This is a genomic window from Clostridium neuense (assembly GCF_045310695.1).
GTDB lineage: Bacteria > Bacillota > Clostridia > Clostridiales > Clostridiaceae > Clostridium_S > Clostridium_S neuense.
On record NZ_JBJIAA010000023.1, the window covers coordinates 1 to 57,671 of the forward strand.

Annotated in this window: 51 protein-coding genes and 1 other annotated feature (1 of these 52 running past the window's edge); of the genes, 17 read left to right on the top strand and 34 right to left on the bottom strand. The window is 30.2% G+C overall.

Translation table 11 applies throughout. The features are described 5' to 3' along the window. Window positions 1-170: 170 nt before the first annotated feature. From ACJDT4_RS21205 to ACJDT4_RS21230, 6 genes are all read right to left on the bottom strand, one after another. A complete protein-coding gene (locus tag ACJDT4_RS21205; RefSeq protein ID WP_406789601.1) occupies window positions 171-785 on the bottom strand; it encodes a PDZ domain-containing protein in 615 nt (204 codons plus the stop codon). Between the two features lie 152 nt (window positions 786-937). Next, entirely contained in the window at window positions 938-4,672 is a 3,735-nt protein-coding gene (locus ACJDT4_RS21210) for an nSTAND3 domain-containing NTPase (RefSeq protein WP_406789602.1), read from the bottom strand. A gap of 541 nt (window positions 4,673-5,213) precedes the next feature. Further along, entirely contained in the window at window positions 5,214-5,441 is a 228-nt protein-coding gene (locus tag ACJDT4_RS21215; protein ID WP_406789603.1) for a hypothetical protein, read from the bottom strand. Between the two features lie 488 nt (window positions 5,442-5,929). Next, window positions 5,930-7,129 (bottom strand): hypothetical protein, encoded by a 1,200-nt coding sequence (locus tag ACJDT4_RS21220; protein WP_406789604.1) that lies wholly within the window; start codon window positions 7,127-7,129, stop codon window positions 5,930-5,932. A 294-nt stretch (window positions 7,130-7,423) separates the two neighbouring features. After that, window positions 7,424-8,728: a transcriptional regulator gene (locus tag ACJDT4_RS21225; RefSeq protein WP_406789605.1), complete on the bottom strand. Its 1,305-nt coding sequence runs from the start codon at window positions 8,726-8,728 to the stop codon at window positions 7,424-7,426. A 272-nt stretch (window positions 8,729-9,000) separates the two neighbouring features. Then, window positions 9,001-10,338 (bottom strand): Na+/H+ antiporter NhaC family protein, encoded by a 1,338-nt coding sequence (locus ACJDT4_RS21230; RefSeq protein WP_406789606.1) that lies wholly within the window; start codon window positions 10,336-10,338, stop codon window positions 9,001-9,003. Window positions 10,339-10,648: 310 nt separating this feature from the next. Between ACJDT4_RS21230 and ACJDT4_RS21235 the strand changes: the two genes are divergently transcribed. After that, window positions 10,649-11,356, top strand: coding sequence for an MBL fold metallo-hydrolase (locus tag ACJDT4_RS21235; protein WP_406789607.1), 708 nt, complete (start codon window positions 10,649-10,651; stop codon window positions 11,354-11,356). Between the two features lie 282 nt (window positions 11,357-11,638). Here ACJDT4_RS21235 and ACJDT4_RS21240 read toward each other — a convergent pair whose 3' ends face one another. The 3 genes from ACJDT4_RS21240 to ACJDT4_RS21250 form a co-directional block, all read right to left on the bottom strand. Continuing rightward, window positions 11,639-12,898 carry a glycoside hydrolase gene (locus tag ACJDT4_RS21240; RefSeq protein ID WP_406789608.1) on the bottom strand — a complete coding sequence of 420 codons (1,260 nt, stop codon included), beginning with the start codon at window positions 12,896-12,898 and terminating at the stop codon, window positions 11,639-11,641. Between the two features lie 112 nt (window positions 12,899-13,010). After that, the gene (locus ACJDT4_RS21245) at window positions 13,011-14,585 is read right to left on the bottom strand and encodes a glycoside hydrolase family 43 protein (protein WP_406789609.1); all 1,575 of its coding nucleotides are present in this window, start codon (window positions 14,583-14,585) and stop codon (window positions 13,011-13,013) included. 730 nt (window positions 14,586-15,315) lie between these two features. Further along, entirely contained in the window at window positions 15,316-15,951 is a 636-nt protein-coding gene (locus tag ACJDT4_RS21250) for a flavodoxin family protein (protein ID WP_406789610.1), read from the bottom strand. 216 nt (window positions 15,952-16,167) lie between these two features. Here ACJDT4_RS21250 and ACJDT4_RS21255 point away from each other — a divergent pair, with 216 nt between their 5' ends. Further along, complete coding sequence (locus ACJDT4_RS21255) at window positions 16,168-16,509, top strand: winged helix-turn-helix transcriptional regulator (protein ID WP_406789611.1); 342 nt, start codon at window positions 16,168-16,170, stop codon at window positions 16,507-16,509. Between the two features lie 169 nt (window positions 16,510-16,678). Here ACJDT4_RS21255 and ACJDT4_RS21260 read toward each other — a convergent pair whose 3' ends face one another. Next, the gene (locus ACJDT4_RS21260; RefSeq protein ID WP_406789612.1) at window positions 16,679-17,503 is read right to left on the bottom strand and encodes a MerR family transcriptional regulator; all 825 of its coding nucleotides are present in this window, start codon (window positions 17,501-17,503) and stop codon (window positions 16,679-16,681) included. A 92-nt stretch (window positions 17,504-17,595) separates the two neighbouring features. On the opposite strand from ACJDT4_RS21260, the gene ACJDT4_RS21265 reads away from it, so the two are divergent. Beyond that, complete coding sequence (locus ACJDT4_RS21265; RefSeq protein ID WP_406789613.1) at window positions 17,596-18,990, top strand: MATE family efflux transporter; 1,395 nt, start codon at window positions 17,596-17,598, stop codon at window positions 18,988-18,990. A gap of 21 nt (window positions 18,991-19,011) precedes the next feature. Here ACJDT4_RS21265 and ACJDT4_RS21270 read toward each other — a convergent pair whose 3' ends face one another. Further along, window positions 19,012-20,103, bottom strand: a complete 1,092-nt coding sequence (locus tag ACJDT4_RS21270; protein WP_406789614.1) for a UvrB/UvrC motif-containing protein — start codon at window positions 20,101-20,103, stop codon at window positions 19,012-19,014. Between the two features lie 293 nt (window positions 20,104-20,396). Here ACJDT4_RS21270 and ACJDT4_RS21275 point away from each other — a divergent pair, with 293 nt between their 5' ends. From ACJDT4_RS21275 to ACJDT4_RS21285, 3 genes are all read left to right on the top strand, one after another. After that, on the top strand, window positions 20,397-20,960 hold the full coding sequence (locus ACJDT4_RS21275) for a hypothetical protein (RefSeq protein ID WP_406789615.1): 564 nt from the start codon (window positions 20,397-20,399) through the stop codon (window positions 20,958-20,960). 372 nt (window positions 20,961-21,332) lie between these two features. Then, window positions 21,333-22,004, top strand: coding sequence for a CatA-like O-acetyltransferase (locus ACJDT4_RS21280; RefSeq protein ID WP_406789616.1), 672 nt, complete (start codon window positions 21,333-21,335; stop codon window positions 22,002-22,004). A gap of 260 nt (window positions 22,005-22,264) precedes the next feature. Beyond that, on the top strand, window positions 22,265-22,534 hold the full coding sequence (locus ACJDT4_RS21285) for a hypothetical protein (protein ID WP_406789617.1): 270 nt from the start codon (window positions 22,265-22,267) through the stop codon (window positions 22,532-22,534). Window positions 22,535-22,872: 338 nt separating this feature from the next. Here ACJDT4_RS21285 and ACJDT4_RS21290 read toward each other — a convergent pair whose 3' ends face one another. Then, complete coding sequence (locus ACJDT4_RS21290) at window positions 22,873-22,974, bottom strand: putative holin-like toxin (protein ID WP_406789618.1); 102 nt, start codon at window positions 22,972-22,974, stop codon at window positions 22,873-22,875. Window positions 22,975-23,291: 317 nt separating this feature from the next. On the opposite strand from ACJDT4_RS21290, the gene truA reads away from it, so the two are divergent. Next, window positions 23,292-24,038: a tRNA pseudouridine(38-40) synthase TruA gene (gene truA, locus ACJDT4_RS21295; RefSeq protein WP_406789619.1), complete on the top strand. Its 747-nt coding sequence runs from the start codon at window positions 23,292-23,294 to the stop codon at window positions 24,036-24,038. Window positions 24,039-24,539: 501 nt separating this feature from the next. On the opposite strand, the gene ACJDT4_RS21300 is transcribed toward truA, so the two are convergent. Beyond that, complete coding sequence (locus tag ACJDT4_RS21300; protein ID WP_406789620.1) at window positions 24,540-25,907, bottom strand: DUF4317 domain-containing protein; 1,368 nt, start codon at window positions 25,905-25,907, stop codon at window positions 24,540-24,542. A 385-nt stretch (window positions 25,908-26,292) separates the two neighbouring features. Between ACJDT4_RS21300 and ACJDT4_RS21305 the strand changes: the two genes are divergently transcribed. Both ACJDT4_RS21305 and ACJDT4_RS21310 read left to right on the top strand, forming a co-directional pair. Then, a complete protein-coding gene (locus ACJDT4_RS21305; protein ID WP_406789674.1) occupies window positions 26,293-27,069 on the top strand; it encodes a class I SAM-dependent methyltransferase in 777 nt (258 codons plus the stop codon). Window positions 27,070-27,766: 697 nt separating this feature from the next. Further along, window positions 27,767-30,142 (top strand): phosphoketolase family protein, encoded by a 2,376-nt coding sequence (locus ACJDT4_RS21310; protein ID WP_406789621.1) that lies wholly within the window; start codon window positions 27,767-27,769, stop codon window positions 30,140-30,142. A 159-nt stretch (window positions 30,143-30,301) separates the two neighbouring features. On the opposite strand, the gene ACJDT4_RS21315 is transcribed toward ACJDT4_RS21310, so the two are convergent. The 3 genes from ACJDT4_RS21315 to ACJDT4_RS21325 all read right to left on the bottom strand — a co-directional run bounded on the left by ACJDT4_RS21315 (window position 30,302) and on the right by ACJDT4_RS21325 (window position 32,623). After that, a complete protein-coding gene (locus ACJDT4_RS21315; protein WP_406789622.1) occupies window positions 30,302-30,625 on the bottom strand; it encodes a hypothetical protein in 324 nt (107 codons plus the stop codon). A 12-nt stretch (window positions 30,626-30,637) separates the two neighbouring features. Next, window positions 30,638-31,045, bottom strand: coding sequence for a helix-turn-helix domain-containing protein (locus tag ACJDT4_RS21320; RefSeq protein ID WP_406789623.1), 408 nt, complete (start codon window positions 31,043-31,045; stop codon window positions 30,638-30,640). Between the two features lie 660 nt (window positions 31,046-31,705). Continuing rightward, window positions 31,706-32,623: a PhzF family isomerase gene (locus tag ACJDT4_RS21325; protein ID WP_406789624.1), complete on the bottom strand. Its 918-nt coding sequence runs from the start codon at window positions 32,621-32,623 to the stop codon at window positions 31,706-31,708. Between the two features lie 137 nt (window positions 32,624-32,760). Between ACJDT4_RS21325 and ACJDT4_RS21330 the strand changes: the two genes are divergently transcribed. Beyond that, the gene (locus ACJDT4_RS21330; RefSeq protein WP_406789625.1) at window positions 32,761-33,102 is read left to right on the top strand and encodes a winged helix-turn-helix transcriptional regulator; all 342 of its coding nucleotides are present in this window, start codon (window positions 32,761-32,763) and stop codon (window positions 33,100-33,102) included. Between the two features lie 91 nt (window positions 33,103-33,193). Here ACJDT4_RS21330 and ACJDT4_RS21335 read toward each other — a convergent pair whose 3' ends face one another. The 9 genes from ACJDT4_RS21335 to ACJDT4_RS21375 all read right to left on the bottom strand — a co-directional run bounded on the left by ACJDT4_RS21335 (window position 33,194) and on the right by ACJDT4_RS21375 (window position 42,752). Continuing rightward, window positions 33,194-33,691, bottom strand: coding sequence for a PTS sugar transporter subunit IIA (locus tag ACJDT4_RS21335; protein ID WP_406789626.1), 498 nt, complete (start codon window positions 33,689-33,691; stop codon window positions 33,194-33,196). A gap of 368 nt (window positions 33,692-34,059) precedes the next feature. Further along, the gene (locus ACJDT4_RS21340; protein ID WP_406789627.1) at window positions 34,060-35,403 is read right to left on the bottom strand and encodes a 6-phospho-alpha-glucosidase; all 1,344 of its coding nucleotides are present in this window, start codon (window positions 35,401-35,403) and stop codon (window positions 34,060-34,062) included. 6 nt (window positions 35,404-35,409) lie between these two features. After that, window positions 35,410-36,963 (bottom strand): PTS transporter subunit EIIC, encoded by a 1,554-nt coding sequence (locus ACJDT4_RS21345; RefSeq protein ID WP_406789628.1) that lies wholly within the window; start codon window positions 36,961-36,963, stop codon window positions 35,410-35,412. A 204-nt stretch (window positions 36,964-37,167) separates the two neighbouring features. Beyond that, window positions 37,168-37,881, bottom strand: a complete 714-nt coding sequence (locus tag ACJDT4_RS21350; RefSeq protein ID WP_406789629.1) for a MurR/RpiR family transcriptional regulator — start codon at window positions 37,879-37,881, stop codon at window positions 37,168-37,170. 237 nt (window positions 37,882-38,118) lie between these two features. Then, entirely contained in the window at window positions 38,119-39,003 is an 885-nt protein-coding gene (locus ACJDT4_RS21355; RefSeq protein WP_406789630.1) for a sensor histidine kinase, read from the bottom strand. 18 nt (window positions 39,004-39,021) lie between these two features. After that, a complete protein-coding gene (locus ACJDT4_RS21360; protein WP_406789631.1) occupies window positions 39,022-39,756 on the bottom strand; it encodes an ABC transporter permease in 735 nt (244 codons plus the stop codon). Window positions 39,757-39,772: 16 nt separating this feature from the next. Continuing rightward, window positions 39,773-40,492: an ABC transporter permease gene (locus tag ACJDT4_RS21365; protein WP_406789632.1), complete on the bottom strand. Its 720-nt coding sequence runs from the start codon at window positions 40,490-40,492 to the stop codon at window positions 39,773-39,775. Next, a complete protein-coding gene (locus ACJDT4_RS21370) occupies window positions 40,485-41,405 on the bottom strand; it encodes an ABC transporter ATP-binding protein (RefSeq protein ID WP_406789633.1) in 921 nt (306 codons plus the stop codon). Before ACJDT4_RS21370 ends, ACJDT4_RS21365 begins: the two co-directional genes overlap by 8 nt. Window positions 41,406-42,071: 666 nt before the next feature. After that, window positions 42,072-42,752 (bottom strand): response regulator transcription factor, encoded by a 681-nt coding sequence (locus ACJDT4_RS21375; protein WP_406789634.1) that lies wholly within the window; start codon window positions 42,750-42,752, stop codon window positions 42,072-42,074. A gap of 109 nt (window positions 42,753-42,861) precedes the next feature. After that, window positions 42,862-43,120 (top strand) — a binding site (T-box leader). Between the two features lie 87 nt (window positions 43,121-43,207). Here ACJDT4_RS21375 and lysS point away from each other — a divergent pair. Beyond that, window positions 43,208-44,728 carry a lysine--tRNA ligase gene (gene lysS, locus ACJDT4_RS21380; protein WP_406789635.1) on the top strand — a complete coding sequence of 507 codons (1,521 nt, stop codon included), beginning with the start codon at window positions 43,208-43,210 and terminating at the stop codon, window positions 44,726-44,728. A 284-nt stretch (window positions 44,729-45,012) separates the two neighbouring features. Here the strand turns inward: lysS and argF are convergent, their stop codons facing one another. The 3 genes from argF to ACJDT4_RS21395 form a co-directional block, all read right to left on the bottom strand. After that, window positions 45,013-46,014, bottom strand: coding sequence for an ornithine carbamoyltransferase (argF, locus tag ACJDT4_RS21385; protein WP_406789636.1), 1,002 nt, complete (start codon window positions 46,012-46,014; stop codon window positions 45,013-45,015). A gap of 169 nt (window positions 46,015-46,183) precedes the next feature. Then, window positions 46,184-46,333, bottom strand: coding sequence for a YvrJ family protein (locus tag ACJDT4_RS21390; RefSeq protein WP_406789637.1), 150 nt, complete (start codon window positions 46,331-46,333; stop codon window positions 46,184-46,186). A gap of 210 nt (window positions 46,334-46,543) precedes the next feature. Beyond that, window positions 46,544-47,131 carry a DUF1836 domain-containing protein gene (locus ACJDT4_RS21395; protein ID WP_406789638.1) on the bottom strand — a complete coding sequence of 196 codons (588 nt, stop codon included), beginning with the start codon at window positions 47,129-47,131 and terminating at the stop codon, window positions 46,544-46,546. Between the two features lie 302 nt (window positions 47,132-47,433). Between ACJDT4_RS21395 and ACJDT4_RS21400 the strand changes: the two genes are divergently transcribed. The 3 genes from ACJDT4_RS21400 (at window position 47,434) to ACJDT4_RS21410 (ending at window position 49,496) form a co-directional block, all read left to right on the top strand. Then, window positions 47,434-47,895, top strand: a complete 462-nt coding sequence (locus ACJDT4_RS21400; protein WP_406789639.1) for an amino acid permease — start codon at window positions 47,434-47,436, stop codon at window positions 47,893-47,895. Between the two features lie 99 nt (window positions 47,896-47,994). After that, window positions 47,995-48,651 carry a PspA/IM30 family protein gene (locus ACJDT4_RS21405; RefSeq protein WP_406789640.1) on the top strand — a complete coding sequence of 219 codons (657 nt, stop codon included), beginning with the start codon at window positions 47,995-47,997 and terminating at the stop codon, window positions 48,649-48,651. 188 nt (window positions 48,652-48,839) lie between these two features. Then, complete coding sequence (locus tag ACJDT4_RS21410) at window positions 48,840-49,496, top strand: DUF1292 domain-containing protein (RefSeq protein ID WP_406789641.1); 657 nt, start codon at window positions 48,840-48,842, stop codon at window positions 49,494-49,496. Between the two features lie 387 nt (window positions 49,497-49,883). On the opposite strand, the gene ACJDT4_RS21415 is transcribed toward ACJDT4_RS21410, so the two are convergent. Beyond that, on the bottom strand, window positions 49,884-51,095 hold the full coding sequence (locus ACJDT4_RS21415) for a tRNA nucleotidyltransferase/poly(A) polymerase family protein (protein WP_406789642.1): 1,212 nt from the start codon (window positions 51,093-51,095) through the stop codon (window positions 49,884-49,886). Between the two features lie 393 nt (window positions 51,096-51,488). Between ACJDT4_RS21415 and ACJDT4_RS21420 the strand changes: the two genes are divergently transcribed. After that, the gene (locus ACJDT4_RS21420) at window positions 51,489-51,734 is read left to right on the top strand and encodes an AbrB/MazE/SpoVT family DNA-binding domain-containing protein (protein WP_406789643.1); all 246 of its coding nucleotides are present in this window, start codon (window positions 51,489-51,491) and stop codon (window positions 51,732-51,734) included. 454 nt (window positions 51,735-52,188) lie between these two features. Here ACJDT4_RS21420 and ACJDT4_RS21425 read toward each other — a convergent pair whose 3' ends face one another. From ACJDT4_RS21425 to ACJDT4_RS21440, 4 genes are all read right to left on the bottom strand, one after another. Next, window positions 52,189-53,295, bottom strand: a complete 1,107-nt coding sequence (locus ACJDT4_RS21425) for a C40 family peptidase (RefSeq protein WP_406789644.1) — start codon at window positions 53,293-53,295, stop codon at window positions 52,189-52,191. Window positions 53,296-53,382: 87 nt separating this feature from the next. After that, on the bottom strand, window positions 53,383-54,480 hold the full coding sequence (locus ACJDT4_RS21430; RefSeq protein ID WP_406789645.1) for a C40 family peptidase: 1,098 nt from the start codon (window positions 54,478-54,480) through the stop codon (window positions 53,383-53,385). Window positions 54,481-54,687: 207 nt separating this feature from the next. Continuing rightward, window positions 54,688-55,533, bottom strand: coding sequence for a 16S rRNA (cytidine(1402)-2'-O)-methyltransferase (rsmI, locus tag ACJDT4_RS21435; RefSeq protein WP_406789646.1), 846 nt, complete (start codon window positions 55,531-55,533; stop codon window positions 54,688-54,690). Between the two features lie 17 nt (window positions 55,534-55,550). After that, window positions 55,551-56,288 (bottom strand): tRNA1(Val) (adenine(37)-N6)-methyltransferase, encoded by a 738-nt coding sequence (locus ACJDT4_RS21440; protein WP_406789647.1) that lies wholly within the window; start codon window positions 56,286-56,288, stop codon window positions 55,551-55,553. A 148-nt stretch (window positions 56,289-56,436) separates the two neighbouring features. On the opposite strand from ACJDT4_RS21440, the gene ACJDT4_RS21445 reads away from it, so the two are divergent. Both ACJDT4_RS21445 and ACJDT4_RS21450 read left to right on the top strand, forming a co-directional pair. Next, window positions 56,437-56,778, top strand: coding sequence for a CidA/LrgA family protein (locus ACJDT4_RS21445; RefSeq protein WP_406789648.1), 342 nt, complete (start codon window positions 56,437-56,439; stop codon window positions 56,776-56,778). Window positions 56,779-56,788: 10 nt separating this feature from the next. After that, entirely contained in the window at window positions 56,789-57,490 is a 702-nt protein-coding gene (locus tag ACJDT4_RS21450) for an LrgB family protein (protein ID WP_406789649.1), read from the top strand. Between the two features lie 29 nt (window positions 57,491-57,519). Here ACJDT4_RS21450 and ACJDT4_RS21455 read toward each other — a convergent pair whose 3' ends face one another. Then, on the bottom strand, window positions 57,520-57,671 hold the final stretch of the coding sequence (locus tag ACJDT4_RS21455; RefSeq protein ID WP_406789650.1) for an OmpA/MotB family protein. The gene runs 637 nt beyond the window's last position; only the last 152 of its 789 coding nucleotides appear in the window; its start codon lies off the right edge, out of view; it ends in the stop codon at window positions 57,520-57,522.

Below are 57,671 nucleotides of genomic sequence, written 5' to 3' on the forward strand. Positions count from 1 at the left end.
CAAAGTGAGGTTTTTTTGTTCATCGCTTAAGCTATTCTGAACACACCTGCACAGCAGGTGGTTTTCATAAATGACAAAAAAACAGCTACTTAAATCAATAAGTAGCTGCTTATATATTATTATCTCATCTTTTAATTTTAGTATTTCTATTTATGATATTTTGAAATTGTTTAGCCGATTATTTTTATATCCCCAAAAAAATAAATGCTAACTTCTATAATCTCATCAGACAGAAATGAGACACCATACTCATTACCATTAACTTTTTTTAGATTTTCTTTTGTATTACATATATTTTCTATATTTTTCAAAACACTCTTTTTTATATTAGTTTTGCTATCTATCAAATATGCAAATCTGATTGTACTTTCATTTATGAGTTTATTCCATAATTCTTTAATTGAATTAAATATATTTGGTGTCATACCTTCATTTGTAAACACTTCAATTTCATCTTTAGTTTCTTTCCATTGTCCATTATAATAAGTTTTCCATGTTACACCTTTATCTACACTACAAATTACTTTTATGTTATTATCATTAGTTAGTAATTTCAAACTTTTTATATTTTTTATATTTTTAAAATCAATATCATTTGAATATAAAATTTGATCATTAGGTTTAACCTTTGTAATTAATTTAAACTTACCATCTTCTTCAACCGCTCTGATTTCTTCTATTTCATTATAAATACTTTTATCGATATGTAAAGAATTTACACTTCCTGTCTCTAATTTCCCCTCATACTTAAATTCATTTTCAAACTCATCTTTTAAGCTTATCAAACCATTTTTTCGTTTATAAAATTATTTTTTTCAAATTCTATATGTTCTTTATACTTGTATTATAACATAAGCTATAATACATTTATTATTGTTGGTTTATCTCAAGATTATATTTGTATATACATAAAGTCATGTTTTAAACATATAATAAATTATGACAAATACCTATCATCTAAATACTCTTGAATCAATACATGTTGTTTATATTTTTCTTTGCTTGAGATAAGTTCCTTTAAATAAGCTTTATGCTCAATATAATCTATTCCATTTATACTCTCAATTAATTCACTAAGAAATTTAATTTCTTTTTCTATAAGTGGCACTTCACTTCCTGACCATGATTTTGTCCTAGAAAATAATGATATTCTTTTAAATATTTCTATGTCTTTATTTTTACTAAGAAAGTATAATATAAATTCTTTTTTATTGTAGCTAAATACGGATACTATTATTTGAAAAATAAAATTCAAACATTCTATATTATTCGAAAAAGTATTAATATAATTCTTTATCCATTGTACTTTTCTATCACTAATTATTTTTGTAGTATTGGTATTGCTTATAAATATTTTTTCTAACCTTGTTTCGTAAGACCAAAAACCTAAAGTGTCTTTAAAATTTATTATTGTGTTAAAAGATATTTTAACTAACTCATTATAATTTTCTTGTTGCCACAATTTTTCATAAATTCTTGTGTAATTATACGTATTGTCCATTTCTATTATTTTTTTCATAAATTCTTTTAGAAACTCTATATTATTTTTTACTAAACTAATAAATAAATTACCTTCATAATCAATATTATCTTGGCTCTCACTTGCATTTAAATACAACTTTTCTAATATATCAATATCCTTATTAAATATAGCAAAAAGTTTACCTACATAATTGTTATCTGAAACACGACCCAAAAAAGACTGTATAGCATGTGCTCTTTGATTAGAATTTATTGTTAATAACTTTAAAGACAAATCTTTTACTATACTTTCATCAATATCTTTATACTTCACTATAATTTGGAAATTAGGTATTAATGGTTGTTCTTTTTTGATTTCTTCCTCAAAAATTTCTCGTAACATTCCTGCATACCTTATATTTAGTTCTTCCTTTGGAATGCAAAATAAGAATTCATATATCCACCTATTCTTTTGCTCATATTCATATTGCAAAAGAATTCTCTCTGTTTCTTTAACACCTACAAGATTAATAAGAATAGAAATTTTATCTCCTATCCAAATTGAATATGGAGTATCACATTTCAAGTATGACTTTATTGCTATAATATACTGATCCGTATTTCCCTTAATTCCATCAAATAAGAATGTTATACCTTCTTGTAACTCCCATTGTTTATTATTTTTAAATTTATCTAAAATATCATTACATAACTTAAATAACTTAACAAAATCCTCTTTGTTATAATCCCTTACCATATTCAATATATTTTCTTTTCTTTTTTCTTCTTCTTTCTCCCAGTCAGCACCGATTTCATGTTCTTTAGTTAAAGTATTATATATTAAAAATTCTTCATTTTCCTCATACTTTTTTAGCACATCATCCACAGTAACTTCTAATCTTTCACTTATCCTTGTAAAATGATTTAAAATGTTACATTGTATAAAATCTGGTGATACTATCTGTTTAAATATATAATCCTTTATAAATTTAAAATCCATCTCATATATCAATTTTAACTGTTCTTTATTGTTTGAATATGGTCTATAATTCAGTAATATTTCATTTATAATATCCTTATATCTTTCATTACCATATAACCCACCCAAAATGCTCCATATTGTTTTTCTTAATCTTTCTAATCCATCACACATACACAAGCTAAATGTAATGAAATTAACTGACCTCGTACCATTATTTTCAGTTGTATGTACTTCAAATATAATATAATTTTCGATTATATTTAAAAGCAATATAGTTATATTTATATCTAAACCATCATTAGACTCTTTCCATAAATATTCAATATTTAATGTCTCACTTTTATATCCATAATCATAGGAATTTTGGTCATATCCTAGTCTATCAGAAAATAAAAAGTAAAAATCCATCACCTCAGATGGTCTCTTTTTGAAATAATATATACTTAACTCAAGAACCGATTCATAATCATCTGAATATTTAAATCCACCTAGCACCTCTACTATCTCTGATTTAATGGAGTTATTATTCTTTTTGTCCTTGAAATTAAATTTATCTAACACTTTATTCTCTTCATCCATTTTATCTATTTTTTTCTTTATATATGCTAATGATTTTTCTTCATTTAATACATGAAATGATTTTATATATTCAAATTCTTCATTATCATCTTCTACAGTATCCCATGCCTTATTTACCTGTTCTTTTATATATGTCAAACACTCTTTGGTATTAAATAAGGTTACAATAGTATTTAACGCATAGATTATTTTATTTTTACATTGCTTAAACATATCTTTAAGAATATCCATTAGCGCAACATATTTTTTCTCTATCAAAACATAGTATAGCAAATAATCTCCCATACTTTGATCACTAATTTTTACTACTCTATCCATATATAAATCAATAATTTCGCTATCATTAAGTTCACAGCATAACTGATAAAATTCATCTTCATTTATATCATTATCGCTTAATATTTTTATTGCTATTTCATTATTTTTATATTCAAACGGCCCCAACAGCGTAATAACAAATGCAGATATAATTTTCTTTTTATTAGGAAATTCTTTTTCAATAACATCTCCATAATAATATTTAAATATATCAACAGAATTATATATTGATAGAAATCCACGTTTCAAGGCAATCTTTCCCGCTAAAACTGCTAACCTTGCATTTCCTTTTGATATCTTTGCAATTTGATTTAACCATTTATTATTTTTTATGCCTAGATTATTATCTAAAATTTCTTTTATAATCTCATCACTTAAAACACCGATTTCCTCTTCCTGAGGAATTATTTTGTCATATATTATTTTTTTCACTCTATCTCTTGCATAATCTCTTATTGTCATTATAATTCTAACATTTACTCTTTCAGGTGGTTCAATAACATAGTCTAGTACATGATTTAATTGCGTAGTCTGGTTAGCATCATCTATAAACAATAAATAATCTCCTGAATCTGATATATAGTATTTTAAATCGTTGTATATCATTTGGCCATTATTTTTCACACAAAGCACATGCGACTTATGCTTACCTTTATATATTCTAGCAATCTCTAATGCCAGCCTAGTTTTACCTACTCCTGATTTTCCAAATATCAAAACAACCTTACTACTTTCAAGCTTACCCATTAAAGATTCTATTTCATTCTCCCTATGTAACAGTTCCATATTAATAGGAGCATTCATACCGTTTTTATCATATTTATCTATAAAATCATCAATTTCAAATATTTGCTCTGTATCCATTGGTATACTTAGAAAGTCAACTGCTATTACAGGATACTTAATCAATAGGTCATGTGCTACAGTCCCTATCCCTATTAAAGTTATTTTTATGCCATCAATCATGCCTTCTAACTTTTGCCTTTGTTCTATATGAATATTAGTCGATGTATAACAACATATAATTTCTTCAATTTCTTCTATATCGATATCAAGTTTTTCCTTATTTAAGCATGATTTTATATCTTTTTCTATCTTATCATATGATGTGCTGTTAACTGAACCATACATAATTAAAACATATTTTCCATTATTTAATTTTACATATGAATCTGGGATTCCCTTAGTAACCTTATTTGATCCAGTATGAGACCCTAATGGTTCTATATTATTATAGTTGAATTTTTTATAGAGATATGCATCCATTAGTTTTTGATATTCTCCACCATCTAAGCCCATAATAGCTTGTTGAATTGCATTTATTTTACTCAATTTATCTCTTCCTTTACATCTACAAATGTAATTATCAATTACTACTCAACTTTCACATTAAAAAAATCAGGCTAAAGCCTTAATTTTTAATGCATAAGACAAAGGAACATTCCTTTGAGTATAATAGAATCACAACAAACAAAACACCAAAGAAAAGGAATGTTTATTATGAATACCATTATATCAAATCATAACAAAGAGAAACAATTAAATTTTACTGTAAATAGATTTTAAAAAAATAATAAAATTAGATATATAATTAATAAATACAATTTTGAGAAAAAAAGCTTTTCTTGTTTGAATATATTTCAATATATTTTCATGCTTATTTTGCAGGCAAAAATTTTTTCCGTTCCTTAGAAAACAGTAAAATTGTCCATCTTCTAAAGATGTAATATATATGTTACTTAATTCGTGTACATTTAATTGGAAAAATTTTTCACTTTTGCTTTCATCAACAATAATAATGAATGTTATAGTCTCACTTATTTCAAAAGAAAGGGTATATGTTAAAGTCATTCGCATGTTAACTTTAGGTTAATCAGATAGTAACACATTTTTTCCACTTGCATTTACTTTTCTTTCTTCTGAAAAAGAAAAGAATAAACTTTGTTCTCCATTCAGTAACTGAAAAAGAGTTTTTTGTCATTCTTACTGCTTCATATTGCTTAGGCAACGATGCATCACTTCTAATATTTTTTCCATTAAAACTTAAAATATTTACTTCAAATCCTTCAATATCATAAATTCTTTTTTCTACATTTTGCACCTTGGGCATCCGTCATCAACTACTTTTATGTATTATTTCAACACATAATCACAATATCCTCCACATATTTAATAATTTATCTATTTTTCTAAGATTACCTTTAAGCTAGTGACTACTTGCAAATTGCATTTTTGTACAAATATGAACATACCTTTTAGCTTCCCTGTTTAAACCATATTTTACACTCATATCTACTTTTTAGTTGTTCTGCATTATACATGTCTTTTTTCATACTTTCACTTCTAAATCAACACATCTTTCATAAATTAACCAGTTTTAAATATAAGTTTATTAACATCAAATCATTTGGCTTCTTGAATGGAATCAAAATTGTCTATAAAGATTTACCACCATATCCAAAATGCCATAAAACTACTTACAACAAATATAAGTAAAAAAACAGCCGCTTAAATTAATAAGTAGCTGCTTATATATTATTATCTTATCTTTTAATTTTAGCATTTCTATTTATGAAATTTTTAAATTAATTAACCGATTATTTTTATATCACCAGAAAAATAAATGCTAACTTCCATAATCTCATCAGAGGAAAATGAAATTTCATACTCATTATCATTAACTTTTTTTAGATTTTCTTTTGTATCACATGTATTTTCTATATTTTTCAAAACACTCTTTTTTATATTAGTTTTGCTATCTATCAAATATGCAAATCTGATTGTACTTCCATTTATGAGTTTATTCCATAATTCCTTAATTGAATTAAATATATTTGGTGTCATACCTTCATGTGTAAACACTTCAATTTCATCTTTAGTTTCTTTCCATTGTCCATTATAATAAGTTTTCCATGTTACACCTTTATCTACACTACAAATTACTTTTATGTTATTATCATTAGTTAGTAATTTCAAACTTTTTATATTTTTTATATTTTTAAAATCAATATCATTTGAATATAAAATTTGGTCGTTAGGTTTAACCTTTGTAATTAATTTAAACTTACCATCTTCTTCAATCGCTCTGATTTCTTCTATTTCATTATAAATACTTTTATCGACATGTAAAGAATATACACTTCCTGTCCCTAATTTCCCATCATACTTAAATTCATTTTCAAACTCATCTTTTAAGCTTATCAAACCATTTTTATCGTTTATATAATTATTTTTTTCAAGTTCTATATGTTCTTTACGAACTATATTCTCTTTTCCTTTTTCAATTTTTAGAACAGTTGGGCTTCTACTAAAAAGTAAATTTTCTATAGGTATCTGTACTATACATGGACATTTCTTTGATCCCTCTAATTCACTTCTAATAAAACTTCTGTGCAATTTGCATAATTCATCTTTTATAAAAAGCTTAGCTTTTAATAAACATTCATCTATACACTCTTTATTTATATTTTTATACTCTTTACTTAGCACATTCAAAATTTTATTATTAAATTCAGGTGAATCAATATAGTCCCAAGATATTTTGCTAAATTCTACATTCTTAATTTTATTATTAAGATCCTCTAAACATATATTCATCTTTTTATCTTTTTCTTCATCTGAAATATCTTTATATGTATTAATTGCTATTCCCAAAAGTGGAATCATCGTTACTATAAATTCAATGATTGCTTTGCTTATTATACTAAAAGCCCCATTAGCAGACTTTTCATCTAAATCATTTTTTATTAACATATCTTTATCATAACAATTTATAAAATCATCATACATACAATACTTTCCTCCAGTTTTCTTATATAACATTTATAATGCTTTAATCAAACCTTTTTTATGATAACAATCACCAACTAAAAAAACAGTATTAAGACTAACCGCCTATAATACTATTTTTATCAAAACATAATTTTTTAGAATAAGTATATAACTGCTTTCCAAGGATGATTTATTACTTCACCAAGATTAATACTACCAGAATTAACCATCATTACAGAAGCGAGTAACAATAGAGCTATAGCTGATAACATGCATATTTTTTTTAATTTCATTTATACAACTTCCTTTCCACTACATGTTAAATTGTAATACGAAATTTGATATTTCTTTAATTTCTTCTGTAGAAAACTTTTTATTATAAAAGTTAATAAGTTTACATAATATTATATTATTTATAGCTAATTGATTATTCGATAAATTAAAAAACTCAATTTTCAACTTACCAATACTTTCAGCATCATCCAACTCTGAATATATATCTATTAAAGCACATAATGTATCACTTTCCAAAACGCACTCATGCTTTAATTTAGCTGATTTTAGAGCTTTCATGTAATATTCTTCAGCTTTTGAAGTATTTTTCAAGTATTTATATATTTTTGCCACTTCAAAATAGATATCAGTTATGTACTCATAATTATTATTTATTTTAAACAACAGTTCTTTTACATTATTAAACTCTTCATTTAATTTATCATCATTTCGCTCCATATAAGCCTCTGCAATATTTATATATACTATTATCTTCTTCTCAAAGTCATTATCATCTAAAAAATTTATCATACTATTATACACAGTTAATGCATTTTCTAAATCATTTTTACTTTTGAGACATATTGCTTTTAAGTTTAAAACTTCAAAATACTTCTGTTTATCCAATTCATTAGCCATATTCTCCAAAGTACGTATATCCTGCAATGCTAAATCATAATTTTTTAAAGCTCTATAACTTAAAGCACGGTTATGTAAAAACACAGCCTTTTCATTATTAGACATATCCTTAAAGTAGTCTAATGCAAAGTTGCAGCTATCTAAACTTGAATTATATTTAGCAGTATATATGTATACAACAGATAACTTTCTTAAAATTGGTAACAGCTTATTATCTAAAAAAATCCTACTAACTAAAGCTGAGGCTTTTTCATAGTATATAGCGCTTTCATACATCTCGTTATTATTACAAAAATAATCTCCAGCCAATTCATATATTCTTAGCTTTTTATCTTTAATATCCCAATCAATTAAAAAACTTTCTGCATCCTTAAGCGTCTTTATAAAGCTATTATCTTTAGATATACTTAAAGCTTCTAATTCGTTTATATAATTATCAAGAACTTTTGTAGCTTGTACAAGCTGATTTTCCATCAAATAGTCAACCGTTTCAGTAACTTCAAAGTTTCTTTTTTTACCTATTTCTTTTAAGTTTTTTATAATAATCTCTGCCGTTTTTTTGGTAATGCTTGCTTTATTAGTTTCAATTTCACTTATAAGATTTCTGGTTATCTCCTTTCCTGTAATCTCTTCCTGTTTCAAAACATACTTTCTTCTAATTCTTTTTAATTTATCACCATCCGATAATACTACGCTCTTTTCCATTAAAAAACCCCTCATTTATTAAATTTATAGCTATTTTTATAAATTGTACCATATATATTTTTTTATGTAAATAACTGCTATTACAATTATAAACTTAAAAATGTCCTAATATTGGATATATTCTATAACTGCATACTATTACAAATACTTATAAAAAAGCAGCTGGAAATAGATGCTGTCCAGCCGCTTTACTTATATTAATATATTTTAAAATACTCATAACTTGCTTACATACGTTAAATATAATAATGTCAATTTACAAATTATGAACTTTAATCTCCACTAGAAGTTTTCTTACTTTTTACTTTTAAGTCATCCTTAACTATATTTTTAAACTTAGGCACTCCAAGTACTATAGCAAATACTGATGCAACACCTAAAAGATATGGATAGCAAAGGTATTTCATTATCATAAACGGCGAAATTTTTGCAAAGCTAGAAGCAACCAAAAGCTGAGCTCCGTAAGGTATACATCCTTGCACAAAGCAAGCAAAGGTATCTAACAGACTGGCAGTTTTTCTTCTATCTACACCATAGTTTTCCGATAGTTCTTTAGCTAGTGAACCAACTATAATTATAGAAACAGTATTATTAGCAGTACACAAATCTACTAAGCTAACTAATACTCCTACGCCAAATTCAGCACCTTTTCTGGAATGCACTCTTTTGCGTATTGTATACAATAAATAATCTATACCACCGTTGAATTTTATTAGTTCACCTATACCGCCAATTAGTATGGATATTATAGATATGTCCTCCATACCCGCAACACCTTTTGCACAAAGTTGAAATACAGTAAATATATCAAAAGAACCATAAATAATACCTATTGCAGCTGCTAATACTATGCCCCCAACTAAGACTAACACTACATTAAAGCCTGTTAGCGCAACTATAAGTACTGCTATGTAAGGTAATATCTTAATTAAATCATAGTTATATGCTCCTGAATTATTTATATGCATGCCAAAAGTTAAAAACGCATATATAATTAATGTTAAAATTGCTGCTGGAAGTACTATCTTAAAATTAGCCTTAAACTTGTCTACCATTTCACAATTTTGAGTTTTAGTAGCCGCAACAGTAGAATTCGATATCATGGATAATCCATCGCCAAACATAGCTCCACTAACCACAGCCGCAATCAAAAATTCCATAGGCAAACCTGTCTTTTGCGAAATTCTAACCGCAATAGGTGCTAAAGTTACTATTGTTCCGACAGAAGTTCCAAGCGACATAGATAAAAAGGACCCAATTATGAACATACCCGCCACCATAAAGCTATGTGGAAAAACAGCTAGTCCTAAATTTACTGTAGAATCTACAGCTCCCATAGCTTTACTAACTTCAGCAAAAGCACCTGCTAAAATAAAAATCAAACACATAAGTATGATACTAGAATCTCCAGCACCTTTGCAGAATCTTTCAACTTTTGATTCTATAGGTACTTTTTTGTTTTGTAGTATGGCTATAGTTGATGCAACTATTAATGCTGAAACTACAGGCATTTTATAAAAATCCTTTGTTATAAGTGAAACACCAAGAAACAGCACAATAAATATCCCTAATGGTAATAGGGCTGCAGCATTACCTTTTCTTTCGTCCATTGTTTTAAATATCTCCTTTTATGTATTTATTAAAGGGGTACCGTACCGAAATTTAAGCTATACATGTTTCAAAATGCCATGTTCTAAGCATTATGATGCATGTATAACTTAATAATTGAGTCGGTATCCCTATATGTCCAATCATTTAAAATCAGAATATCATATAATAGAGCAAAATGGAAGTTATCAAAAATTTTTGTAATGTTTTATCATTATCTTTTAATACTATTTTTAAATGATATAATAAATTATAATATTTTAAATAATATAGAATTCTACAATATTAATTATGTGAACGGAGGTAATAATCTTGTTTAAATTAAGATGGATAGGTCAAAATGGTTTTATACTTACTTTAGGAAACAGAACCTTGTGTATTGATCCCTATCTTTCAAATTCTGTTTTGAATGTTGATGGTTTCAATAGATTAATTCCACCACCCATATTACCAAATGAATTAAATGTAGATATTATAGCAACAACACATGATCATGTAGATCATTTAGATGAAGAAACATTAAAATATACAGATTATAACAAAACTTTTTATTTAGGTCCTACAAGCTGTGCTCACCACTTTAAACTACTAGGAATTAAAGAAGAAAAAATAATTGAATTAAATGCTGGTAAATCCATTAAGATAAATGATGCTGTTATTACTGCGGTTTATGCCGATCACTACAAAGACAGTATAGGCATTATAGTTAATTATAACGATATAAATATATATTTTGTAGGCGATAGTTTATTTAACCAAAAATTATTTGAGGTTAAAAATTTCAATATAGATATTATTGTAACTTGCATCAATGGTAAGCTAGGAAATATGAATTATGTTGAGGCGGCCAAGCTTTCAAAAGAAATCAACCCTAAAGTTGGCATCCCATGTCATTATGGTATGTTTGCAGAAAATACAGAAGACCCAACTAAATATAAGGAAGCGCTAAAAAATAGTGATATAAAATACTTTGAACTAGAATTTAACAAAACTTATAATGTTGAAGATATTATTTCTTAATTATAATAATTAATCATACTTATAGTTGAATAGCCTTAATGTAAAAGTAATTCATTAGTGTAAGCAAAAATATTAGCTAAAAAATACAGGCAACATTATGGCTATAAATTTAAGTATTAAGAATTTTATGCTTCACACACCATTTAATGAACTGATATAAAGATTTTGTTTATCTATGAGTTTCTACTTTCCTCCAAAAATTTAAAGAAGATAACGAAGGCTTAACTCTCGTTATCTTCTTCTGCACACCTGATTTAGATAGATATAGACACTACATTATTTCTAATTCAAATTTCCTACAAATGTAGTTATACTTTGTGCTGGGAGTGAAGCTGAGAAACTTCCATTAGATACATTTATATCATTGCCTTTAGCCATATTAGCTGATCCTGAAGTTATCCATGATGATATTCTAGAAACATTTCTATTTGATATATTGAACTTTTGGTTTACATTATAAGTTCCTTGATTTATTGCAACAATCACTACCTTGTTATTTCCTGTATAAGCTGACATATAAACATTTCCTTGTGGATTAACTGTAGCATCAACTCTGTAATAGCCACGACCAATAAACTTTGAAAATTGACCAAGTACATAAGCTTTTTTATAAGCTGAAGCAGTTGCATTATTATAAAGACCATTTTGATCTGCAGATATCCACCAATAGCAATAAGCATTCATATTTCCAGTTGTCATACAATCATTAATTTCTTTAGCCATGGTAACGCATGTGTGTGCATCATTACCTTCAAAATATTTTTCTGTTTCCCATATGTCTTTTCCCTCATTACGTGCTAAAGGATAATCAACTGCTGGATGTCCATAAAGATGTCCTCCAACAATTGATACATATGAGGCAGTAGTAGGATCTTTAAGTGTTGGATCTGACATGGCATGATCAAAACCTAAACTTTCTGGCATCATTATTTTAGTTGCTTTGGATATTGAAGCACCGTATTTTGCAAGGAAGTCATGAAATTGTTGGCCTGTCCAAGTAGCCCCTTCATAATTAGGTGCCCAATCCGGTTCATTTTGAAGAGAAATTGCATATAAAGGTGCTCCATTATCAGACATATACTTTGCAAAAGTCTTTAAATAATTCGCATAATCACCATAACTAGAAGGCTTTATTGCTGATTTATTACTACCAGATACTGAATTATTAGTTTTCATTGAAGCTGGTGCTGACCATGGTGTTGCAAAAACAATAGCTCCTCTTGCCTGTGCCTTTTTTGCATTAGCAAGTTCATCTGACCATACTCTATAATCACCTTTATTCCAGCCTTCATTTGGAGCAATACGTAACCTCAAGATATTGAGTCCTATGTTTTCATAAAGAGTGTTTGTGCAATTATCACTGAGAACTCCACACCATGCACTAGAAGCTCCAAAACCTCTAATAACTTGATGCTTAGCTGATAAATTTATTGAAGCATCATTTGTTGACGCTTTAATTGACGTAGATTGTCCAAAGAGCGGCAAGGAAGTCATAGAAAGTGTCATTAACACTGCTAACATTTTTTTAACTGTTCTATTCATTTTAATTCCCCCATTTTATTTAATATAAGCAATTAATTATTTTGCAAACTTTACAGATAATTGGTCGATTTACTTAAAAATTTATCTAGTTAAAAATATCTCTCTGCAATTACTATTTAACAAATTGCCAATAATCCATATTGAATAAGTTTTGACTACTGTTTCCTGTAAACTTAAAGAAAACATTGTGAACACCTCTAATACTTTGTACGTTGCACTGCATCAATCTCCACTGCTGTGCTCCACCTGTAGAACTTACATTAAGAGTTCCAATAGCTGGTCCATCTGCACTATCTAAATGTATTTCTATTTTACCCCCTACAGTTGATGCTATATTGGCCTTAAATGATTTAGCTCCACTTCCAAAGTCAGCCTTTGATACTGCAAGCCAATCCCCATTGCTTATGCTTGTAACATCAAGATTAACGCTGCTTACCATTGCCCCTGGTGCTTGACATTTTTCAGTTGAAATACCTGCATTCCAACCAATAGTTTCAGCTTCATTTCTTATATATGGGTTAAGATTAGCAATTTGAGGTACTCCCTGCATATCTTCTATAACATTATTTATAGCCCCACTTTGAGAAAAAGAAACCTTATTAATCATAGGAGAACGATATCCCTTTGTAATTCCCATTGCTTTTCCTAAAGTTTGAGCATGATATACTACATACCATTGATTATTAAATTGAAAAATAGCGTGATGATTATTACCACCAACTCCAAAATAATTTCCTGGATTCTTTAAGAAAGTGCCCTGATAAGTAAATGGTCCCATAGGACTGTTACTTGTCATGTAAGCAATATCACCTTTAGGTGGCGCTCCATATGGATGATTTCCAGAGAAATTAGAACAATATGAATAATAGTATTTACCATTATATTTGTGTATCCCTGAATCTTCAAACATAAATGGCGCATCAATTGTAACTGCACTTCCAACAGTATGAGTCATATCACTGCTTAATTTTATAACTCTAGCCGTTTTTGGATTTGCAATCTGAGCTTGAGAAGGATTTTGACCTCCTGGTATTCCACCACCAAAATATAAATACGCTGATCCATCATCATCTATAAATACCGCTGGATCAAAAAGCCATTCAACATTGCAGCCTGGAGTACCTTTAGTAATAAGTGGTTGTCCAATAGGGTCTGTCCACGGACCAATTGGGCTATCTGCTGTTAATACCCCAATACTTCCTGCATTATTTGCAAAATAAAGAAAGAACTTTTCTTTTCCATTTATAACCTTATGTGTAGCTGCTGGTGCCCAAGAATTAGCTGCCCATTTTGCTACCCCATTAGCCCCTGCTACTGGAATTTCACCATGATCTGTCCAATTAACCATATCACTAGAGGATATAACAGATACCGTCTTAATATTTTGGTAATCGTTGTCAGCAATGCTTCCATTCTTATACTCAAAAGAATCGCTGGACATGTAGACATACACTCTGCCGTTGTAAACCATAGCAAATGGATCTGCTCCAAATTTATGTGAAATAAGTGGATTAGAGTATCCTGGAACCTTTGCAAGTGCTGAAGTAAGCCCATCTGCTGAAATCTTTTTTGTAACCATATTACTTATTAACTTTTTATTTCTACTTGCATTTACCGTAGACGTGTTTAACGAAAGTCCAACTAATAATGCAGTGACTAACAAAAATGTGCTTGTTTTTTTAAACATTTTTAAAATTCCTCCCCACTAAAATTAATTATTTTAACGTTAACATCCCTCCTTAAATTTTAATTTTGCTTATAGATAAACCGATCTTAACTAACAAAATTTATATGCACCATAGGTCTTAAATGCGACACTTTAGTATAAATAAATTTCAAGTTAAATGATTTATCATTATCTACATATATCCTAGAACATTATTAACTGCTTCAATCCCAGAAGTAATAGTCAGCTTATGTCAACTTTATTCTTATTACTATATATGTTTCTACAATTTTGTATTTATTTTGATTTTATACCATAATTATATAAACTATATAGTTTTATATCAATTCATATGTAGACTATTTTTTAGTAAAAACCATTGTTTACATCATGTTATCTCGTTTTTCCTCTTAATATTAAATTTTTAAACACTTTAAGTATAATGGAACTTTCGTCAAGCATTTCTATAGTCAAAAGGTTAAGTTACATCAATTCAATTAAGTTTTTCTATGATAATTTACAATCAAGAAATTGTTAAGATATGTAATTAAAATAATTTTAAAGAAAGGCTAGTTCTTTTAAAAAAATATAAAAATAATATTGCCTCAGAATACTTGTCTATGATAAAAAAATTAAAAAGTGAAGAGTTTAGGATAATTTTTTCTGTTTACTCTTCACTTTTCATTATTATTCATATCTCTTAGGTATTATTTAATCATTCAATACTAATTCTGATTTATATACGCAAAGCTTATCTTATAAAGTTTGTAAATATTTTATCTTCTATTTTGTTTTCTTCCACTTTACCCTTTCCTGCTTCAGAAAGCTTTAATAACCACGCCATATTCTTACCTAAAACCCTCATAATTTGCATTCCTTCTTCATCTTGCACTGCTTCTCCTGGTTTTGTGCCGTGAACCACATTCCAATAATTTGACGTTGGCATTATCATCTCTGAATAACTTATATAGTTGTTTAATTGATTAAATACCGGAACACCGCCGGATCTTCTTACAGCAATAACGCTTGCTCCTACTTTATGCCTAAGCATGCCATTATTTACTGATGTGACTAAAAATGCACGATCCAAAAATGACTTCATTGTTCCTGCTATAGCTGAAAAATGTACAGGAGAACCTAAAATAATACCATCGGCTTCTTTCATCTTTTGAATCCAATCATTAACCTCATCATTTTGAATAGCACATTTCTCATTCATATTTCTGCTGCAACCACCACAGTCTAAGCATCCACGTATTACCTTATTACCAACATGAATAATTTCTACTTCTATATTCTCCTTCTCTAATTCCTGTGCTACAGCTTTTATTGCATGATATGTGTTTCCATTCTTTTTAGGACTTCCATTAAAAGCAACTACTTTCATACATATACCTCCATATAATCTTTAAATCATAAGGCTATTATAGGTCTCAATAATTTTAGTAACAAGTACGCACTTTTTTGTTAGATGACTTACCTATAAGTAGGAATTATTGTATTAGCCACGCTGTACTCACTTTATTTATTTTAAATATTTAATTTGCTATTATTAAATAAGTTAGTTTATACTAATCATAGAATATTGAAGGTAGGTAACAAAATGGTAAATTATAATGGTAAAAGTTATGTATGTTTATTAGACTTTGCAATGGATTTTATAAGAGGTAAATGGAAGGGAGTTTTATTATGCCATTTATACAGCGGACCAAAACGATTTTTAGAGCTTCAAAGAATGACTGAAGGGATAAGCCAAAAAGTATTAAATGAAAAACTTAAAGAATTAGAAAGTGACGGATTAATAGATAAAGTAATCTATCCCGAAGTTCCACCTAAAGTTGAATACTTTCTTACAGATAAAGGTAAGGATCTCACTAAGGCTATTAAAGAAATTGAAGCTTGGTCCGTTAAATATTACTCTTACTTAGGTGATAGTTGCAAATAACATTCTTTACTCCTATATTAAAATAAAAAACCCGATCACGAAGAAAAATGAATTTTAAAATCTCTTCGTAATCAGGGTTCTATAGCTCCTTTTAGATATCTTAAAACATAATATTCGAGCTATCCCAGACAATTTTTATATTAATTTTCTAAGCGTGAACTTAATAATTCTACTTACAAACTTGTATAGAAATCAGCTTCAAATATTCATCGCTGCTGGCATTAGTAAGCGTGCTAAATAGATCCATCTCATATGCATTACCGCACACACTATACCCCTCTTTCTCAATACCTTTTATAAGTCTTTCATAAGAACGGTACATCGTCTCGTAGGAACCCTTATGATAGGTTGATGCATAGGTTCCATAAGGTTTTACAAGTCTACTAATTACTTGTCCACTGAAATCCCTTGGCATTTTTATTCCAAAATAAGCTACATTTTTATAACAACCTTGAATCAAAGCTTCCTTTGAAATTATACTGCAAATAGGATTTTCAAAATCAATTTGAAGCTCTTTAGAGCGGTTGCAAATGGAAATAAAGCTCTGCATACATGATTTTTCATCTTTATCTATACAAGGCTCTATCATATACAGCTCTTCGGCTTCAGTAGAAAACTTAATACCTTCAAAATCTTTAACCTCTAGCACCTCTTTTAGTAGCCTAGATCGCCCATCTATCTTTTTTCTTATTTTATCCAGCTTTTGAATCTCTAAGTCAACTTTCTCCCTTTGCTTTCTAAGCATCTCAATGCATCCTTCTGCATTTCGAACAGTTAAATACTCTCTAAGCACATTTATTGGAACACCTAAATTTCTAAAGGTTAAGATGGAATCCAATTCATCTGCTTGCTCTAAGGTATAGTATCTGTAATGCTTTTCGCCGCGCTTTGCAGGAGAAATCAAGCCTATTTTATCATAATAAATTACTGTTTGCTTCGTAACACCAAGCATTCTCGCTAATTCACCAGTAGATAAATATATTTTATTTTTCATTTTTTACTCATCCTCTTGACCATATAGTTACAATACCCCTTATTATATCAAATGAGAAATCTATGAACAATATAATAAATGTGGAGAATATTATGCTAAATATTAAAAAAGATTTAAATCAAAGAAAAGAAATGATTGTAATTATCTGCTCTTTAGCTTGGCCATCTGTAGTTGAGCAGGCTCTTCAAACAACAGTGCAGTATGTCAGCTCTGCTATGGTAGGAAGATTGGGTGCAAAGGCTTCAGCTGCAGTTGGGCTTACAACCACAGTAAACTGGCTCATAAACAGCCCTGCTTTTGCTATGGGAATAGGTGTATTATCATATATATCCCTGTGCATAGGTGCAAAAAAAGTTGAAAAAGCTAAAATTGCGGCTATACAATCAATCATAATAACTATAATATTAGGAATAATCATGGGAATAGCAACCTTGTCAATCAGTCCTTTTTTACCTAAATGGTTGGGTGCTGCCCCAGAAATTCAAAGAAATGCTTCACTTTACTTTGGCATCATATGCCTTCCCATGCTGTTTCGTGTTGCAACAATAATCTTTGGTGCAGTGCTTCGTTCTACAGGTGATACAAAAACACCTATGAAGGTTAACCTTATTATGAATATAACTAATATTATTTTAAACTTTATTCTAATTTATGGAAATCAAACTATATTCCTTGGAAAATTAAAAATACCTGTCTATGGAGCAGGCTTAGGTGTAGTTGGTTCTGCTATTGCAGCAGCCATTTCCTACACTATAAGCGGTATTTTAATGTTTTTGGCACTATATAAAAACAAAATAGTATCACCTAAAGGCAAAAAAATAAAATTAAATCTTCCTATAATGAAAAGATGTGTTAACGTTGGTTTTCCAGTAACTATTGAGCGTGTGACAACTTGTTTGGGTCAGGTTGTTTTTTCTTCCTTGGTAACAAGACTTGGAACACTAGCTTTTGCCGCTCATTCCATTGCTTTAACTGCTGAAGAAGCCTTTTATATTCCTGGTTATGGTATGCAGGCTGCTGCTTCAACTCTTGCCGGAAATGCTTTGGGTGAAAAAAATGAAAAGAAGCTTCAGCAAGTATCTGTAACAATGATAGCAATTGCTGTCGCTGTAATGACTATAACAGGAACTATATTATTTTTATTTCCAGATTTTATGATGTCTATATTCATAAAAGACCCTGTAGTAATTAAGTCTGGTTCTTCTGTGCTCCGCATTGTAGCCATATCTGAGCCTATGTTTGGTGCGTTAATAATACTGGAAGGAATATTTAATGGAGTGGGTGACACTAAAACTCCAGTATTTGTATCCATATTATCCATGTGGGGCGTAAGAATTTTATCGACCTTCTTATGCGTATACAAATTTAAACTTGGTCTAAAAGCAGTATGGCTTTGCATGATAGCAGATAACATATTCCGCTTTACTCTTCTTTTTATACGCTTTTTAAGTGGAGCCTGGAAAAGAAATAAACTGCTGCGTAAATAGTAAGCTAAAGCCTTACAGTTTTTAAAGAACGTGCTTTTCATAAACTTTTTTTGCAACAAACTCATCGACAGCTCTATCAAGGCTTGAGCTGTCCATTTGATCAATCCATTCCTCTTTAATAACCATATACTCACACGCATCTTTCTTGCTCTTTAGGTAATTGTATATTATGTGAGCTTCATCAATTTCATCCCTGCCGATACTAATTGAATTTTTTAAGGCACCAAAAAAATTAGTTTTTATGTTATTTTTTATTTCATCAGTCTTTAAACTATTAAGCTTATATTTCTCACTAAAAATCAATTTATTATATTTTGTTAAAAAGAACTTAATTTCTTTATTATTTAAAAACTCTACCAGAGCAATATTTTTATTGGCTTCTATAAAGCTAATAATTTTTGTTGTGTTTATCAAATGCTTTACTGACTTTATATAATCCCTGTATTTAGCCGCACCTTCAAAATCAAAGCTTTCAGCAGCAATATTCATTTTCTGTTCCATTTCTTCAAGAATAGTCAAATCAGTTCCATTAAGTAATTTTGTAATTTTCTCAACTAAAGCGATATAACACTCGTGAGAAAGCTTACCTGTACACATTCCAATACACAAATTCATAGAATATTTTAAACATCCTAAAGCCTTTCTTGAACTATTAGTACACAAAATTTTACTGTGTTCTTTTATGCCATATAGTGCTTTTTCTACAGTATTTTTATTAGTATAAGGTCCAAAGTAAAGTTTTTCATTAGAAGCATCCGGCTCATTACAGACTTCAATGCTTGGATATTTCTCATCCATATTTATTTTTATATAGCAATAGCCTTTTGGACTTTTCATTTGCCTATTATATATTGGCTTAATTTCTTTGATTAATTTGCATTCAAGAAGCAATGCTTCAAATTCTGTATCTGTTAAAATGTAATCAAAATCCTTAAGATTTTTCACTAATTTTATTACCTTCGAAGAATGTGCTTTTGAATTCACAAAATAAGATCCAACTCTGCTTCTTAAATTTTTAGATTTTCCTACATAAATAATAGTATCTAATGAATCTTTCATAAGATATACCCCAGGTGAAAAAGGCAGTTTTTTTACTTTTTCTTTTATCTCCAAATTGGCCCCTCCTAAAGGTAAATGGCATAGATAAACCGCTTCAACTATTGAAATTTATTTGTACCATAATGTCCAGAAGATGGCATTTTCGTACAAATAAATTTCAAGTTTCATGGTGGTTTATCGTTAATTACATTTTATTATAGGAATTCACCTTTCACAAGCAAATTATCACAATTTGAAGTATAGAATAACTGGTAATTCAAAATACTGACAGAAGCATAGCATTGAGTTATAATAAGTTCAACTAGAAGTCGTAATATGCTCATAATTATTTTAAGATTTGATTAGCCATGAATTATATAATATATGATTTGGAATTTAATAAAAAATGCTTAGATTCTACTGAAGCTGAATGCAACAATGCTTCAAGCTTGTCCTTTGAAATCATTCAAATTGGAGCATTAAAGCTTAATGAAAACTTTCAAACAGTTTCTAAATTTAATGCTCTCATTAAGCCTACTGTTTATCCTAGCATTCATCCTTATATAGAAAACTTAACTAAAATAACTAAGGAAAACAATATCCGTGAATGCGTTAATACTGGCAAACTTAGCGAAGATTTTCATACCCTATCACAGCCAGAAGATTTATATGACTATGTAAGACTTGAAGATATTAATAAGTTGAAGGATGAAGTAAACTTAAAAAGAATAAAAATAATTGCAGCAGATGGTCCAGCTGATTACATGAGACCTACTTTGAATGCTATGGACGAAGAAACCTTTAAGCTTTTCCTTAAATATCATTTGTCTACGTGTGAAAGACCAGAGCTTCTTGGTGCAAGTGCTCATACTGTGGATATTTTGAAAAAGAGTAGAGTGGATGTGGATTTACCTTTCGTTTCTCTCAGGTAAATCTTAGAACTTAATTGGTTCAGCTACGCTGAACACTATTTTTATGCCATGCGCAAGCATTAAGTTTAAGATTTTTTGCAGCGACAGCAGAGAAAAATCATCCTTCACTCTACTCTCTGCTCTCTACTCTCTACTCTTCTTGAAATTCTAGTTTATAGGGATAAATTTAGTATTAGTAATTTAAAGCTTCCAGCTTGTTTATCTATAAGGAGGTGAATCTGTATGAAAAGATCATCGAAATGTATTGTGAAAGAAAGCTCCGTGCAAAGACTGCATGAAAATAAACGATAGATTTGTTCGGAGCTAGTTTGAACTAATTGTGTGGTCTTTGCTTTATATTTACAAATTAAATGTAGATTGGAGCATGAACATATGAATATAAATTTTAATAATATTGACATGAAAACATGGTCAAGAGCAGAAACATATAAATATTTTACAGAAACAGTATCAACCGTTATTTATTCTATTAATGTAACAATAGACATCACAATTCTTAGAAATGCATTAAAAATAAAGGGATTAAAATTCTTTCCTACATATTTATACCTGATAACTAAGGTTATGGGAAAACATCATGAATTCCTTATGGCAATTCATGATAATACCTTAGGCTATTTTGATTATAGAACTCCCTTTTACCCTGTGTTTCACGAAGATGATAAAACAATAACATTTATTTGGACAGAATATAATAATGATTTTGATATTTTTTATAAAAATTATACTTCAGATATAAAACAATATGGAAAAGTTCACGGTACTATGCTGCCAAAAGGAGCACCTCCTGCTAATAACTATATTATATCTTGTGTTCCGTGGTTTTCTTTTAACAGTATATCCATGCAACTACAAAATGCAAGAAATTATTACGCACCCATTTTCGAATCCGGTAAATTCACTGAAATAAATGGCATAATTACAATGCCTTTATCCATTACAGTTAATCATGCAGCAATAGACGGTTACCATATAAAGCTGTTTTTAGATGATTTGCAATGGGAAGTAAATCATCCTGAAAAGTGGATTAAGAATGTAAAATAGTAAATTGGATAAAAGAAACTTAAATGTGATAGACGTATAGGAAAAACCTCACTTCCAATAGATAAGGAGAACCTTACCACAAATAAGTTTTAAGGCTTGAAATAGCTTGCCTAAGGTTATCTTTATAAGTAAAAACGCCATAGCATAGTTAATAGTGCATTTACAAAATATGTTATAATAAGAGTTGGAATAAATTTGATTAGTTTATTTATAATATTTGAAGATTGAGTAATATAAATAGTAATCTGTAGAGGAACTATATGTCATTAAATGAATATAAAAATGAAGTTAGAGAATTTTTAATTAAAATGGGTTCATTAAATGGGGATAATCATCAGAAAATAACTTGGTTAAATGAGGAATTTGAATTGTTAAAAAAGGCTGTAAATGCAGCAGAAAGAGATAAGATTGAACATCAACTATATGATATGTTATATTTGCTATTTGAAATGGCTGCAGATAATAATTTTGACTTAGATAAGGAATGGCGAAAAGGAAGCAAAAGAAAGCAAGAAAAGTATTTGAAATAAAAAATAAATTCTAATTTATAGTTGAGGTAATTTGAAATATTCTTTTAATGTATAGTAAAAGCAACCTTGGTGTTACTTTTCGTTTCTTTCAGGTAAATCTTAGAGCTTATTAGTGGTAACAGTTGATAAAACTTCGAATAAAAAAGTTATCTTTGGAATTTAATATTTTATATGTTTATTTTTTATAAAAATTTGGTATAATATAAATAAGAATGAAAAAATAAAAATAGGGTGCTACCAACACCCTATAGTATACAATTCTAGTTGCAGAGGCAACTGGCATCACTATAATTTAATATGATTAAAAAATAGTAGCATCCAATTGCGAGTGGGGGCTACTATTTTTTTGACATTTTATCAATAAGTAACACTATAAATGTTAGTAGTGTTAATAAAAATAATCCTGCCTGAAATAGTAACATCAAAGTATCGTTACTCATATGTATCACCTCCCTTCAAAAGGGATGAGTGATACCAGTAGCCCACATTTAACTATAAAATTGTACTTTAGAATTATACCATAATTATGTAAAAATAAATATAAGAATAAAATGGAAAAACCTCACTTGGAATAGTTATGGAGAACTGTATCATAAATGATGCGGTTTTCTGTAAAAATAGATTTAACCAAAGGTTTAAATAGGAAAAGTATCTGCCTAAAGGTATAATTAATTCTATTATGAGATACTTTATCTATATTAACCTATTTATATATGATAAAATGTATTGATTGGTATTTATGAAAAGGAGGACTCAAATGCAAAATTATAAGATGATGATAGCCTATGATGGCAGAAAATATATTGGGTTTAATAAAACCAAAGGTAACCTAGAAAAGAGTATTCAAGGTAAATTAGAATTGATATTATCAAAACTCTATGAAAAAGAGGTAGAGGTTATTGGTGCGGTTAATACTGATGCCGGGGTACATGCTAAAGGACAAATTGTTAATTTTATAGCACCAGATAATAGGCTAAACGAAAAAGAACTTTTTGATTATTTCGAAAAATATTTAACTGATGATATCATTGTATTATCAGTAGAACCTGTTGATGAAAGATTTCATAGTAGATATTTAATGAAAAGTGCAACTTACGAATATCGTTTATGGAAAAAAGATGCTCCTAACCGTCCTTTGTTTGAAAGACGATATGTTAACTTAATGAATCAAACAATAAATGTAGCTAAAATTAAAGAAGCTGCAAAAGAGCTTTTAGGTGAACATGATTTCTTAGCTTTTACTACTAATAAGAAAACAAGGAAATCAATTAAAAAAATACTTTCTCTTGATGTAAGGGAAACTAGCCATGAGATCATTATTACTATGAAAGCAAATGGATTTTTATTAAATATGGAAAGAGTAATAGTAGGTACATTAATTCAAGTAGGACTTGGTCAATTACCTATGGATATAATCCAGAAAGCTTTTAAGTCTAAGGATATGAAAGATGTAGGTCATAAAGCTAGTGCAGATGCACTTTGTTTATTAAGTATTGAATACTAAATGCGAAGTAACAATGCTTCGTCTCGTTAAAAAAGTCCTATAAATCTAATTGATGATTCTAAGCAAGTGCCTGCTTGAGGTATAGAAGGATAACGATCATATACGGGGTTTGGGATGTGTAATCCCATTATCCTTCTTTAACTTGTATTAGCCATCTATATATTAGCCCAAACCCTGTGCATGTTTACTCGCTTAAAAAATGCTCAGACAATTGAAATATCTAAGTATTTTACAATTTTTCAGTCAAGATTTATTAGAATTTTTTTAAACTGCTCCTTCAGCATTGTTACTTCGCTCCCACGGTAGTGCAGGAAAAAAATTCCTCCGTACCTACGGAATTTTAGGCATAAATCTTTGTAATCAATTAAATTGTTATACAATATATTGCTCTTAATTTCTATTGATTAATTATGGTTACAGAGAATTTTTCGTAGAGAAACGGAAATTTTTTTCCTTCTATTTCCAGTTTAGTGAAGTAACAGTCCAATCTTATACAACGAATTAAATCAATGTATTAACTCCATTTACCTTAGCTTGTTCATCATCATCTATAGGAATAACAATGCATTTCTTTCCATCTATTATTTGTGATTTTATTTGGTCTACTTTTTCAGGTTTTACATGAACTACAACATCATAGCTATTCGCAGGAGCTTCTTCATTTTCAGTGCTATCTTCCTTAACTTCCGCTTCAGCATCAGAGTTTTGTTCTAAATTAGCATCAGAATCTACTTCTACTGTAGAATCATTTTCTACCTCTGAAGCTGCTTCCTTTTCTGAGTCTTGTACACTATCTTGCTTTGTTTTTTCAAGTTCTTCTTCTAGTGCTTTTACTTTTTTCTGAAGCCTTTCTTCCTTTTTCTTTTGCTTATTTGCTTCAATTACCTTTTTATCTATTAGATGTTCCGCTGCCGGAGGTGTATCTCTAAATTCCTCTGTATATTCTTTTTCAATTTTCGCAGTTATTTCCTCAGGAATTCCGCTTTCAACTAAAATATCTTGGATATTGTCATTAGTCAAATTCAGAGGCTCAGCATCCTTACCATTAACCGTGTTGTGCTCCTCTACTACATTATTAAGAGTTTCCTGAATCTCCCCTAGTAAATGCTCAGCCTTCTCATCATCACCGCTTACTGCCTTACGAATGATATTATTGAAAACTTCTTTCTGCTCTGTAGCCGTTTGTTTTGAACTGCAGCCTAAAACCTCTTCCATAAATTCCGGATGTGAATCCTTTGCATTTTTTGTATAGTATATTATAGAATCGATATCAGCGCTGCGGTCTATAAATGCTGGGAAAGTAAACCCAAGATCAGGTGGGCCAACTATCCAATCCCTAATACGTGCTCCAATTCTATTTTCATCTTCAAGATATCCAAGAGCTGGCTTTGCAAGTGATACCGGACATATTGCACATAAAATATATTCATAAACTTCTTCAGATTCATCCAACTTTGCATTATCTGTGGTTTTTGTCATTACATCATAAGCATCATGAAAAATAAGTATTAAAAAATTACCTGCGTAGTCATAACTATCTATAACTAGTTTATAAAAGCTATCAAGCATTGCCTCATCCTTTAATTTACTCATCTTTAGTCCCATCAAAGAATGTTGTCTACCGCCTACGTTTTCTTCCTCAAGCGGAAAATTAAGTTCTAAAAGATTATTTCCCACTGTTCCTGATAATGTTTTTTTTGCAATCTCTAAATATTTAAAGAACTCTTCCTCTTCTAGATTTAAAAAAGTTTCATCAAGCTTTAATATAATATTTTTCTCTGCATTTACATAACAGCCGCACATTTTAGTAAAGGTACACTCGTCCTTTTTTAAACGTCTTTTTAATTCCAATATATCCTTTTTTCTCATATATAGCTCTCTCACTTTCAATTCAAGTTGTTTATATAGTAAAACTACCGGAAAACTTAAACCATTTATGTTTCAAAGTACCAATTTCAAAGGCATTATGATGCATAAATAGTTTGCAATTAGGCTAGTTCCACTATAGATAAACCATTTGAAGTTTTAAGGTGGTTTATCTTTATTTATATTATAATACATTCTATAGCGATAAAGTAACTGCAACTCAAACAAAAATCAATTGCTATCTTAACGAAAGCAGCAATAAACATTAATTATATAGTATAATATCTATTAGAATATAAGATAGTTGAAGCTAATAGTTTCTAATATAATAATGGATGGAGAGCATAAAGAAATGTCAATGGAATTAAAAAATGATCCTCATAAAGAGATAACGGCAGAATTAGAGAAACATTACAATAAGTTTTGTGAAGACAATAGATTAAAAAGCAGATATGGTCAGGTTGAGTATTTCACTTCCATGAAGTATATTCATGAGTATTTACAAAATAATATGAGTGCAAAAATTTTAGATATTGGTGCAGGAACTGGCAGATACTCTGTTGAGCTTGCCAATGAAGGATATGATGTTACTGCCATTGAACTTGTAAAACACAATTTAGGGGTTTTAAAGTCAAAAGGAAGTACAGTAAAAGCATATCACGGAACAGCCTTAGATTTATCACGGTTTTCAGAAAACACTTTTGATATGACTCTAGTATTTGGCCCAATGTATCATTTATACACCTTTGAAGATAAAGTAAAAGCACTTAACGAGGCAAAGCGAGTAACGAAAACCAATGGGCTTATTTTAGTAGCATACTGTATGAACGAATACAGCATAATAACATATGGTTTTAAAGAAAACAACATTCGTGCATGTATTGATAATGGAAAGCTTACTGACGATTTTCATGTTATATCTGGACCAAAGGATTTATATGACTATGTAAGAATTGAAGACATTAACAAATTAGATGAAAAAGTAGGCTTAAAAAGAATAAAATTAGTTGCAGCAGATGGACCAGCTGATTATATGCGACCAGTCTTAAACTCTATGGATGAAGATACCTTTAAGCTTTTCCTTAATTATCACTTTTCAACCTGTGAAAGGCCAGAGCTTTTGGGAGCAAGTGCACATACAGTTGATATCCTAAGAAAAGAATAGTAACTACTGCTTTTTTTTAATTTAATCTATGATTAATATTTTTATATTAACTCTCTCAATGAATATATTATCTCCATAAATACTCGCCAAATTACTATATGAGGACACTGGAATAAAAAATACTGAAGATTATTTAAGCCAAAGACAAAGCACATAGAAATCTAAATTTTAAATTTCTATGTGCTTTGTCTTCTTATCATATTGCATTACTAATTTAATACTTGTAAGTTTATACTTTTTTTAACAAAATGCATGTTTGCTTTGTAACTTGTACCAAACATGTCTGTTACCAGTTCTAATATTTATAAAATCATTTACAATATTACCATAATAATTTATATAACAACGTCTTATTTATTTTTTTAAAATACTAAATGTTTCTTTTTATAACATAAAAAAATTTTTTCTGACAAAAATATCTTGAATTATATTAAAAAAAGCCTTATTATAATACTGTTAAATAATAAATAATAATTTATAACTTTTTTATTATAGAGAAAAATAATCTCATGTTACATATATATTTTTTAATTTTGTAAGTTACATTTGCTGCTTTTTTAAGCTTCATCATGTCCAAACTTGTACGTACATGAGATACTTATTATTGACTACTTGAACTTACCAATAATTTCGCTTAGTGAGAAGTAATCAAATTTGTTTGCTTTGCGAAAAAAAACATATAAAGGAGACTTATAAAATGACGAACATCGATTACTCTTCTGAAAGTTATTTAAAAAAAGTAGATGCATATTGGAGAGCTGCCAATTATATTTCAGTCGGACAATTATATCTTAAGGGCAATCCTTTGCTAAGAGAGCCACTAAAACCTGAACATGTAAAAAATGCTGTTTTTGGTCACTGGGGTACAATTGCTGGACAAAACTTCATTTATGCACATTTAAACCGTGTTATTAACAAATATGACTTAAACATGCTATATATATCTGGTCCTGGTCACGGTGGACAAGTTATGGTTTCTAATTCTTATTTAGACGGAAGCTACAGTGATATTTATCCTGAAATGACTCAAGATGTAGCAGGTTTATCAAAATTGTATAAACAATTCTCATTCTCAGGTGGAGTTGGTTCACATGCAACCCCTGAAGCTCCTGGTTCAATACATGAAGGTGGAGAATTAGGTTATTCTATAGTACATGGTTTTGGAGCTGTCCTCGATAACCCTGATTTAATTGCTGCTGTTGTTGTTGGTGATGGTGAAGCAGAAACAGGACCTTTAGCTACTTCTTGGCAAGTAAATAAATTTATAAACCCTGTTACAGATGGTGTTGTATTACCAATACTTTATTTAAACGGATTCAAAATCAGCAATCCTACAATTATGGCTCGAATGACTGATGAGGAATTACAAAAATACTTTGAAGGCTTAGGATGGGATCCAATATTTGTTGAAGGCGATGACCCTAAAGTAATGCACCGCTTAATGGCTGAAAAAATGGATGAAGCTATTGAAAAAATCCAAAAGATTAAGAGAAGAGCCGCTGAAGCAAATGATATGTCCAGACCTAAATGGCCAGTTATCCTTGACAGAACCCCTAAAGGATGGACAGGTCCAAAGGAATTAGATGGCAAACCAATTGAAAGCTCCTTCCGTGCTCATCAGGTTCCAATTCCTTTTGATAGCAAACATATGGAACTTGCAGATGAATTCACAAAATGGATGAAAAGCTACCGTCCAGAAGAATTATTTACTGAAGATGGTAAATTAATAGATGAAATTGCAGAGATTATTCCTAAGGGTGATAAACGTATGTCTTCTAACCCTTCAACAAATGGTGGAAAAATCATGAAAGCTTTACGTTTACCAGATTATCATGATTATGCCATCAATAATGAAGTTAAGGGTAAAAGCGTTGCACAGGATATGCTTGTTTTAGGTAAATATGTACGTGACGTTATGAAATTAAATAAAAAAGAACGTAATTTCCGTGTTTTCAGCCCAGATGAAGCTGCTTCAAACCGTTTATATGCTATGTTTGAAGAAACAAACCGTCAGTGGGTAGGAAAAATCAATGAACCTTATGATGAATGGCTAGCTCCAGATGGACGTGTATTAGATTCAATGCTTAGTGAACATATAGCAGAAGGTGCTTTAGAAGCTTACCTATTAACTGGCCGTCATGGTTTCATTCATAGTTATGAATCATTCTTACGTGTTGTAGATTCAATGGTTACACAACACTTTAAATGGTTAAACCAATGTGAAGATATTCCTTGGAGAGATAAAATTTCTTCTTTGAACTTAATCATGACTTCACACATCTGGCAGCAGGATCATAATGGTTATACTCACCAAGATCCAGGTATGCTTGGACACTTAGCTGATAAAAATTCCGGCTTAATTCATGAATATTTACCACCAGATGCAAATACTTTACTTGTAACCTTCGATAAATGCTTGAGAAGCGTAGGACAAGTAAACTTATTAACAGCATCAAAACATCCAAGACAACAATGGTTTACTATGGATGAAGCTGAATACTTAGTTAACAATGGTTTAGGAATTGTTGATTGGGCAAGTACAGACAAAAATGGAGAAACAGACATAGTATTTGCAATGGCTGGAGATACTCCAACACTTGAAGGCTTGGCCGCTGTACAATTGTTACATGAGTATTTACCTGAACTTAAAATCAGATTTGTAAACATAGTTGACTTATTAAAATTACAATCTCCAGAAAGCTATGAGCATGGTATCTCTGATGAAGAATTCAACATGATATTTACTACAGATAAGCCAATTATCTTTGGATTCCATGGCTATGAAAACTTAGTAGATACTTTATTCTTCAAACGTGCTAACCACAATGTTTCTGTCCATGGCTACAGAGATAAAGGTGAAATCACAACTGGCTTTGATATGCGTGTATTAAATCAGTTAGATCGTTTCAACCTTGTAAAAGATGCAATTTATCATTTACCACAGTTAGGTAACAAAGGTGCTCATATCATACAAGAAATGAATGAAAAATTAGATATGCACACTAAATATGTACACGAAAATGGTGTTGATTTACCAGAAATCGCTAACTGGGAATGGAAAGGTCTTAACTAATTCTAGAATAATAAAGGAGCTGGAGCACTACTTTTTAGTGCTCTCGCTCCTTTAATTTCTATGGATTATATGCAGTAAAATAGCTATTAAAAAATTTTAACCACTTCACAATTTTGTCTTGTGCTTTCTGTAACCAATAATAAAAATTTCAAAGTTACACTAAAATTTCAAAATACAAATTGTAAATAAAGTGATTGTTGATAATGCTAGAAAAATTAAAGAGACACCAGCCTTCTTTTTTCTTGCTTCCATTACAAGTCTATCATTTTCGCTCATAGAAGATGGATATTTTCTTCTACCAATCAAATATAGTAACAATCCGCCGCTTCCATTTTGACCACTCAATGAAAAAAATGCCCAAAACTTTGGATGTTTCAACCCCCTGCTTCTTGCGTCAAGTTCTGTCATTTTATAAACTTGATACTCAAGAGTTGACGCTCCTAATATAATTACAAATATTGATACAATTAAATACCAGCTCATATAAATCCCCTCCTAAAATTTCTTAATAATTTGATAGAATAATGCAGTTGTACTTATTACCATAACAGATGCGCTTGCTATCATCATACATTTGTTCCTTGCTATCATGCTATTGAAAAATATAAATAAAATAAGTAATAATACATTAAATCCAATAGCCATCAACAACCTTTTATTACTATTTACAACATTGGTGCTTTCCTCCAAGTGTTTTATCATATTCGAATCTCCTTTCAGCAATTCATCCAAACTAATCCCATAGATGTCGCTCAATTTGATTACACTTATAATATCTGGATAGGATTTTTCATTTTCCCAATTTGATATTGTCTGCCTAGATACCTGTATTTTTTCTGCTACCTTTTCTTGAGTTAATCCAGAATCTATTCGTGCTTTTTTTAATTTGCTTCCAATTTCCATAACAATACCCCTTCCATAAATATATTGCCATATTTAAGAAAATTCGTCTATCAAACCTTTTTTACATGATGTTTTTTCAATGTCAAAATACTTTTACATGTCCATTTTTATAAGCTTCAGAGCTTTATTCTAACATTATCACTTACATCAAGTTCCTTATCAATTTTAGCTCTTAGTCCTAAGTCAATAAATTTTGCATATGCTACACTTATTATATATAAAAATAAAAAGATGAATTGCAATCAAAAAGATTTTGCCAAGCCTTTTTTCAAGTATATGAGATATCATCTCTATGGTTTTTACCTAGTACAGCATCAATTACTGCCTGATTTCCGTCCTTTTGTGGAATTTTGTAAAGCAGAGCAAAATAACAATATCAATATTACTTTTTGCGTGCCTGTAAAAAATTAAAAAGTGAAGAGTTTAGGATAATTTCTTTCCTTTACTCTTCACTTTCCATAACTCTCCTCTGTTAATTGTCCATTGTCAACTGATATATGTTCATATAACTAGCATGTTCCAAAATAGAATCCAGCTAATTTTAATATTCCAAGTTGTTTATCTTTAAAGATAAACTACTCTGAAACTTGGAATTTATTTGTACCAAAATGCCGTCTTCTGGGCATTATGGTGCACATGAATTTTAATAGTTGAAGCGGTTTATCTATAATCCTTCAATATTAATTGAGATTTAAACACTATTACGGCATTTCCAGAGACTTTAACTTCTACCGGTTCTTTATCTTCTATTTCTACCTCAACTTCAATAATGCCTGCCCTTTTTATAGCTTCCCCCTGCTTAGCCTTAAATTTAAGCAAAGAATTGTTGTGAGGAACAAGATTATAATGGACAAGATATGCACCTAAAGGACCATTTGCATTACCAGTAACAGGATCTTCATTAATGCCTATTGCAGGCGCAAACATTCTGCCGTGTATTAAAACGTCACCGTCCTCAGGAGTAACTGTAAAAACATAATATCCATTACATGTAATGCTCTTGCTTAACCTAGAAAGTTCATCATAATTTGGCTGCAGCGAATTTAAGGTTTCTATACTTTTTATGCCTACCATAACTTTAGAATGACCTGTTGAAACAATTTGAATTTTATAGTTTTCCATAAGATCACTGTTTTTTATATTAAGTGCTGCTAAAAGCTTTTCTTTATTCGAGCCATCAATTATACTTCCAAACTCAATTTTACCTTGTGTCATAACAATTTTATAGTCGTTATCTTCCTTTATTATATCAACGGGCAAAATTCCAGCACCTGTCTTTTGATAAACCCTAGAAGTATCTAGTTCTTTTTCAATAGCATAGGCATAATGAGCCGCAATAGTGGCGTGACCGCAAATTGGCACTTCACTTATTGGAGTAAAAAAACGTATATGCACATCATACTTACTGCTATTTGAAGGAAAAACAAAGGCTGTCTCAGAATTATTAAGTTCTCTCGCAATTTTCTGCATTTCAAAGTCGGTTAATCCATCTGCATTAGTTATTACTCCTGCTGGATTTCCTGTAAATTTCTCCTTTGTAAATGAATCAATTTGATATAGTTTATATTTCCTTGTCATAATCTTTCCCCCAAAAAGTTATAAATTAGAATCTACTATTTAAATATTGTATAATTAATTATAGTTTTGCTTAAATATGTGCACAAGTACGCACTTTTTAATCAGATACTTACCATTTGGAAAGAAGGATAAAAGATATGACTGAAAAATTTCCAAATCAAAAAGAAAGGCAAAAAGATTTTAATTGCTCTTTAGGCTTTACTATGACTGTAATTGGAAGCAAATGGAGAGCTATAGTATTATGGCGCATATTAAATAGTAATCCTATACGGTATGGTAAGCTAAAAAAGACTATTCCTAATATAAGCCATAAAGTACTAGCTCAGGAATTAAAGAAGTTAGAAATGGATGCTCTCATTGAGAGAGTTGCTTATTTAACAATTCCAGCAAAGGTAGAGTATATACCTACAGAGAGGGGAAAATCCTTAGAAAAAATACTGGCTGAATTATGTAATTGGGGCAAAAAATACATGGATTAATTATAAATGAAAAATAATTTTTAGTTAAACTGCGAATTACTCCATCAGCCCCATCATAGTACTAGAAAAATATAAACCAAACCTAAATTTTCTACTTTAGAGTTGCTTTAAATAATTTTGTTTCTCCCGCCTTAACCTCTCTAACATTTTCCCACTGAAAATCAAAGCGGTTTTCTTCACTATTTGTAATAACCAGTGGAATTACTGTACTGCTTGCATTCTTTTTAATAAAGTCTAAGTCTATTTCAATGATTTTTTGTCCTTTTAAAACCTTATCCCCAACTTTAACAAAAGCATTAATGCCTTGTCCACCAAGATTAACGGTTTCTAGTCCAATATGAATAAGAATTTCTTCTCCAAGCGTTGTTTTTAATGCTAGGGCATGTTTAGTCGGTGCAATCAAGATAATTTCTCCATCTGCTGGAGCAAGAATTTGACCATCTACAGGCAAAATTGCAACACCCTCTCCCATAGACTTTTCACTAAAAACAGGATCAGGAACATCCTCAATTTTCACAAAAGTTCCTGATGCATAAGCAAATATTTCTTCACTTTTATTATTCTTTTTTGAGAATAATTTTTCAAACATTTATATGCCCTTCTTTCTTTACTCAATTATTTCTTCAATATTATAATTTGCCGAAGCAAAAATCAAGATGGATTTTTCTCTATTTCTCTATAAAAAACGCACTATAAACATGTTTAATGAATGAAAATCATAGTAATCTATTCAGACAATATATTATAAAAATTTACACCTAAAATTCCGTAGGTACAGAAGAATTTTTTCCTTGCACTATCGTAGTCGAAGTGATAATGCTGAAGGAACAACTTAAAAATCATAAAATACTTAGAGTTTTAAATCTGTTTGAGCTTTGCGAGTTATTGAAAACTCTTAGGATTTTATGATTTTTAAGTCTTAGATTTATAGAGCTTTTTTAATGTGACGAGGCATTATTACTTCGCATTAAGTTCATTCCAGTATCCTTTATTAGCTTCAATTAAATCCTTTAACAATTCCTTAGCAACGTCGGTATTTACAACGGTACGATTTAACACTAGTGCCTGCAGAGCTTTTTGATAGCTTCCCTCTAAACAAGCATCTACTGCTAGTTTTTCATAAGCATACTGATTTTCTATAAGTCCCTTGTAAAAGGTTGGTATGCTTCCTACAGTTAGTGCTTCAACTCCATTACTTCCAACACGGCATGGCACTTCTACCATAGCACCAGAAGAAACATTTTCAATGGCTCCTTTATTCTCTGTAATCGTCAAAAAAATTTCATTTGTGTTATTAGCAATTGCTGTTGCTAAATCAACTATATACTCAGCATGGCATCCCACATCACTAGTAAGTTCATACTCAGTGCCGTGCATTTTTCCTAGGGATATAATTTCATGAAGTCTATTATAGGTTTCTTTTTCATTTCCATCCATTACTTCATTAGCTCTCGTATATTCTGGATTTTCTTTCTTTACCATTTTTGATGGGTATAAATAATATTGCAAGTATGTGTTTGGCAAGTATTCATCATAATCATTTATCATCTGGCTCATAAACTCAAAGGTTGATTTCCATGATTTTTCCTGAAAAAGAGGTTCTGTTTGTACATCTACTGGAGTTTTGAGTATTTCTCTTAGCTTAGGTAAATAATCTTTTCCGGTATTCTTGTCCAAAACATGTGTAAACCATCCAAAATGATTAAGTCCAAAATATCTTGGTTCTAAATCTCTTCTACCTACTCCAAGCACACTCGCATAAATCTCCATAATTGCAATTGGCATATCACAAATATTAATAATACGATAATCATCAGGGAACACTCTTTTCGTTGCCTCTGCAACAATTGCAGCAGGATTAGAGTAATTTAAAATCCAGCATTCTTTGGAGTAAGTTCTAATATCCTTTACTAAATCTATAACAGCTGGAACACTTCTTAATCCATATGCAAAACCTCCAGCACCACAGGTTTCTTGTCCAAGACAGCCATGCTTAAGTGAAATTTTTTCATCTTTTTCACGCATCTTTAATCTTCCTGCACGAATTTGCATAAGAGCAAAGTCTATATCGGAAAATGCTTCTTTCTTATCAGTAGTCCATACTATTTCCTCTAACTCTGGATAGTACTCTTTAAATAATATTTTTGCATATTTACCAACTACCTCTTGGCGTTCACTCTCAATATCATATAGTACAATTTTTCTCAAAGGGAATCTTTCCTTTTGATTACATAACATTGCAAGCATATCTGGTGTATAACGACTTGCTCCACCAACAATACAAATTGAATATTTTTTCATTTTAAATCACTCCTTTTTTGTGTTTAATACATTAATAAGTCTTTCTTTTGAATCTTCTACAGTCATTCCAATTATAATTTGTACATTGTTTCCTTTAATAACAATGCCTTTTTGCTTACCTTTACTTATTATTTCTTTATTAACCTTACTAACATCTTTTACATCAATTCTTAAACGTGTAAAGCAATTATTTACCTCTGCAATATTGTTAGCTCCACCTAGCCCCTCAATAAATAACTCGGAATCTTGGTCACCGCTAACGTTTTCTACAGCAATGCTGCCATCTGTCTGAATGTTAATTTCACCTTCAGAAACATCTTCTCTACCAGGAGTTTTAATATCTAATTTTTTAATTAAGAAAACAAATACAAAATACCAAACCACAGCCATTATAATTCCTACTGCAAAGAATATATATATCTTTGAAAGCTTTGGACTTATTACAGAGTTACAAACTACTGTATCAAGTAATCCATAAATTGAATATGTCCTTGAACCTAGTATCCAAAGTAGCATTTCTGAAAAACCAGTAAGTAAACCATGTACTAGCCAAAGCAAAGGTGATATGAAAAGAAATGAAAAGTCAAGAGGTTCTGTAATACCTGCTACCATTGCAACGAAAAGCGATGGAATAAGTAATCCCCTTACAGCCTTTTTATTTTGTGGTTTTGCAGTCTTTATCATAGCAAGAACAATACCTGCACTTGCAAAGATTTTTGCAAATCCAAAGGTTGCAAATCTTATTGACGGATCAATAGCTGTTAGATGAGCATTATTACCCATTTCAGCGTAAAAAATGTTAACAGCTCCTTGTGCAGCTTTACCAGCAACATTTAAAGTTCCACCAATTCCAGTGAAGCAAAATGGCATCCATAATAAATGATGTAAACCGGTTGGTATTAAAAATCTATTACCAAATGCGTATACGAATACACCAAATGCACCTGCACTCTTCATAAATCCAGACAATGCATTAATTCCGTAATTTACTACAGGCCATACATAACTAAGCACAATTGCTAATACCAAAGTAATTGGAATCATGACTATAAATACAAATCTTGATCCACCATATACTCTAAACATATCTCCAAACTGTACATCAGCTAACTTGTTAAATACATACCCAGTAATACATCCTAATATTATTCCTAAGAAAACATTCATATCTACTACTTGAAATCCCAAAACAGTATTTTGTCCTGTTCCAAATAAGCCCATAGCCCCCGGCTTAGCTAGCATATTTTGTGATGTAAGCCAAGCATTATTGCTTGCTAAAAACATGATATAAACGATTAAACTAATGATAGCTGCATCAACCTTTTTCTTCTTTGCAAATGCTGTTGTAAGTCCAACGCAAAAGATAACAGAAAGATTATTTAACATAGCATCCATCATCTTTTTTAAAAGCATACCAATAAAAACTATAAATGATGGCATGAAACCCAGCTGCATAATAACAGCAACTGCAAGAGCAATTCCCATAACTGTTAAAAACATAACTGGTTGTACCGCAGCTTGTGAAAATTTTTGGCCTAATAACAATAATTTTTCCCTCATGATTAGTACCTCCTCCTTTATTCATCTACAATATACCCTAGTTTATTACCACTATCAATAGAGTTTCCATCACTATGAAAATGTTTACCTAAAGTGAAAAAGTTCACTGCAAAAATGGACATAAAAAAAGCTGATAACAAGAATTGTAGCAAGCTTTTTCGTACAATAATTCTTATTATCAGTTATTTTTATTTGTATATGTCCTTAATTTTCTTTTTCAGATAAATATCTTTTAGAATATTCACTTAGTGCTAATTCTATCAAAATTATAAGGTTAGCAGTAAATAAATTTGGCAAATAATGCTCCCTATCCGATTTTACACCACCTATCTCCAGTGTCACATGAGATATTTTTGCCAGTGGTGAATCTTTGCTAGCCGTAAAAGCTATCACTTTAAAATCATTTCTAATGGCCTCGTTAACCTTTTCAATAATCTCAGCCCTATATCCTGAATAAGAGAAAAACAAATATAACCCAGATTTGTTATTTTTAAAAGCTTCATAATGATAACTACTAGCAGCATCAAATCCAAATATCAACAGCTTTTGCAGATAATATTCTCTAGCACTATCGCAAACGCCTAACGAATCCAAATATATCTTTTTATCTTTAAATTCTCTTAGTGCTTCTACAAGTATATTAATATCATCCTTTAATGGTACATTCATACATATGTCGCCGCTGTTACTAGAAAAATCTAATTTTAATGAATTATTAGCAGCAGCAAGAATGGTATAATACATTTCGCTGTATCCACTATATCCAAGTTTTTTAGACAACTTTATAATTGCTGCCTTCGAAACAAAACATTCTTTTGCTATTATATCTATACCAACTTTTTCATTTTTGTTAATGTAATTTTGTATTTTATTCAAGATTACTTTTTCAAGTTCTGTTAATGTTACATTATTCCCCATTTATAAATACCTTCTATTCATAAAATGCATTTTCTATTAGTATATCATTACACTAACATTTAATCTATATTCTGATAATCAAGACTTACTGAAAACAATATTGAATTGGTATGAACGCTGCAGTTTCTATACTTACAAAATACAATACTATAGAAAAGTAGAATTTTCATCTGATGTTATACTTAATTTACTTAATGAAATACTCGAAATTTTAAAAAATGATAGTATTTGAAAACTTTAAAGAAATATAATTTTTAAAGTTAAAATATGGCCATCAATTTCTGCTACAGCTCTGGCATTTATTTTTTCAGCTAATAGTTTAACTATGGCTAGCCCAAGCCCGGTGCTGCCAGAACTTCTTGCTTTATCCGCTGTATAAAACTTTTCAAATAATAAATCTACATTTATATTTTCAGTATTTTGAACTTTATTTTGAAAAATCAATTGAGCATGCTCATTTTGCACAAGTGAAATTTTAATATATTCATGAGCATATTTTAAAGTATTAGATATTAAGTTTTGTATTATACGCTGTAAAATGAGCTTATCAGCTTCAATAAATATGGTAGTATCCGGCACATCAAAAATGGGTTCAATATTGGCAGTTTTAAAAGAATAAATACTGGAGAGCATAACATCCGAAAGAAAATTATTTAAATTAATCTTTTCTAATTTTACATTCACATTATCATTTTCAATAATAGTTATTTCAAAAAAGCTTGTAATTAAATTTTGCAAAAGTTCGGATTTCTTCTTTAAAATATCTACTTTTTCTTTTTGCTTGCCGGATAGCTCACTTTTCTCAAGGAGTTGAAGATAACCCATTATAGAGGTAAGTGGAGTTCTTAAGTCATGAGAAATGCTAGCAATAGAATCTTTAAGCTTTTCTTCATTTCTAAGAACATCTATCCTAAGCTGCCTTTGAAAATCAATGTTTCTATTAATATTAATGGCTAAGTATTCTATATCCTTATCAATCAGCGATATATCTATCTTCTTTTCCGTTTTGCCTTTCGATATATCTTCTAATTGTTTTCCTATGCTTTTTATTTGTGTTTTTAAGTAAAATACATAAAATATCAATAGAATAACAGAAATACTTAGCAGAATTAAAATTATCATTATGCTCATCCTTTACTCTTATTTAAGTTCGCATCTTCTAAATATAGTATAACTTAATATTAATATAACACTTAGTAGAACTGCTGCATATAAAGAAAATCCCATAAATTGTACTAACGAGTTGCTTTGCAAAATTCTTCTAAGTACTATCATTGGATGCATAGATATTGGCATTTTCCATCCTCTACCATAAGCTATATATATCGCATTTATAAAAATTGTAATCACTGAGGCTATAATAGTTCTAATTGTATCTTTAAATATTACTGCCCAAAATATTATAATTGAAAAGATAACAGAGTATAAAAGTATTGTGCAAATCATAATTTTTATTAAAGTAAATATAGATCCAAAAGCTGGTGCATTCCAACCATATTTTAACGTAACAGCAGCAGCACCAGAAATTGAATAAACTATTGTTGCTATGGCTGAAATACTAAGTATTGAAATAGCCTTACTAAAAAACACATTACTTCTACTATTTCCAGCCGTTATTTTAGGCACTATAGTTCTATTTGAAAAACTTTTTCCTATTAAAAGCGCAGGAAAAGCAGAAATCAAAAGGCAAGTTGCTGGTGCATCATGAAGCATTGCCATTAATACTTCATACCCACCCTGTTTCAAATTAAAATAATTATCTTCCATATAACCACTGCCTGAAAACATCCCATAAGCCAAAGGAATAACTATCATAAATAAGCAAATAAAATCATGTCTAAATTCATACAGTTCCATTTTTAACATCTTTATCATTTAACTTCACTTCCTCCTAACGCAATTCTGCTCTTTTAAAGCAGAAATACGAACCTGATAAAAAAAATATTATTGTAATAATAGCAACTAAACCAGCTTCCTCAAATTGCCCTTTTATTAAAGGTCTATATAGAATCAGACGCATCTGGGATAATGGCAAAAATCTTAGAACAGTTGTTTTTATAGAACTGCTTCCTAACATTTGAATATTTAAAATATACATAAAAACTGAAATTCCAACCGTTTTTCCTACATCTCTAAATATAAAAGCTATGAATATAATCACACTTGATGCAGCCATTCCCAATAAAGCTGTTATAATAAAAGTTTTTATTAAAATGGTTCCTTCACTAATAAACTCTTGATGAATACTATGCAAACTATAATTAAGAATCAAATTTACAAATGGAGCAATTAAAATAATAAAATTTACTCCAATAAAATACACAATAACCTTGCAAAAAAATATTTTCAACCTATTGTGTCCCGCACAAACTTCATTATTTATAGTTCTATTTATAAAATCATTTCCAAAGGATAGGGCTCCAAGTAATATTGGAAACAAAGTTAAAATGCATGTACAATAGAAACTAATACTAATAATTTCATCTTTTGCAACGCGTGCCTTACCATCTTGAGACATCATAACCCCGAGAATTGTACTGATTATGAGTATAACCCAGAAACTTTTACTGCGAAACATTTTATAAAGCTCTGTTCGAAAAAGGTTAATCACGTTTGCCCCCTCCAATTCTCTTAATAAAGTAGTCTTCAAGAGAATCTCCAGCTAAAGAAATACCTGTTATTATTAAATTGTTTTTTGATAGTTCTCTTGAAACTGATTTTATATCGTCTAAATAATCGTATAATCGAATTGTTTTATCTGGCATTACTTGATAGTTTGCAGTATTTAATTTTTCTTCTAACACAGTGGTTGCAAGTGCTACATCATCAACCTTAATTGCAATATGCTTTTTACATTTCTCATTAAGCTCTTTTAAAGTTAAGTTCTCCAAAATAACTCCATGAGAAATAATAATATAGTGGTCCGCCGTTTGATAAAGTTCTTCAAGGATGTGACTGGATATTAATATAGTCATGCCCTTTTCTTTATTTAATTTTTTTATAAGTTCTCTTATTTCAACAATTCCAACTGGATCAAGTCCATTAACAGGTTCGTCTAGGATTAAAAACTCTGGGTCATTAATTAATGCAAGTGCTATTCCTAAACGCTGTCTCATCCCTAGAGAAAAATTTTTCACCGCTTTTTTTCCTGTATCTTTTAACCCAACTAGCTCCAATGTATCCTCAATAACTTTTTTATCTGGAATACCTCTTTGCATACGTTGAATTTCTAAATTTTGATATGCTGACATATTAGGATATAACGCTGGTGTTTCAACCATACAGCCTATACGTTTTCTCTGCTCTTGAAGCTTTTTTTCTCCAGTTTCTCCAAACAAATAAAGTTCACCAGAAGTTTTAAAAGACAATCCTGTAATAAGCCTTATTAAACTGGTTTTTCCAGCACCATTTTGTCCAATAAAACCATAAACATTACCTTTTTCTAATTTTATATTTACATTGTCCAGTGCCAATGTATTCTTATATCTTTTAGTTAAATTCTTGGTTTCTAAAATATATTCCATAAGCTTCGCTCCCTTCGTTCTATAGATGAACAAGCTGAAAGATTGAAATTGCTAATGCCAAGTTTATCCTAACAAACTGGAAGTTGAATCAGAGTACAACTGACAGAGTACAGTGAAGGTGGATTTACCTTTCGCTTCTCTCAGGCAAATCTTAGAACTTAATAGTTTCAGCTGCGCAAAGCACTATATTTTAAGCGCTTTTCGCCCATTAAGTTTAAGATTTTTGTAGCAACAGCGGAGAAAAATCATCTTTCTTTGTACTCTGTGCTCTGAGTTAAATTCCAGTTTGTGTCGGGATAATTTTGAAATTTATAGTTTTCAAGTTCAGGTTTGTCTATCTATATTTTAATTTTAAAACCCCAATTTAAAGAAAAGCTTAAATGAATTCTAAAGAAAACCTTAAATCAGTTCATAATTAATGAATATTTTCTTTCGCTTCACTACAGAAAATCTAAAACTTATAGCTGACGCTAATTTAAGATAAAGGCCTATTGACTCATTCAGTCAGCTGAACATAGTTCTATGTTTTTAATAATTTTAGATTTATCTGACGAAAGGAAGATAAATCAACCTTCACTGTGCATTGTGAATTGTGCAATGTGAACTGATTAAGTTAACTGGCAATTTTTTAATTATGATTGAACAATTTTTAATGTGGCAATCTCTTCATATTAGTTTATACCCCATTCCCCAAATAGTTTCTATATATTCTTCATTTAGATTTGCCGCTTTTAATTTACTTCTAAGTTTACTTATATGTACATTTAAAGTATTATCTTCGCTAAAATATTCTTCATTCCACACACTTTCAAAAAGATTAGCCTTTGAAAATACCTTTTGGGGATGTTTCAATAGCAGCAATAAAATTTCATATTCCTTTGAAGTTAAAACAATCGTACTCCCACTAACTGTTACTTTCTTTTGTTCTATATTTAATTCTATATCTTTATAAGTTAATACTGATTTTTCTAAGCTACCACTTGAGCAGCAACGTCTTAAATTGCTTTCTATTCTTGCAAGTAGTTCATTTAAATCAAATGGTTTTGTTACATAATCATCTGCACCTAAGCGCAGCAAATCAACCTTTGTGTGTACAGTATCCTTTGCAGACACTACAATAACAGGTGTAGCTAAAAATGTTCTCATTTCTCTTAATATCTCATCACCACTTTTAAAAGGAAGCATTAAATCCAATATAACCAAATCAAAAGTAGAATTTCTTATTTCTTTCATTCCCTCTATGCCACTAGAAGCAACCTTTACAGCATATCCACTTTCCTCTAAAAATTCCTTGAGTAAATTACAAATTTCTAAATCATCTTCTACAATCAAAATTTTCTTTTGCATTATTATCACCAACCAAATAAATAATTAATTACCTTTATTATATACTAACATCATAAATGTGGCATCTAGTATAGGTATTTACACAAACTAAAATCTGTGATAGAATACTTGCAAAGCTAAGAAGAGAAAAGTAAATATTCTTAAAGCATTTACAGAGAGCTCCGGTGCTGTGATGGAGTAATGCTTGTTTATTTAAGAAGGTCTCTGAGCTGCACACCGATTCTTATTTATTAAGAGGTAGGCTGTGACGGGATATCCCGTTATAGATATAGAGTATAAGCATTTTTATGCCGTACTTAAAGAGGTCTATGTGGTGACATATAGATAAACTGGGGTGGTAACACGAATTCATAGCTTTCGTCCTCAAGATTGAACGTCTTGGAGGTGAAGGTTTTTTTATTTGTTCAAAATTGCTATGGATAAATAAAATAAATATATGAAGGGCGGTTACTTAAATGTACAATGAATTTACAAACCTAGAAAATTTACAAAAAATAATGCCAGATGCAAACGAATATACAATAGAAAGAATCAAAAAATTAAATAAAATTTATGAATCTGGAATTAATCCATATCCATATAAATACTTTTCTATAACACACACCAAATATATATGTGATAACTTTGACTCAATTAGCGAAGATGAGACTTTTACGCTTGCTGGAAGGGTAATGCTTTTTAGAAGAATGGGAAAAGCTGCTTTTGCTAATATATCTGACGAAAAAGGAAATATACAAATCTACTTTAGTAAATCTAACCTTGGAGAAGAAAGTTACAGCATTCTAAAACTTATTGAAACTGGAGATATCATAGGTATTTCAGGAAATGCCTTTAAAACAAAAACAGGAGAAATAACCATAAGAGCTAATAGCTTTACACTTCTCTCTAAAGCGGTTAGAAATTTGCCTGAAAAATATCATGGAATTCAAGATTCCGATTTAAGACAAAGACATCGTTCTTTAGATATGATAATGAATCCTGAGGTTAAAGAAAGATTTATTAAGCGTTCACAGGCAATTGCTGCCCTTAGAGAATATCTTGCTAGCTTAAGCTTTATTGAAATGGACACCCCTATATTAGATACTAAATACGGTGGCGGAGAAGCTAAACCTTTCACAACCTTCGTTAATGACTTAGACTCAGAAGTTTATATGACAATTTCACCTGAAATGTATTTAAAAAGGCTAATTGTAGGTGGAATCGAAAGAGTTTTTACCATTTCAAGATCCTTTAGAAATGAAGGAATTGACCGAACTCATTATCCCGAATTTACTTTATTTGAATGCTATATGTCCTATGCGGATTACAATGATATGATGGAACTTATGGAGAATATATACACCTTTGTATTCAACAAGGTTAATGGTTCCACACAGATTTCTTGTGGTGGAAAAACCATAGATTTTAAAGCTCCTTGGAAAAGAGAAAGAATGTACGACCTTGTAAAAAAGGATACAGGCATTGATGTAGAAAACCTCTCTAAAGATGATATTATTGCCAAAATAAAAAATCTTAACCTTTTAGAAGAAAAACAAAGTGAAGGATTAAATATAAGTGGAATTTCAAAAGGAGAACTTGTGCTTAACTTATTTGAGGAATACTCTGAAAAGAAATTAATTGAGCCTACTTTTGTAATAGATTTTCCTGTAGAATCCTCTCCACTTTGCAAGGTTCATAGAGATAATTCTGAGTTAATAGAAAGATTTGAACCATATGCTTATGGAGTTGAACTTGGAAATGCTTACTCTGAATTAAACGATCCATTAAGACAAAGAGCTTTACTTAATGAGCAATCTTCAAAGTTAAGAGCTGGACTAGAAACAGCAAGCCCTATGGATGAAGAATTTGCCGTAGCTATTGATACTGGAATGCCTCCAACTGGCGGACTAGGAATGGGTATTGATAGAATGATTATGTTCTTAACCAATGCTGACTCTATTAAAGATGTCATTGCATTTCCTTTAATCAAGAGGTAAATGCGAATTTGAAAAGCAGAGTAAAGAGTAGAGAGCAGAGAGTAGAGTGAAGGATGATTTTTCTCAGCTATGCTTCGAAAAATCTAAAACTTATTGCGCTCAAAGCGCTTAAAATATAATGTTCAGCGCAGCTGAAACTATTAAGTTCTAAGATTTACCTGAGTGAAACGAAAGGTAAATCCACATTCACTCTACTCTCTACTCCTTACTCTCTACTCTTCTTAAAATTCCAGTTTGTAGGAATAAACTTCATATTAGCAATTTCAATCTTTCAAGTTGTCTATCTATATATCCCCCAGCGTTGCAACCATAACTGCTTTTATAGTATGAAGTCTATTTTCAGCTTCATCAAAGACCATTGAGTATTCACTTTCAAATACCTCATCTGTAACTTCAAAGGGTTCAACCCCAAATTTATCATAAACCTCTTTTGCATCTATTGTATTTAAATCGTGAAATGCTGGCAAGCAATGTGTAAACTTTACATTTGGATTTTTTGTCTTTTTAATGAGCTCCATATTTATTTGATAAGGCTTTAAGATACTAAGTCTTTCCTTCCATATCTCATCAGCCTCTCCCATAGATACCCATATGTCGTTATATAAAACATCAGCATTAAGCACAGCTTCATCTACATTATCAGTTATTGTTATGCTCGCACCTGTCTCTTTTGCAATATCCTTGCACTTTTCAACAAGCTCACTCGCCGGAAAAAGTTTCTTTGGTGCAGCAATTACAAAATCCATCCCCATTTTTACAGCACCAATCATAAGTGCGTTTGCAACATTATTTCTTCCGTCACCACAGTATACTAATTTCACTTCGTTTAATGGTTTTTTAACATTCTCCTGTATTGTAAGAAAATTTGCAAGGGTCTGAGTTGGATGATCAGTATCTGTCAATCCATTCCATACAGGTACTCCAGAGTATTTTGCCAAAATTTCAACATTTTCTTGTTCAAAGCCTCTATACTCTATTCCATCAAACATTCTTCCAAGAACTCTTGCGCTATCCTTTATAGACTCCTTTTTTCCTATTGGACTTCCTACTGAACCTATATAAACAGCATGTGCTCCTTGATCATGTGCTGAGATTTCAAAAGAGCATCTTGTTCTAGTTGAATCTTTTTCAAATATAAGTGCTATATTTTTCCCCTTCAAATACTGCTTTTCTGAACCATTATACTTGTCTTCCTTTAGCTTTTTAGCAAGTTTTAAAAGATAATCTATTTCTTCCGGACTATAATCTAAAAGTGTTAAAAAACTTTTATTCTTTAAATTAACCATTTTAAAAAACCCCCTACTTATTTGACCGTTACATTATAATTATTCATTTATGTGAATAATTATAACACTTTATGCATAAAAATTCAACAATAAAAAAGCTATATTTTAAATAAAAGTATTAAAATCAACTCTTATTTAAAATATGGCCTTTTATAAATATACCGTTATTCTACTTTTTACCCATAGAGTTTATTACCCCTGAAAGATTATTTATACTATTAGTTAAACTTTCAAGCTTGCCTTCAATTCTTACAAGAAGGTATATTGACACAGCTATTGGAAATCCAACATTGCCTATTAATCCAACAAGACTATCCATGGCTAACACTCCCCTTCAATAGTGAAATATGCGAAGTAACAATATTTTTGATCATTAATATTGTTACTTCGCATAAAACAAAATCAAAGAATACACATACATTGAAGCTTTCGTCTAAGTACACATTCTTTATGAGTAAAATTTTATAAACTTCCTAAAATCCGTTTCTCTACAAAAAATAAACTGCAAATCTAAAAAAGCTGAGATATTTTACTCTTCATATTCATCAATAATTTTTTCAGCTATATTTTTTATAACACTGGCCTGTGCTACAAGATTCATTACCACTAAAAATACTAAGATTCTTTCTTCATCCTTTTGATCAAGATTAAATTTCTTTACAATGTCTCTTAGTTTACTATTGTTTAAATGCTGATCCTGAAGCATAGCTTCAAAATAACTTTTTTGTACATTCGAAAAGACCTCATAAGCTTGTTCCCATGATATTATATCGTCACTCCTGTCATTTATATCATTAAATGCAAGATTAAAAACCTTCTTTATCTCATCAGTTGTAAGAACAGGTCTCATATAGCTTAAAAGAAGTAATTGCGCAATATGCTCTCTTGTATAACCTTTTTTCTTTCCATCCTGAGGCTTAGATATAACACAGCCCTTTATATAATTTTGCACTATATTTTTAGTGTACGTTTCATTTTCAAATTTATCATTTAAAAAATCAATAACTTGAGATAAAAACAAATCAAGTTTAGGTAGTTCATCATAGCTTATAGTGCTATTTTTTGATATTTGTTCAGCTAAATTCTTCATAGTATCTATATAAGATTTATTGGCCATCCTATTTCGCCCCCTTCATTACAATTATTACAATTACATTATAAGTTATATATAACCTTATTACAAGTTATTTTTATCCATAATCATAGAAACTTAAAGAAAACGTGAGATATTAAAAGCTAGTGCTACATTTTTTGTACAAGCAGTTCCAACTAACTTAAAATAAGTTTATTTTTATATTGTAATATGGTATTTAATATCATATAATTAACACATGATCTAATTTGGCAAGCAATAATTTGATGATATGTGGTAAGGCATATGCATTTTAATATATAATAACTATATATTAGATTTAGGGGGTGTCAAAAATAAAACATAAAAAAATCATATTAACCTTTTTAATATTATTTGTTTTTACTTTAATAAATGTAGTAAGTCCAAGTTCACTTTATTTTAAATCAAATGAAAAATATGGAATAGTATATGCCACTCCAAGAGGAGGTTTTCATTCAGGAAGCTTTAGCAGTGGCCACTCAAGTTCAGGTGGAGGCTTTAAATCTGGAAGCTTTCATAATTCATCAGGGAGTTCTAGTTCAAAATCATACAGTGGAAATTCAAGCTCTAAAAGCTATAACAGCGGCAGTGGTCAAACAACAAAAAGAAGCTACATCCCAATACCTATTCCAATACCATTTGGTCACAGCAGTTACGGCAGAGGCGGTTATTATGGCGGTGGAATGATATCTTTCATTTTTAAATTTATATTATTTATAATAGTTATAGTTATTATATATAACTATATAAAGAGGCGTAGAAGATAATATATAAGTTAAACAATATGTTTCTTCTAAAACTGAAGTTACATGTTTAATAAATATAGCAATCTAAAATAAATTAATTATAATTAGGAGGATAAAATTATGGGAGTTTTTAAAAGATTATCAAACATGATGAGGGCAAAGGTTAATGACACTTTAGACGAAATGGAAAATCCAATAGAATTACTTGATCAAAAAATAAGAGATATGGAAGAAAGTCTTAACAACGCAAAGATTTCTTCTGCTCAAATTCTTGGAAATGTTCATGAAATTGAAAAGAAAATGGAAAAAGCAAAATTGGAATCACAGGACTTTGATGCTAAGGTAAAACTTGCAGTACAAAAAGGTAACGACGAACTTGCTAAAAAAGCACTTCAAAAAAAATTAGATGCTGATAAGCAATATGAATCTCTTTCAAAAAGCTATGAGGATGCATCTAAAAAAGCTACATTAATAAAAGATAAATTAAGAGATTTAGAAGAAGAAATCGAAAAAACTAGAGCTTACAGAGATGAAGCCGCTGCAAGGTACAATAATGCTGAAGCTACTAAAAAAGTAAATGAAGTTCTTTCAAATGTAGAAACAGGCTCAAACAAAATAAACCTTGATGATATAGAAAGAAAAATTGAAAAGAAGGAAGCCCTTGCTGAAGGACTTGGTGATTTACAGCAGGATAAATCTTTAGATAAAGAATTTGAAGAGTTAAATTCTGTAAGCCTTGATGATGAACTTGCAAAATATAAAAATGCCAACAAATAAATCACTTGAAAAATCAAAATTTCAATAATTAAAGCAGTTTATCTATAGTTTATAATTCACAGTTCACATTTATTGTTGGCTGTGAATTGATTTTATGTACAGATGGTTGTACTAATAATTGTTTAATAAATAACTTTTTAGTAGCAGCCTTTACATCTATAAATTAAAAATGGTGGGGGGATTCTTCCATGAGTAAAACAGAGGATTTTATATCAAAAGAAAAAGACTTTTATGGGAAAATTTATTCAGATATCGCATTTGCTATAGATGATATTTCAGACCTAGTTGATAAATCTACATTTAAGAATAGAAAATATACATCAAAGCAACCTATTTTGAATAAATATATAGAGCTTCTTGATTCCGCAGCTGCTGAAAGTAAAAGCAAAAATAAAGGTTTTTTTAAAAATTTATTCGAAGATGATAAATATATAAATTTGCTTGAAGGCTATAAGAATGATCACCGTGATGAATTGAATCAGCTTGAGGACTGCTGCCAATGTCAATGTTTAAAATGCACCGCTGAATGTAAATTTGACAGCTGTAATAGGTGCAGTGACAGAGGCAAAGTAGCTTATTGTGATCATTCAAGAACAAACGTAGTAACATACAAGAATAGAGTTTTAAATCTAGTAAATAACGATACTGGTATGGATGACAGCTATAATGTACTTGCTGTAGTTCAAGATGCAGTAAAGGATAAAAGATATATATTAATAGAAAACATATCAAATTCTGAAAGATTCATACTATATTATTATCCCGGAATAAGAGAGGATTCATATGGCGAAATAACAAACGAAGAAGACTTCAACTTCGCCGCTGAAGCTTACGATAATCTTTAATCAATGAACAATTAAGGATGATTTACCTTTCGTTTTAATCTTAAAACTTAATAATGTCAGCTGCGCTGAACTCTAAATTTCATACAATGTTCAATTATTAAGGATGATTTTTCTCCCAGAAGTAGCGGAGAAAAATCATCCTTAATTGTGAATTAAACAAATATTGCTTGAATGGCCTTTTGTATATCTCATTTTAATACTTCAGATTTTATATAAACATATTAATAATATAAAGTTATCCACAAAACTCACAATTTTGTCCACAGAAATTGTGAATAACTACTGGATAAAAACAAACACTTCTATGGATAATTAAACCTATACATAACTTTTATGCACACAATTAACATTATTCACACATAGTTATTAACGATTAGATTTTATATATTATTTAAGTTTAATATAATTTTTATATTCAAAAAACATGGACATTATGAAATCTCTGTACTTATTTTTTTCATTTTCAACATCAAGATACATCCTTGTGGCATATACATCACAAAATGATGCTATAATCAGATAAGGCGACTTTTCTTTAAACATATCGAAAAAATTGTAAAACTTGCTTTGATAATCCTCAGCATTATCCTTAAATATACTTAATGGATACATGTGATTCTTAACTATGCATCCTACAAGCTCTTTACCTTGAGCAGAAAACCCCAAATTATCACATACCTTAGTAATTATATTGTATCCAGAGATATCATGGCCCTTAAAACTTATTTTATCTCCCTCTTTTTTATAGCTTTCAAATTTTCCTATATCATGAACAAATATTCCAAAAGCTAAATAATCTAAAATATTGCAATCATCAGCATCCATTTTCAAAGTATCTAGGTCAATACCTTCAATAGTAATATACCCTTTTTGCATATCTTTAAAAACATGATATGCAGTATTCATATGCGTAAAAGCATCTACTGAATGATATTTGCATTTGCCAATACTTTTAAGCTCATTTATATATGGAATCAATTCTTTAAGCACATAAAATTGATCTGCAATTTCAAAGAAAATGCCATTTTCATCATTGTGTATTACATTTAATATTTCATTTTTAATCAATTCCTTAGGACAATTTAATATATTACTGGCCTCACTTCTTATATGAGCCTCAGTATATGCACTAAAATGAATTCCATACTTTATATAAAATCTTATTCCCCTAAGTATTCTTATTGGATCATTGTTTATACTTTCGTCATTTACCTCTTGTATTATTCTTCTTTTTATATGAAGCCTTCCTTTAAATGGATCGATAATTTGGTTGCTTCCAAGATTAAGCGCTATAGCATTCATAGTAAAATCCCTAGTAGCTAAATCCTCCTCAATTGTATCTCCCTTTAATTTACTTATATTAAGTATTTTATCCTCATAGGTCATTTGATATGTTCTATCATAACTTGAAACAAGGACATATCCTTTAATCTGAAGTTCTTTTACGAATCCTTCTATATCTCCTTTTACCAATATGTCTAAATTAGAGGTTTCCCCCTTTATTTTAATAAGCTTATCTCTTATGTACCCTCCAATTATAAATACTTCTACATTAAAGTTTTTTATTATATTTTTTAAATTCTTTATAATTTTTATCACTCATACCACCTCAAAGTAATTATAACATACGTACATATATATATACATGTCCCATATCTTCGACAATTTAATTAGGTAAACCCATATTATTACTATTTTATGTTTTACCAATTATATTACAATAATTTCCTTAGCATTTTGATGTTTTAATGCTTAAGATATGTTAAGCTTTATAATTTACAGCGATATTTCTAGTTTTGCGGACATGGCAAATATTTCAATTACAATAAAAAAAGCATTGACTTTTGAATTATATGGTAGTATATTAACTTTAGATGGAATTTAATAAAAAAAATGTAACTATATTAAAAATTGATATTGACTTTTAATGTAATATTTGTTATTATTTAATTGTAGTATTTGTCGAATGATGTAATTTAAGGAGGATAAAAAATGAAGTCAACAGGAGTAGTAAGAAGAGTAGATGAATTAGGCAGAATAGTAATACCTATAGAATTAAGAAGAACTTTAAATATAGCTGAAAAAGATGCCTTAGAGATTTATGTTGATGGCGAACAAATTATTTTAAAGAAATACGAACCTGCTTGCATATTCTGCGGAGATGCAAGAGATGTAGTAAATTATAAAGGAAAAAATATTTGCAAAAATTGCCTTCAAGAATTAAGAGAAGGAAGATAAATAAATTTTTAGTAAAAAAACAGTATAGCTTGTCTATGCTGTTTTTTTATTTTTTTGATTTTGTATACATAAGATTGAGAGGCAACATCAAAGAAAATCTTACAACTTAATGTTGATGTCATCTCTAGATAATGCATTACGGCTAAACAACTTGGAATATTAAAATTAGCTGAATTCTATTTTGGAACATATTGGTTATATGAACATGTATTATTTTACAATGGATAATTGACAGAGGATAGTTGCAGTTGGCTTTCTTCCATTTCACTATAGAAAGTCTTAAACTTAATGCTGACGCCAATTTCTTTAAATTGACTATTTTAAATCTTCCATGTTGTTTACCTATGAGATTCCGCAAGAGCAGAGAAATTTTTTCATCCCATAAATATATATGAGGCTTGGACTTGAATCCAAACCTCATATATGTGTTGTAACAAAGAATTGTTACTTAGCATTATTTTATTATACGTCTAGCAGCACAATAATCTCTTAAAGGTGATATTCTTACATTTGCTCCTGTATGAGGTGCCTCAATAAAAGTATCATCACCTGCATATATGCCAACATGTCCAGGTCCATCAGCTCCTGGCTCGAAGAACAAAAGATCTCCAGGTTGAAGAGGTCCAGTTACAGGCGAACCAGCTCCAACTTGTTCTTCACTTGTTCTTGGCAAGCTTATTCCAAGTCTACCATAAACATACTGAACAAGTCCAGAACAATCAAATCCAGCTGGTGTTGTTCCTCCCCATACATACTTTACTCCAAGATATTGGCTAGCTAGCTTTACAACTGCCAATCCAGTGGCTGATCCGCTGCTTGATTGTGTAATATTTGTATTCGCATGTTGGTTTCCGGAACTTGGTGCAGTAGGAACACTTAGTGCTTGAAGCTTCTTTTTCTCAGCATCCATTGCACCTTGTATTTTTGCCATATCTGCCTTGTGTTTATCTTCTTCAGATTTTTCGCTGGCTAACAGTTTGTTTTGTTCTGCCTCTTTATTCTTGAGATCACTTAACTTACTGTTATTTTGGCTTTGTAACTTCTCCAACTTAGAATTATCAGCCTCAAGTACTTTTTTCTGCTTATCTATGTTTTGCTTTTGCTTGTTAATGTTATTCATTATGTTATCATCATATTGAACTAAATTCTTAACATTTTCAACATTAGCTATAAGATCACTAAAACTTTTAGAATTTAAAATAACTTCTAAATACTGCATATCAGAATCACTCATATACATAGCTTTAATTCTCTGCATATATGTATTTTGCTCACTATCCATTTGTTCTTGTGACTCATTAAGCTTTTTTTGTTCTTCAGCTATCTTGTCCTGACTTTGAGATATCTTTTTACCTGTATTAGAAATATCAGTGTTTATTTTCTCAATTTCATTATCAATACCTGAAATCTTTCCTTCTATATCCTGTACACCCTTAAGAGCATTTTGATATTGCTGCAAGCTGCTATTATACTGCTCTTGAAGAGGTGCTGCTAAAGCATTGCTTGTACAAGATAATGTTACTCCTAAAGCAGCAATTATACTTACTAATTTCTTATGCATTGTATCATTCCTTCTTACTATTTATATTTATAAAACATAAAAAAGGGCACTTTTTATGCCCTTAAAAACTATATTTAATTATTTTCATTATATCCTTTTTGCTATGCTGAAAGGTCTAACAGGTGTAATATGAACATCCTCACCTGCTCTAGGGGCTTCTATCATTTGTCCCCCTCCTGCATAAATGGCTACATGGTATGGATCTGATACCGAACCAAAGAATAACAAATCTCCTGGCTGCAAATTATTTGCTGATACTGTTGAGCCATATTTAACTTGCTCTCCTGTGTAATGTGGAAGGCTTACGCCAACTTGGGCATAACAATACATTACAAGCCCAGAACAATCGAATCCACTAGGAGTTGTTCCCCCCCATACATATGGAGTTCTATTTACGAATTGAGCTGCAATACCAACTACACCACTATAACTACCAGCTGGAACAACATGCTGACCTCTGTCATGTGAAGGGCTGCTTGATGAAGTTGAAGCACTCGTATTCATACTTAAAAGTCTTGCTTTTTCTTGATTTGACTGAGCTTGAAGTTGATCATAATAAGCTTTATTTTTTTGCATTTCAGCCTTTGCTTTATTTTCTAATGCCAATACCTGTGACTTCTTAGAATTAGCATCTTGAAGCTTCTTTTGATCCTGACTTTGTAATGCAACTAAACTAGCCTTTTCACTAGCAAGCTTGTCCTTTTGTTTTTCAATTCTACTTTTTTCAGAATTTAGGTTATCCATAAGATTCTTATCATAATCTGATATTTTTTGTACTGTTTCAATATTAGATATGAGATCACTAAAGCTTTTTGACCCAAGGACAATGTTTATGTAACTTTGATTTTTCCCGTTCATATACATAGTTCTAATTCTCTGACCATACACTTCTTGTTCGTTGTTTATCTTATTTTGAGACTCTTTAATGCTCTTATTTACTATGTTTATGCTTGCTTGAGCCTTATCTATCTTGCTATCTATACCAGCCTTTTCTCTCAAAATCGTTTCAATATCATGATCTACCTTCTGCATCTGGGTATCCAAATCTTGTACCTTCTGTTGTGACTGAGTCAAATTGGTTTTACTCTGATCTAATTGGCCTTGAGTTGGTGCAGCTAATGCACTTGAACCAACTGTAAACACTATGCTTGTCGCTAAAATAATCGACAATACTCGTTTATGCACTAATATCCCCCCTACTAAATACTTTATGTAAATATTTTCAGCGTGATATAAAGCAGCACTTACCCTAGCACAACTTTATATATAATGTAATTATTATACCATTATTATTTATAATTTTACAACTTCCATTTTCCATATGATTTTAAAGTTATCAAGAGTATTGTATATAATTCTACAATATACTTTGCCATATTCTATAATTTTAGGTTATTTTAAATTTATAGAATATTTATATATTTCAGTTTTAGGAACATTTCTATCTTTAGCTGTCATTTTAACTGCTTCTTTTTTAGAAAATCCCTTTTCAATGTAGGTTTTAATATGCTCCTCTATGCTCATTTGTTCCCATTTAGCTCTTTCTTCACCTTTAATTTCTTCTTCGCTTTTACCTTCAATAACAAGCACATATTCCCCTTTTGCATTATTTTCTTTATAAAAATTCAATGCCTGTGCCAAAGTTGTTCTCTTTATCTCCTCATGAAGCTTTGTAAGTTCTCTACAAATTGATATTTTCCTATCCCCTAGACTATTCAATAAAAATTCCAAAGTATTTTTAAGCCTGTGTGGAGCCTCATAAAAAATAATAGTCTCACTTGAGTTTTTAACCTGCTCTATAACTTCATTTCTATCTTTATTTTCCCTTGGTAAAAATCCTCTAAATAAAAATTTTGAGCTATCTATACCAGAATAAACTAAAGCCGTAACAAATGCTGTTGGTCCAGGTATCACTTCAAAATCTACATTTTCTTCAATGCATTTTAATGCTACTACACTTCCAGGGTCTGATATTCCTGGCATACCAGCATCCGTAACTATTGCTACATTTTTACCCTCATTAGTTAATTTTATTATCTCAATACTCTTTTCCTTCTCATTAAACTTATGATAGCTTATAAGTGGTTTCTTTATATTAAAATGATTTAACAACTTTAAGCTTTGCCTTGTATCCTCTGCTGCTATAATGTCACAGCTTTTTAAGGTTTCTAAAGCTCTTATAGTTATATCTCCTAAATTTCCTATAGGTGTTCCAACTAAAAATACTTTTCCTTTCATATCTTTACTCCTTATCCTTACATTCTTCCATATATTTTTTCAATTTCATTAGTATAACTTCCATCCTCGTTATGCACATACAGCGGCTCTTCCCATTTTAAAAACCTTCCACCATCTCTTTGCCCTTCTATAAGCATTATGTTTGGAGCCTTTCCTGCACTTGGATGAACCATTTTTATTGATTTAGGCTCTATTTTATATTTTCTCATCATACACAAGACATCAGCTATTCTTTCAGGTCTATGTACCATAAAAAGCTTCCCATTATCCTTTAATATAACCCTTGAGGCTGCTATAACATCTTCAAGGTTACAGCATATCTCGTGCCTTGAAATAGCATTATTATCATTTTTATTTACTATTCCCGAATTACAAAGCTTGTATGGTGGATTTACAGTTACAACATCCGCTTTAGCTATAGCCTTAATAAGCTTTATATCTTTTAAATCTCCATGTATAAAATTAATCTTATCTTCAAAATTATTATACTTAACTGTTCTGTCTGCCATATTAACAAGGTCACCCTGTATTTCTACTCCTGTTATGGAAGCGGCTTCAGTCTTTCCAGCAATTATAAATGGAATTATTCCTGTACCACTACATAAATCAACAACTCTAGCCCTTCTTTTTATTTTAGCATAGTTGGCAAGAAGCACAGCATCAACTCCAAATCTAAATGCTTTCTTTTTTTGTATAACTTTAATTCCTTTAATTTGAAGATCATCAAGCGTTTCATCATCTTTCACTAATTCCATAAAATCCACCTCAAATTTCCGTATTTTTTCAATTTTCATAATAGTTTTTCTATTCATTATTTTCTTACAAAATCATTTTTTGCTCTTTTCTATTATATTATATTATTATGTGTTTTTCAGACAATATTAAAGAATAGGAGGTGAAATAATGAAACTTTTAAGGCAATCATGTCTGATTCTAGCAATTTGCTTTATTGGAGAAGTGCTAAATAAAATATTTAATTTACCAATTCCAGGGAATGTCCTAGGAATGATAATTTTATTAATTCTCCTTAGCACAGGAGTTGTTAAGCTAGAAAAAATCGAAGAGATAAGTAATTTTCTACTGGAGCACCTCGCATTTTTCTTTATTCCTGCTGGTGTAGGTCTTATTTCATGCTTTGGACTTATCAAAGGAAACTTAATAGGAATTATATTTATTACTTTAATATCCACTATTATTATAATGGCCCTTACTGGTCTAACCGTACAGTTACTTAAGAAGAGGTGAAATTGAAATTATGAATGAACTTATACATACTTCTCTGTTTTCCATATTAATATCTCTTATAGCTTTTGAAATTGGACTTTTTTTATACAGGAAAACAAAACTCCCAATTTTTAACCCACTTTTAATAAGTATAGCAATTGTAATTTTTATACTTAAATCACTAAATATAACCCTTAATGAGTACAATTCTGGAGGACAATTTATATCATTTTTCTTAGGACCATCAACTGTAATTCTTGCTGTTCCTCTTTATAAAAAAATTGATCTCCTAAAGAAAAATATTGTACCAATACTTTTAGGCATATCCATAGGCTCAATAATAGGTATGATAAGCATAGCAATTATGTGTCACATTTTTAAATTATCTGCTGCTATAGACTTATCCTTGCTTCCAAAATCCGTAACCACCCCTATAGGCCAATCTGTATCAAAACAAATTGGAGGCATACCTGCTGTAACAGTAGCTGCTATTGTGCTTACAGGTGTCTTTGGAGCAATAGTAGGTCCACTTGTATTCAAGCTCTTTAAAATAAAGGATCCTGTTGCCATGGGAATAGCTCTAGGCACCTCCTCTCATGCTATTGGAACTACAAAAGCAATAGAAATTGGAGAAACGCAGGGTGCTATGAGCAGTCTTTCTATTGGAATAGCTGGTCTTATTATAGTAATATTTGCACCTATAATAGTAAAGCTATTATCATTATTAACATAAAAAATGCAGGAGATTATCTCCTGCATTTTTTATTTGCTATTTGAAACTTGATTTGAATCAATAGAACTGTACTTTGAATTTATAACAACTATATCAACTCTTCTATTTTTAGCCATATTATCTGAACTATTATCTGGAACTATAGGATCATTTTCAGCATATCCAGCTGCTACAAATTGAT

What these genes read in the sequence shown, in the direction of transcription:
- ACJDT4_RS21330 (WP_406789625.1), top strand. Translation starts at nt 32,761, where the DNA reads ATGACTGAAAAATTTCCAAATCAAAAAGAAAGGCAAAAAGATTTTAAT.
- ACJDT4_RS21425 (WP_406789644.1), bottom strand. Translation starts at nt 53,295, where the DNA reads ATGCATAAGAAATTAGTAAGTATAATTGCTGCTTTAGGAGTAACATTA.
- ACJDT4_RS21405 (WP_406789640.1), top strand. Translation starts at nt 47,995, where the DNA reads ATGGGAGTTTTTAAAAGATTATCAAACATGATGAGGGCAAAGGTTAAT.
- ACJDT4_RS21245 (WP_406789609.1), bottom strand. Translation starts at nt 14,585, where the DNA reads ATGTTTAAAAAAACAAGCACATTTTTGTTAGTCACTGCATTATTAGTT.
- ACJDT4_RS21230 (WP_406789606.1), bottom strand. Translation starts at nt 10,338, where the DNA reads ATGGACGAAAGAAAAGGTAATGCTGCAGCCCTATTACCATTAGGGATA.
- ACJDT4_RS21310 (WP_406789621.1), top strand. Translation starts at nt 27,767, where the DNA reads ATGACGAACATCGATTACTCTTCTGAAAGTTATTTAAAAAAAGTAGAT.
- rsmI (WP_406789646.1), bottom strand. Translation starts at nt 55,533, where the DNA reads ATGAAAGGAAAAGTATTTTTAGTTGGAACACCTATAGGAAATTTAGGA.
- ACJDT4_RS21280 (WP_406789616.1), top strand. Translation starts at nt 21,333, where the DNA reads ATGAATATAAATTTTAATAATATTGACATGAAAACATGGTCAAGAGCA.
- ACJDT4_RS21315 (WP_406789622.1), bottom strand. Translation starts at nt 30,625, where the DNA reads ATGAGCTGGTATTTAATTGTATCAATATTTGTAATTATATTAGGAGCG.
- ACJDT4_RS21300 (WP_406789620.1), bottom strand. Translation starts at nt 25,907, where the DNA reads ATGAGAAAAAAGGATATATTGGAATTAAAAAGACGTTTAAAAAAGGAC.
- ACJDT4_RS21260 (WP_406789612.1), bottom strand. Translation starts at nt 17,503, where the DNA reads ATGAAAAATAAAATATATTTATCTACTGGTGAATTAGCGAGAATGCTT.
- ACJDT4_RS21345 (WP_406789628.1), bottom strand. Translation starts at nt 36,963, where the DNA reads ATGAGGGAAAAATTATTGTTATTAGGCCAAAAATTTTCACAAGCTGCG.
- argF (WP_406789636.1), bottom strand. Translation starts at nt 46,014, where the DNA reads ATGGTTAATTTAAAGAATAAAAGTTTTTTAACACTTTTAGATTATAGT.
- ACJDT4_RS21325 (WP_406789624.1), bottom strand. Translation starts at nt 32,623, where the DNA reads ATGACAAGGAAATATAAACTATATCAAATTGATTCATTTACAAAGGAG.
- ACJDT4_RS21255 (WP_406789611.1), top strand. Translation starts at nt 16,168, where the DNA reads ATGGTAAATTATAATGGTAAAAGTTATGTATGTTTATTAGACTTTGCA.
- ACJDT4_RS21350 (WP_406789629.1), bottom strand. Translation starts at nt 37,881, where the DNA reads ATGGGGAATAATGTAACATTAACAGAACTTGAAAAAGTAATCTTGAAT.
- ACJDT4_RS21320 (WP_406789623.1), bottom strand. Translation starts at nt 31,045, where the DNA reads ATGGAAATTGGAAGCAAATTAAAAAAAGCACGAATAGATTCTGGATTA.
- ACJDT4_RS21360 (WP_406789631.1), bottom strand. Translation starts at nt 39,756, where the DNA reads ATGATAAAGATGTTAAAAATGGAACTGTATGAATTTAGACATGATTTT.
- ACJDT4_RS21275 (WP_406789615.1), top strand. Translation starts at nt 20,397, where the DNA reads ATGAATTATATAATATATGATTTGGAATTTAATAAAAAATGCTTAGAT.
- lysS (WP_406789635.1), top strand. Translation starts at nt 43,208, where the DNA reads ATGTACAATGAATTTACAAACCTAGAAAATTTACAAAAAATAATGCCA.
- ACJDT4_RS21420 (WP_406789643.1), top strand. Translation starts at nt 51,489, where the DNA reads ATGAAGTCAACAGGAGTAGTAAGAAGAGTAGATGAATTAGGCAGAATA.
- ACJDT4_RS21450 (WP_406789649.1), top strand. Translation starts at nt 56,789, where the DNA reads ATGAATGAACTTATACATACTTCTCTGTTTTCCATATTAATATCTCTT.
- ACJDT4_RS21395 (WP_406789638.1), bottom strand. Translation starts at nt 47,131, where the DNA reads ATGGCCAATAAATCTTATATAGATACTATGAAGAATTTAGCTGAACAA.
- ACJDT4_RS21440 (WP_406789647.1), bottom strand. Translation starts at nt 56,288, where the DNA reads ATGGAATTAGTGAAAGATGATGAAACGCTTGATGATCTTCAAATTAAA.
- ACJDT4_RS21285 (WP_406789617.1), top strand. Translation starts at nt 22,265, where the DNA reads ATGTCATTAAATGAATATAAAAATGAAGTTAGAGAATTTTTAATTAAA.
- ACJDT4_RS21410 (WP_406789641.1), top strand. Translation starts at nt 48,840, where the DNA reads ATGAGTAAAACAGAGGATTTTATATCAAAAGAAAAAGACTTTTATGGG.
- ACJDT4_RS21390 (WP_406789637.1), bottom strand. Translation starts at nt 46,333, where the DNA reads ATGGATAGTCTTGTTGGATTAATAGGCAATGTTGGATTTCCAATAGCT.
- truA (WP_406789619.1), top strand. Translation starts at nt 23,292, where the DNA reads ATGCAAAATTATAAGATGATGATAGCCTATGATGGCAGAAAATATATT.
- ACJDT4_RS21445 (WP_406789648.1), top strand. Translation starts at nt 56,437, where the DNA reads ATGAAACTTTTAAGGCAATCATGTCTGATTCTAGCAATTTGCTTTATT.
- ACJDT4_RS21250 (WP_406789610.1), bottom strand. Translation starts at nt 15,951, where the DNA reads ATGAAAGTAGTTGCTTTTAATGGAAGTCCTAAAAAGAATGGAAACACA.
- ACJDT4_RS21370 (WP_406789633.1), bottom strand. Translation starts at nt 41,405, where the DNA reads ATGGAATATATTTTAGAAACCAAGAATTTAACTAAAAGATATAAGAAT.
- ACJDT4_RS21225 (WP_406789605.1), bottom strand. Translation starts at nt 8,728, where the DNA reads ATGGAAAAGAGCGTAGTATTATCGGATGGTGATAAATTAAAAAGAATT.
- ACJDT4_RS21340 (WP_406789627.1), bottom strand. Translation starts at nt 35,403, where the DNA reads ATGAAAAAATATTCAATTTGTATTGTTGGTGGAGCAAGTCGTTATACA.
- ACJDT4_RS21335 (WP_406789626.1), bottom strand. Translation starts at nt 33,691, where the DNA reads ATGTTTGAAAAATTATTCTCAAAAAAGAATAATAAAAGTGAAGAAATA.
- ACJDT4_RS21290 (WP_406789618.1), bottom strand. Translation starts at nt 22,974, where the DNA reads ATGAGTAACGATACTTTGATGTTACTATTTCAGGCAGGATTATTTTTA.
- ACJDT4_RS21265 (WP_406789613.1), top strand. Translation starts at nt 17,596, where the DNA reads ATGCTAAATATTAAAAAAGATTTAAATCAAAGAAAAGAAATGATTGTA.
- ACJDT4_RS21375 (WP_406789634.1), bottom strand. Translation starts at nt 42,752, where the DNA reads ATGCAAAAGAAAATTTTGATTGTAGAAGATGATTTAGAAATTTGTAAT.
- ACJDT4_RS21355 (WP_406789630.1), bottom strand. Translation starts at nt 39,003, where the DNA reads ATGATAATTTTAATTCTGCTAAGTATTTCTGTTATTCTATTGATATTT.
- ACJDT4_RS21240 (WP_406789608.1), bottom strand. Translation starts at nt 12,898, where the DNA reads ATGAATAGAACAGTTAAAAAAATGTTAGCAGTGTTAATGACACTTTCT.
- ACJDT4_RS21220 (WP_406789604.1), bottom strand. Translation starts at nt 7,129, where the DNA reads ATGTATGATGATTTTATAAATTGTTATGATAAAGATATGTTAATAAAA.